The sequence below is a fragment of the Pseudoalteromonas sp. SR41-8 genome, assembly GCF_014163915.1.
Classification (GTDB): domain Bacteria; phylum Pseudomonadota; class Gammaproteobacteria; order Enterobacterales; family Alteromonadaceae; genus Pseudoalteromonas; species Pseudoalteromonas rhizosphaerae.
This window is the reverse complement of sequence record NZ_JACJEE010000005.1, coordinates 82,052-139,722: the sequence shown is the minus strand read 5'-3', so window position 1 is coordinate 139,722 and position 57,671 is coordinate 82,052. Positions and strand designations below refer to the sequence as shown.

Below are 57,671 nucleotides of genomic sequence, written 5' to 3'. Positions count from 1 at the left end.
AGTATATATTTAAAGGGAAGGCTTTAGGCTCTTCAAATACATTGATTATTATTCGCTGGGTTTTAATCTTATTTTAATGTTCCAGTTAAGTCTTTTTTAGATATTTTCAATAACATGGCCTTATTAACTTTATAAAGGGCATAAATAAAAGTGAAAATGATTAAAACAGCAGTTTTTGTAAAATGTGCATGTGTCATTGGTTTGTCTACATTGGCAGTTACTAGTGCGGTTGTGAGCGCAAAGAATGTTAGTGATAGTATTGTGGCCGAGCAACGTGAAGCACTTGATAAAAACACTCTGGGTAAAGGTTTTGGGCCACAATCACCTCGCGATATAGACCAAAATTATGGTACTAACTTACGTAGCTTTGGGATGGCGCCAAGCCGTAGTGAGCTTAATTTATGCAACATTCATTTTCATAAAAATGCGGAGCATAAAGGCGGGGAGTTTACCACTTATGCTGGCAATGGAGATGGCAAAGGTCATCATACAGGTTACCTTTCTGAGCGCAAATTATCAGCTGCTCAATTACAGCCTGTAAAAAGTAAAATTTGTGCGGCAAAAGGTGAGTCGTTAAAGGTGGGTGATACTCTAGAAGTACACTTTGTTTATTCATCAGCACAAGTTACACCTGGCCCGACATTGGGGGCTTGTTTAGCTCAAAGCACAATGAATCCAGCTCTTAGAGTTGAAGGACAAGTAATCGTGCTAGCCAATGACAAAGATGCTATTAATTTTGCACAGCTTGCAAATGTTGAGCAAGTTAATGGTTATTACCAAGCACCTAATATTCCTACTAATACCGGCATCCCTATTGAGTATTTAGGTTCAACAACGGGCCCTGCATATAATGAAAAAGCATCGCCATTACAAGTTAGTTGGAGTGTTAGACCACACGTTGCCGTAGTCGATATCAACAGTGTTGGTAAGTGGTGTGATGAGAATGTATTTAACGAAGATCATGCCCATGGGGTGCGTAATTTAGTGCAAAACCCTAAGTTGTTATCACCTATTTCTCAGTGATTTAATCCTGTATTTAAAGTGCGAGTAGTCAACTCGCACTATTTTAGATTCATCCTATAACCATTTCCGCGCAACGTTTGAATAGTTAAATTAGGCTCTGTTTCTATTTTTTTTCTTAATCGGCTGACATACACGTCAATAATATTAGTATTGGGTTCGCTGTAAGTTTGCCATACACGACTAAGTATCCGCTCACGAGACAGCACCTTGTCTTGATTTTCTACAAAGTACAGCAGTAACTCAAATTCAATTTTTGTCAGTGCTAATTCTTCACCATTTAGTAATGCAATACGTTGCTGAATGAGTAATGCTAATGAGCTAATATTAAGCGTTGTTTGGTCTTGCTGTTGCGGTGCCGTCATACGGCGTTTTAATGCTAATACACGGGCTAATAGTTCGTCAAAATCAAAAGGTTTGCATAGATAATCATCCGCTCCCATTTCCAATCCTTTGACGCGTTCAGGGACTTCGTCTAAGGCAGTTAGCATTAGCACCATAGGTGGGTTGGGAAGGGCTTTGACCGCTTCCAATATTGATAAACTATCTTGTGAACCAAATAATCTATCGAGTATCACTATTTGCGGTGAGTTTTTTTTAATAAACGGCAGGACTTCATGTAATTCATTGATGCTTGTACATTCATAGCCTTCACTGCGTAATCCCCGTGATAGAAAGTTTAACAGTGGTAGTTCGTCATCTGCGAGAAGAATATTCATCATTTGTGTCCTACCGGTAAAGAGATTGAAAATATAGATCCTTGCCCTTGGGTTGAGGTAACGCTAATACTGCCGTCATGAGCTTCGATAATGGCTTTTGCAATTGGCAACCCAAGCCCAAGCCCTTCACTGTGTTTACTAAAGCGCACAAAGCGCTCAAAAATATTATCGACTTCAGCTGCTGAGATCCCTTCGCCATAATCTTTTATAGCAATAGTGATCAATAAATCTGTTCTATGTAGGCTAATATCAATAGGTTGATTTGACTTTGAATATTTGATCGCGTTATCGCATAAAATAGCCAGTACTTGCTGGATCCGTCGTATATCTATGGTGACCAGTTGCTCATTTAGTTCTGTGCTGGCTTCGAAGGTTATAGCACGACTTGGATTGAGCTTTTGCCATTTAGCAACTTCTGATGCGATCAACGACATGATTTTGGTCGGTATAACTTCGAGATTTATTTGATTCATCTCTGCCCGTGTTAATAGTAATAAATCATCAACTAAGCGGCTTAGGCTTACAGCTTGCTCAAGTATTGATGTGAGGGTTTGGTTAAAGTCATCAACCGATACCGATTGCATTCTTAGTGTAACTTGCGCTTCACCTCTGATAATCGTCAGTGGTGTGCGCAGTTCATGTGATACATCAGCGATAAACTGGCGGCGCCGAGAGTCAGTTTTTGTGAGCAGCAGGTTGGCTTCAGTGAGCTCACTGGTGCGCTGTTTTACTTCAAGTTCTAATTGTTTTCTTGATTTTATTGCGTTTTTTTCGTGTTCTTGCAGGCGCAGTGCAAGCTGGTTTATCGATGTTGCAAGCTCTTCAAACTCATCATCTAGTTTTACTGAGATTGGCTTTTGATAGTGTCCTAACGCAATCGAGTTAGTTGCATTAGCGATTAATATCAGTGGTTGATAAAGTTGATTAAACAGCCAATAGCAGCCATATAATATTAGCGGAATTGAGAGGGCACCTAGGCCAATCGCAAACCATAAAATAGTGGTATTAAGCATCTCAATTTTTGCATTGATCGCCGCCACAACACGTGCCTGACGCGCTACTGCCGAGTTGATTGCCTCTCTAAATTGATCGTCTATGGTTACTTCAAGTAAGCGTTTTAGCTGTGCTTGCTGATTTAAAGGCGCTTTGTTATCACTGCTTACTACGGCTCTAAATTCAACAGTTATTTCATCAATGAGCCTTACAAGTTCATCGGTGTCTTCAACGCTGCCTTTAGTGAAGGATAGGCCTAATGCATTGCGTTGCTCAATCTCCAGTTTTTTGATTTGGTTAATTGATTGCTGGATCAGGTTTTGTTTTTTTCGTACATAGGCTTGGTTGGCATTTTGACCAAAAATGATTTCATCGGTTAGCTGTTTAAAAAGTCGGTAAGAAATACTCGATAGCTTTTCATGCTCAACTAATAATGACTGAGCAATATTACTTTGTAGCAGGTTTTCGCGAGTTAAATGAGCGGAAATTGCGGTGCTCAGTAGTGCCAAAAATAAAATAAAAGCAGTTGTCAGGCCAAAATAAAAAAGTTTGCGCTTATACATAGTGGTTTACTGATTTGGGACGTTTGATAAGGGTACATGGAAGGTTTTTGCTACGCAATAGACTCGTAACTAAGTACCGAGTCTAAAGCTTACGTAGATGACGATAGCTGCTCTATAAAGCTAAATAAAAGCAGCTAAATAGAGGCTGTTACCTGCTTTTATTATATCGAAAATGAATCGCTATTTTTTTAGTTCTGCGGTTTCGTCTTGCGTTTGAAAGTCTTTAAACAGGTCACCCTGCGGATCATCGGTATCAAAGACTGCATTGTTTTCTTCATATTCATCATCAATTTCATCGACCACCAACATTTGCTCGTGGGCAGTCGTTTCTTCTATTCGTGGATCCATGGTCGCAGCCAGAGGCGAGTTGGTAACGTCTGATGTGCCTACAACGTAATCACTCGACTCCGGTTGTTCTACTTTTTGTTTCGAATTAATGTAAGTGAGTAATAAGTACATTATCACCGTTAATAATGCGATGGAGGCATAAAGGGCTTGGTGACCAAAATAGGTCATAACTTGTGCATTGGCAGTTGAACCAAGTGCTGCACCGGCTCCAAAAACAACTAATAACGCAGATGACACGCCAACGCGCTCTTCATCTTCAACGCGTGAATTAGCTAAGGCTGAGGATAATGGATATAAAGTAAAGGCGAACAACCCAAACATAAAAGTGAGTGCAAAGGCGAGTGTTTGCGTAATAGGTAGCAAAAATAAAGCTAAGCTAACTACACCAATCGCAACCGCATTGGTGCGGATCAACACGCTACGACGTATTTTATCCGACAATATCCCCATTGGCCATTGCGCGATCAGACCTGCAAAAATAGTGGCAGACATAAAAATGGCAATTTCTGACGAATTAAACCCAGATGACTTGGCAAATGTTGGTGCAAGGCCGTAAAAGCTGCCATTTATAATACCCGCAAAGTGAACAGCTGTAAGTGATTGCGGTACTTTTTTAAAGTAGTCAAACAGACTGACTTGAATTGGTTTTAATGGCTTGGGGTGAATCCTACGAGTGATTGAAATAGGAATAATGCCAATTGCCAGCGCCATGCACACTAAAAATAGTGGTGCATAGCCAAGCTCTGGGAATTCGGCTAATGCAAATTGACCTAAAATCATACCCAGATAAGAGGTGATCATATAAAACGAAAACACTCGCCCGCGAGACTCTGGTGCAGCTTGTTCGTTGAGCCAGCTTTCGAGCACCATGTAATTACACATCATACCAAGGCCTACAAATAGCCGCAGGGCTAACCATAAATAAATATTATCGCTAACGCCATGTGCTGCAACGCACGCTAAAACAGCGGCGGTACTGGCTGCAAAGGTTCTAATATGGCCGACCGATTTAATAAGGTGATAACCAAGCTTTGAGCCAAGCAACAAACCCATGTAATAACACGAGGTCATTAACCCAATCCAAAAGGTCGAGATGCCATTTTTCCCTAAATAGAGGGCTAAATAGGTGGTGAGTAAACCGGTGCCAATAATTAAAAATAGATTAGCAAAATATAGTGACGGAAATGATTTCATTTAAATGCAAATAATAAGCTTTGACCAATAGATACTAGAATAACTAGGGATGTTTTCCAAGTAGTTTAAAGTCTTCATTGGTATGCTTTAGCAATGCATTTATTAACTTTATATCGTAATAACTCCACAAATAGACAAAATCATTATTAGCCATTACCATTGTTATAAATTTACTTACGCACGCTAATTTATGTCTTTACCTTCCTGTCCTAAATGCCAATCTGACTTTGTATACCAAGATCAAACCTTGTTGATCTGCCCTGAGTGCGCTTATGAGTGGGATCCAGATGCGATACTGTTAAATGATGTGATTAGCGTAAAAGATGCCAATGGCACGCTTTTGTGCGAAGGCGATAAAGTGACTGTAGTAAAAGATTTAAAAATCAAAGGTAGCTCACAAGTGATAAAAATTGGCAGTAAAGCGGTTATACGCTGGATAAAAGATGCTAAAGATCATCAGCTCGATTGTAAGGTCGATGGCGTAGGCGAAATGATAGTGACTGCTAAATTTGTTAAAAAAGCCTGAACAGGTTTTGCACTGAGTGATTTACGAAAAAACGTGGTTTGTATAAAGTCCTTACTAAATTAGGGGAAGCAAGGACTATCGCCTTAGTTGCTTGCAACAATCATAATTACATACGCATGTTTATAACTGTTCTGCAGTACCCTCATTTGGATGTGTTGTAAATAAATTCACTTGTGCACTTGGTTGGCTGACGCTGTTTTTTTGTAAGGCAATATAGAGATCTGAATGCACGTAGATGCCGTCTTTACCGGATGTCATACCAGCAATTTCAAACCATGATAGTAATTGCCGCTTTCTGCCAGCTAGTTCTAATCGAATACCACGTTTTTTAAATATCACGTCTAAATCTGCGAGCATGGCCATGACACTTAAATCTAAATGGGTGAAGCAGGGGACTGCGTCGATAATAACGCATTGCGTGTCGTCTTTTTGCCGCGCATATTGTTCTAGCAAACGCCGTTTAAAGTAACCGGCATTAAAGTAAGTTAAAGGAGAATTAAAACGATAAATAAAGACTCCTTGTACTGACTTTGCTTTATCTGTGGCATCAAGGCTCCTAACAACGCCCTTAATATCAACACCTAATATATTGTCGGTAGGGCGCATTACGGTGCGAATAAACTGGAATAACCCCAATAGTACAGCGAGAGTGATGCCTGGTATTACGCCAATAAATAACACTGCGAATAAGGTGGCTAGCGCAAGGTAAAATGCTTGTTTGTCTTTACGCTTTAATAGCCAAATGGCTTTTAAGTCTAATAAATGGATTGAAGCAATAATAAGCACAACACCTAATGCTGCACTGGGAATAAATTCTAGGGGAGCGGTTAAAAATAGGGCGATAACAGCAATAATTCCCGCTGAGATAATCGACACTAATTGCGTTTTACCACCGGAATCATCGTTAACAGCTGTACGAGAGTCTGCACCACTGACAGCAAAACCTTGTGATAAAGCAGATCCAATGTTCGCAATACCTAACGCTCTAAACTCTTTGTCAGCATCTATGTCGTAACCATTTTTAGCTGCAAAACTGCGAGCGGTTAGCATCATACTGACAAAGCTGACTATTGCTAAGTTAAGTGCAGGCACGACAAGTTCACGAATAATACCAATATCATAAATAGGGGTGTTAAACACTGGAAGGCCACCGGTTACAGTGCCAATTGTGTTGATATCAAACTGCTTTAAATTAAAAACCCACACTAATAGGGCACCAAATGCGATAGCAAACATAGATGCTGGCCAAGTTGGTTTTAGTCGCTTCATGGCAAAAAAAACACCGAGGGTAAACAGGGCCATTAATAGAGTAGGGATGTGGGTTTGTGATAAATAAGTAGGCACACCTCCTAATCGTTCAAGTAAATATCTGTCATCGAAGGTAAAACCGAATACTTTAGAAAATTGGCTGACAATAATCGTAATTGCAACACCGTTTAATAAGCCCATTAAAATAGGCTTAGATAAGAAGTCTGCTAATACCCCTAATTTAAATCGGCTAGCAATAAAGCACCAAAAGCCGGTCATCGCGGTCATAGTTACAACGAGTTGCCAGTGTTTAACACTGTCTCCAGCTGCAAGTGGTGTCACCACCGCAGCAATAACCGCACATGTTGCAGCATCGGGTCCGACAATCAATTGTTTGGAAGTACCAAACAAGGCATATAAAATCATGGGTAATATGCATGAATATAGCCCAACAGCGGCGTTAACCCCAGTAAGTTGTGCATACGCGATAGCAACAGGTAGAGCAACGGCGGCAACGGATAATGCAGCTCTCACATCATCAGCAAACCACTTTCGTTCATAATGAAGTAAAGTGTTTAAACCCGGCATAAAATCATACAAACGCGACAGCACTAAAGTTTCCTTATTTAATCGTAAGCACACTTGGATAGTAAATTTAATATATTAACAAGTATAGCTCAGGGGGGAGGATTTTTTTAATAAATAGCAGATACTTAGGCTTAGGACTGCTTTTGATTGAGTGTTAAGTCTGATGAAAAAGTTTAAGGTTGAGCGATATTAGCTGGTTGGTGTTATCACATTGCTAATATCATACTAGATGGTGAATAAGATAAAACCAGCGCAATGGCTTTATCTTAGAGTGTGTAAATGCCTATTGGAAACTTTTAACGTGCAGAGTATTGGTGAGCCTTTAATACTTCAAGAGAGACTACTTGTAACGATTTTTCATGGGTGGCCTCAAGTATAACCGGCGGAGCTACGTTTTCAGCAACCGCATGGTGCCAGCGCACGGCACATAAACACCATTTATCACCAGCCTTTAGGCCTGCAAAATCGTACATTGGATTAGGCGTTATCAAGTCATTGCCTTGTGCTTTTGAAAACTGTAAGAATTCTTCAGTCATGATGGCACATACACTGTGGTTACCAAAATCAGATGCAGGGACATAGCAAAACCCTTCTCGAGTGTAGCCTGTATTCCCGCAGCACAAATGCAAGCGCGTACCTAATACATTTAATTGATTGCTCATAAAACTACCTTGTTATAATTTGTATTGTTTTACATTGAGTCTGCTTTCAGACTATGTGAAAACGTGGTGGATGAAAAGCTTAATATTGATAGATAGCATGGAGATCACAAATAACATAGCCATTAAAAATATTAAACGTCAGTTCATCAAACTAATGGCGAGGCCAAAATCAGTTCAATATTCATTTATAGTTGCTTGTTGTGTAATTATTGTGCAATTGTGTTTTTGTTGGCTTGCAATTTTTACGTTTACTGTACTAGTAAAAATTTATTATGGTAACTTGCAGCTACTATACGTTTGTCTTATATCCAGAATCTATATATATGTGAATATGGTATTTTAATAGCTTCTGATTTCAAATAAACACTTAATTGTAATTGGCAGTATAATTACAGTTTTTATAAGCTCTCGATGTATCAATACCATGGAGCTTTACATTGTTACACGTGAGGAAAAATGAGTAATCTAAGTCTGAAAAACAAGCTGTTGCTATTAGCTATTTTGCCGCTCACGCTGCTTTTAATTAGTTTAATGGCCAGCTCATATTATTTAGAGTATCAAAATCAGCAGCAAAATTTTGTATCGTTTAAAACAAAATTAATTGCTGACAAAGAAAGTTTATTAGCAACTGAGGTTGAGATAGGCCGCCAAATAATTAATTACGAACTAGCCAAGGGGACTAAAGAAGATGCAAAAAATGCATTGCGAGATCTCACTTTTGGCAAAGATGGTTACTTTTTTATCTATGATACAAAAGGCGTTAGTATTTTCCATGCTCTATTGGGTGATGCAATTGAAGGGCAAAATAAAATAGCCATGACCGATCCCAATGGTAAAAAAATAATTGTTGGATTACTTGAGCAAGCAAGACAAGGTGGCGGTGCTTTTTATTATGATTTTCAAAAGCCTAATACAACGGGGTTAGTTGAAAAAATGGGTTATGCAGCGATGGTTCCTGGTACAGATTGGATGCTAGGAACGGGCGCTTATATGGATGATATCGAAGCTGAGCTAACAAAGTACCAAGCAACAATACAAGCTCATATGAATGAAAAAGTAACGACCCTGTTATTAATTGCATTATTTTGGGTGATGTTGACGGTGTTTTTTGCCTTAATTGCGGCAAACAATATGGTAAAGCCTATCCAAAATATGGTGCAAAACTTAGATGATATAGCAAAAGGCGAAGGTGATCTGACTAAGCGCTTAGAAGTGCATAGTAATGATGAAATTGGTCAATTGGGTAATTCATTTAATGTGTTTGTTAGTAAACTACATAGCATTATCACCAATGTGGCAGATGTAACTCGTGATGTAAAAGATTCATCAAATGATATCAATACACAAACACAGTTAATTGAAAATCAGTTAGTAAACCATAATCATGAAACTGAGCTGGTAGCAACGGCGATCACCGAAATGTCAGCAACATCTCAGGAAGTCGCGCAAAATACCACACAAGTGGCGGTATCAACCCAGTCAGCCACGCAAGATGTTGCCAATGCTCAAAAATGTGTAGATGTTTCTTTAGAAGAAGTTTCAAATTTAATGAGTGAGATTAATCAAGCTGCTGAACAGGTTAATTCATTAAGTGAACAATCTAAAAAAATTAACAGTGTATTAAGTGTTATCGGTGGCATTGCTGAGCAAACTAACTTATTGGCCCTTAATGCGGCTATTGAAGCTGCAAGGGCTGGCGAGCAAGGCCGTGGTTTTGCGGTTGTAGCTGATGAAGTGAGAAGTTTAGCCAGTCGTACACAAGAGAGCACGTTAGAGATTAATGAAATGCTTAATGAGTTACATACGCTAGTCACAGCAGCGGTAAAGGCAATGTTGGCAAGCCAGCAAAGCTGCAATCGCTCAGTTGAGTCATCTCGCGCAATTTCTGAAAGTTTAGGGGCGGTAACCAGCTCGGTTACCACAATTAACGATATGAGCACGCAAATAGCTACAGCTGCCACAGAGCAAAGTAGTGTAACTGAGGAAATTAACCGTAACGTTTTTGCGATTCAAGAAATCGTTAATGAGCTAACACGTTCAATTAAAACAACCTCATCAGTTAGTCATCACTTAGCTGGTCGAGGGGAGAGTTTAGGCAATTTAGTAGGTCAGTTTAAGATCTAATATAAACAAAAAGTGGCGATATTATTGTTGATCAGTAATAAATAAAGATCAGGCTTTAAATAGCCCGATCTTTGACTTTAAATATAAATTAGTCAGTTTAAACTGAACACAAAACCGCTAGATTAGCTGCTGAGTTTGCCCGTTGACGACTCTAAGTGTGCACGCACAAACCATTGAAACTGTTCTAAATCGGCAAGTTGGCTAATTAGCATATCCTCAGATACCGGATCGAGCTCTGATAGCTTGCCAATCGCACTTCGGTGATCGCCATTAATCCCATTATATACTTTATCAAGCGCAACTAAGTGATCTTTTACCAAGCCCTTACCAATTGAGTAATCTTGCCATGAACGACGATCAACTATCGATTTTGGAGTACCAACTGGAACTCCGCCCAACGTAGCGATTCGCTCGGCGATGGTGTCGGTCATTGCTCTGATCACTTCAACCTGAGGGTCGAGCATTTCATGCACGCCAATAAAATTTGGGCCAACTACATTCCAATGAATATGTTTTAGAGTCAATTGTAAATCGATCAGTGCGACCATGCGGTTATCAAGTGTAGCAATGGTATTTTTTGCAGATTCTTCATTCATACCTGGGGCAGTAAATTCAGCGATTTTGTTTGTTTCGTTATTGTTACTCATTATTCCTCCTGATTTATAAGGAATGTTCACAGCGTCTAATAAAGTCTATGAACATGCGTTAGTTTATATAAAGCAATGGTTGTGCCGATAAAAATTATTTTTTAAGTTGCTGATATTTAATGTTTTGTATTTTTTTCAAAGGAGGGGGATGAAAGCTTTCTTTGATATGCCATGAAAAATATGCACTTTTTTGTAAAATCTGCAAAACAAAAGGTGCTGTTACGTGTTAGCGAATTGCTTACTATTAATAATAACTGAGATGCAGGAGTGTATTGTCATTGTTGATTAATCATCACTTACATATACTCAACTCATCTTGTTATTAAAGGAGAAGTGCATGTTGAGATTTTTTTCTATCGAGCAGGGGGTGATCAAAGAGTTAGAGCCTTCATCCGATACCTCTCTTGAAGTATCAATCAGAAATGCACACTGGATTGACACAATCAACCCAACGGAAGATGAGCGAAATACGCTCGCAAAAACGCTCAATATAACTTTTCCTGAGTCAGGGGATGTGCAAGAGATTGAAGCTTCATCGCGATGTTTTATCGACAATGAAGGCTTGCATGTGCATGCATTGTTTATGTCGCCCAATGAAGGACGTTTTAATACGGTAACAGTTGCCTGTTTACTACAGGATAACTGTTTGCTGACCATTCGCGATGACGAGCTGGCTGACTTTCGATTGTTACGCTTAAGAGCACGTAAAGGTCAAGTAATGTGTGATACGCCAAAACAGTTATTGGTTACATTATTCGATCAAAAAGTCGAAAACCATGCTGATATGCTCGAGGATATGCATCATCAGTTAGAGAAGCTCAGTGCATATGTACTAGAAGAAGATGACTCTGATCTAGAAGAAGCGGTCAGTCGTATCGCGCGTTTAGAGGATGCGAATGGGAAAGTGCGTTTGTGTTTAATGGATACGCGGCGCAATATTTCGTTTTTAATACGTCGTTTAGGTGTACAAAATGAGGATCGCGAATCACTACGAGAAATTGTACTTGATATAGATACGCTAATGTCTCACTGTACCTTTTTGTTTGATAAGGTGAACTTTTTGATGGATTCAACACAAGGTTTTATTAACATTGAACAAAATCAAATTATCAAAACCTTCTCTATTGCTTCGGTGGTTTTTTTACCACCTACCGTAGTAGCCAGTGTATATGGGATGAACTTTAATATAATGCCTGAGCTGCAATGGGAATGGGGTTACCCATTTGCAATTGGCATTATGTTGCTATCGGGCTTTGCCCCTTATTTATTTTTTAAACACAAAGGCTGGCTGTAGTGTGTGCCAATGACTACTTGGCATACACTATTATACGAGTTTATATTCATTTTATACGGATAGCGGTCTTATTATCACCTTGCATTAAGATAATAAAGCAGCCGCTAGGCGCACAAAGTCGGACGAGGTAAGTATACCCACGAGTTTATTTTTTTCAGTGATCACAGGCATGCAACCATGGCGGTTATCAACAAAAAACCGAGCAACATCTTGCAGTGGTTGGGTTGCTAGTACAGTGGCAAAATCGGTTGCCATAATAGTGTGTATTTTCGTTTGTTTTTCCTTTCGTTCAAGTGCGCTAGGACTGTAATTAGCCATAATATTCATCACTTGGGCAATCATGATTTTTTGTGTCAACATACCCACTAGTTCGCCATTGTTATCAATTACCGGAATATGGCGGATATTTTTTTCCTTCATTAGATTATGTGCGTCGTGTAGGGTGTTTTCTGCACTTACGGCAAATGGATCTGATGTCATTAAATCTGCAACTGTTTGGCTCATTTTGGCTCCCGTGAAATCACTAACTAGAACTTTGGTTAAAAGGTTTACTAAAATAGCTACTGGAGATAGATGGATTATCCAGAGCTCATATTATTAATCATTCTAGCCTTATTTTTTCTTATTGCACTTTATCAAGATCAAGGCTTTGGTTTTTTGTATAGGAATAGTTTTTAGCTTGGTCATCAGCTGGTTTAGATTAATAGCCAATGGAGATATATTTACTCTCCGAAGCTCAGATTATTTATCTTTATGCGAAAAATTATCCCTTAGTGTACCAACCCAGTTTGAAAATTTATGTATCGCCGAGTTGCCTTTGCCCAGTAGCTCATGCATTTCTGCTTCAAAATGGGTTTGTTCTTTACTACTTGGCTCTGGTAATGGCGGTAAAATATGAGCAAAGTAGGTTTTATCAAGCAGGCGGTGTAATAACCGCTCGCCAATAAAGGGCTTGCCGCTGTTGAGCGCTCTAGCTCCTTTAATTAGGTTACGAATATCATATTGGGTTGGGCTAATGTCGGGCACTTGTTTAGGGATATTAAGTAACTTATATACCCCAATACGTGCTGTACGAATAGAGGCTTCCATCGTGAATATAATATCGTTGTGGGTTTCAACAAATTGACCAATCAAACCTAAGTTTGTACAACCTTCAGGAACTGAGGTGGGTCTGTCACCAGCTGCACGAGTCATAAATTGAGCTGTGATATAAGGCATTAGCGCTGTACGTATCTTGGTATTGGCAATGATTTCATCAAGCTGCTGTTCAATGCCCAAATGGTAGCAAAGCTCCGTAATTATTTCTTCACCGCTACATTGTGGCATTGTTTTAACGATACGATTACCTTGTTTGTCCATTAATAAACCATAGACCCAAAGTACTAACGTATCATCGGGTTGATCTGGAAAATGAGGTTGGCGGTTACACGTTACACTCAATAGCCAGTTAGAGTCTGTAAAAGTAATAATGCCGCCAGTTACCGTGCGACCAGAGTAAGGATCGTTTACTGATAATGTTTTTAGCTTATCTATAAGTGGGGATGGCTTGCAAGTCAGTGTGGCTGACTCCCACATAGACTTATCAATATCGCCATAAAATTTTTCGGGTTTACCAAAAACAGCTGATTTCTTCGCGAGGTTTTTCCATAAATTCCACCCGCTATTTTCGCCGGGATCATGTTTTTCACAGTTCAGTTCGGGCACATTTTGCATGTCGCCATAAGCTGTATGCTCTGTCATTGAACCCGTTAGTGCATAAACTAAATCGTCTGAAGCAACGTTAATATGCTGTGCTTCACCTTTTACAGTGGCATGGATCCCCGTTACGGTTTTTTTATTACCAGTAAATGTTATATCCAGATCGTTTACACGGCTTGCAAATTGAAAATTTACGCCTTTGTCTCGTAATAAATTAGCAAGCGGTTTAATAAAGGTATCGTATTGATTATATTTCGGAAAAAGTAAAACAGACATGTCGGCAAAGCCATCAATAGAATCAAGAAAGCGATGCAAATACAGTTTAGTTTCTAACAAGCTATGACAATTTTTAAAGGCAAACATAGTACGAAATAAAAACCAAAAATTGCTTTGTAAAAAACCTTTGCTGAAATAGTCTTCAATGCTGAGATCGTCAAGCTCTTCTTTGCGCTTGAGCATTAAACGGATCAGCTCCCATTGCTGGGCTTTATTCAGGCCAAAGTCACTTGCATCGAGTATCTCACCGCATTTATTTATTAAACGGGCTTGTGAGTAATTAGCGTCGTTATCATTAATTAAACGGTACTCATCAAGCACAGAATAGCCTTCGGGCAGTTCAACAGCGGGAACGTCTTGAAACAGATCCCACAAGGTGTCGTAATTCCAGTTCATTTCACGGCCACCACGAATAATATAGCCGTCTTCAGGGTTACCCGCGCCATCCATTGAACCGCCTTCAATATCCATTTCTTCCAAAATGGTAATATTTTCAGCGCTCATATGGCCATCACGAATAAGATAAAATGCCGCTGCTAGGCCACCAATACCTCCACCAATGATCCAAGCATTACGTTTTTCTATACCGGGTGTAGGCAGCGTTTTATGACGTGCATAAGGAGCAATAAAATCATGAGGGGGCAAGGTATTAAGTGGTTTATTGCTCCAAAAATCAGCCGTTGCGTCAGCTTCATGTTGGAAATTACTTGCTGCGGTTGCAGAAATATTAAACTTCGCTATTGCTTTATTCGTCATTAGCCATCCCTTTTCATGAATATAGATAAGTGTCAGTACTGTTTGCAAGTCTCTCCATAATTGCACGAGGCAAGCATAGTCATGTTGTAGTAGATCAAAGTTTTAGTTCGCGAGGGGTTTATAAGTTAGCTGCTGGAAATTGATTTGTTATCCGAAATTGAGGTTAACAATGGCAACTTAACCAAGTTGCCATTGTTAAGGCGTTTATTTGTTTTATTACTCACAGCATACTAAAAAGTACCGAGGCGACTAACAATACAGCCATAAAAATATTGAATGCTCGTAGGCGCTTGCGATCTTTTAGCCATACTTGTAGCCTTTGTCCGACTAACGTCCATGAGCAGACACAGGGTAAATTAACTATACCGAAAATAAGGCCTACAAGTACCACTGCGCCAATTCCTTTGGATGGGGCATAAACACTTACTGCACTTAATGCCATAGTCCAGGCTTTCGGGTTAACCCATTGAAATAAAGATGCTTGTATAAAAGAAAAAGGTCTAGTATCGCTATTTTTAGCACCGATAGGAGTTTTATTACTGGCAATTTTATAAGCAAGATAAAGCAAATAAGCCATGCAAAGCACTTTTAATAGCTGGTAACTCCATGGAAAAAAGTCAAACAATTGCATGACACCTAAACCAACCAATACGAGCATGATCACAAAGCCAATTGTTACGCCGAGTAAATGTGGCAATGAACGTTTAAAACCAAAGTTAGCGCCTGAGTTCATTAACATCAGGTTGTTAGGACCTGGGGTGATGGAAGATACAAGTGCAAATAATGCTAATGCTGATACCAATTCAATATTCATTTATAGTTGCTCAGTTGATAATGATTGTGCAATTATATTTTGTATGGCTCGCAATTTTTGCGCTTATTAATCTATTATAAATTTACTTTAGCAACTTAATATGAAAAAAGATCGAATTAACGACAGGATATTGCAAGAATTAAAGCGCAGTGGTCGAATTGCCAACGCTGAACTTGCTGATTTGGTTGGTTTATCCCCATCAGCATGCTTGCGCCGTGTACAAGAGTTAGAAAAAGCAGGTGTGATCAAAGGCTACCGAGCAGTTATTAATAATCAAGCGTTTGGACTTGGTTTTGTCGCGTATGTGGGGGTGGGTTTAAATGAGCACTCTACGAAATCACAACGAGCTTTTGAACAAGCACTTGAGTTTATTGATGAAGTTAAAGAGTGCCATAATGTCACAGGAGCATTTGAATATTTACTTAGAGTAGAAACCGCTGATATTAAGTCTTATAAAGCATTCCATGCTGATGTTTTAGGATCAATCCCACAGGTACGAACGATCACTTCGCATGTAGTGATGGACTCACCAAAAGATGAGCGGGCGTAAATGCTAGCGCTAACGGTGCGATGCCACTTTTAATTTTATGCTGAGTCCTTGCTTGGTGGTTTATGTCACTTTATTTACCCAACAAGTAGCAGTAAACAGGCTACTTGTTGGGTTTGATATGCGCTCAAAATTGAGGTTAAAGCACGTTTAATTAAAAGTAACTATCATCGCTGATACGCAGTGCCATACAATCGCTGTGGCCGTTTATAATCATGCTTTTATCAACGCGTACGCCAGCACCAGCGTATTTACCTGCTGCGGTAAAACTACATATTTGCACAAAGTAATCAGCTACTTTAGGAAGGGCAAATAACTGCTGGTATATTTGCTCTTGAGAGGCAAAATGACCCGTTGTTTTTTCTATTACGTGTTGTTGTTCATCAACGAGTTGAATATTTGCACCGCATCGACCAACAATCGGTTTAACGACATAGCCTGTTTGCAATAGTTCATCATTTAAATCAAATGCAGTATTGAGTAAAAACGGATGATTTGGAAATAAACTCCACAGTACTGGCAAAATTGCTTTATTACTGGGTATTAATGTCCACAGCGGCTCAAAAACCATCACATTTTTACGAAGTAATACATCGACCAAACGTGGGGTTTTACCAGATTGCCAGTGCGGCTCAAAATCATCGCTTTGGGATTGATCAGCCTCACACTCTAGTCTTATTTGATCAAGAGCGGTTTCCCATGACCATGTTTTCCAAACGTAACTGAGTTTTTCGCCATCAGCGTCAACAATATTACCCGCTGCGTCCCAGTGTAAATCAGTCAAACCAATGATTACTTTGCACTCAAAACCAGCGGCTTCAATAGCTTCTTTCATAAACAATGCATGGTAATGTTCTTCTGGCTCATCATCTTGCAATATATGGACAAGGCCGTTTACTTCACTTTTTCGCCATGCCCTTACTAAATCTTTAAATAAATCATGGCCGGCATCAATACCCGTTTTAACACCAAAGTGTTTGGCCCATTTACCTTGTACTTTGCCACTTTCCATATAGCACGATGCTGAATCGCAGTTGTATTCATAGACTTTCAAGCCTGCGGGAGTTAATGCAAAATCAAATCGACTGGTGATCAGTTGATTTAAGCGATTATCCCATGATTGGCGAATCTTATTGAGCACCGCATCGGGTAAATTAAACTTTTTTAATAGCTCAGGATGCTGCAGTACATAGTCTGTTGCATGCATAAACAAGCCATGTAATTCATTGGTAGCATGTTCAATAGTTTGTTGAGCGGTTTTTGAAATTGTAAAATAATGATGTTGATCAGCATTAACTGAAGTCAATTTATGCCCTTGCATCATTTCTACGTAGGCTGCTTCATCGTCATTGGCAATGTTAAGCCATGACTTAGTGGCTTGCCCATAATCAGTTGCATATTGGGCTTTTATGGCAAACAGATCAGTGTTTATTTCAGGCGTAGGTTCACTAAATTCGCTGTACTCAGTTTGTGTCATCCAGCCTAAAATAGTGGCGTCACTGTAAGAGCACTCAATCCAGTAGTCACCTTCTTTTGTGACTTTCGCTTTGAGTTCGCGACACCACTGTTGATCTTGCGGCCATAGCTGATGGGCCACGTTTTGTTCAGCAAGACGAATTTTATCCTGATGTACTTCAACCACCACCGCAACATGGCCAGTTTCTTCAAATTCACCGCCTTCTTCCCAAATGAGTAAACTTCCTACCACTGGGTAGTGTTTTGCACCATTACGAAATGCTTGTAAAGGCAACCTGGTTTGATTGTTTATGTCACGCACTGAGCGTAGCTCAAAAATATCGTAAGCCATTGCAACATCATCAAAAATATAGCCATGATTGAGATACATCCAGCGTCGCGCAAATTCAACACATTGCCATTTATAGCCCATGTAAATACCATCGAGGTAACTACGATAGGCGCTACGGTTAGGATAAATTGTTTCGTCAGCTGTATCGTAATCAGACGAATAAACAGCAACATTACCAGGCGCATAACCTAATAATTCACCAAACTGACTGACAGGAACGCGGGATTTAATAGACAAAGTAATTCAAAATTAAGGAGTGATAATTTGCAGACTATAGGAGTGAATAAGGCCGATAGCAAGATAATAAATATAATCTTTCAGGCATTTTATATGTTGCTGCTAGATGCATAGACCAACCGTTATTGCGTATTACAAAGAGCTCATTAATCACTTAATTATCATTTAGTTGATTTACGTCTTTATTGTCCCCATATTAACTAAAAACAGTCATTAAAGGGAAGTTATGCGTCATTATCCATTATATAAAATTGATGAAAAATGTTTACGTCGCTTAGGTCAGGGAGTTTTAAAAACTTATAATTTAAATAAAATTATAGGTTTAGATACTGAAAAAGCAATCGCTAAAGAGTGTGAAGACTTACTTGCGCTGAATGAAGATTGTAATGCAGAGCATTTTGCCGAGCTTCGTCAAAGGCGGGCAATTAGTGACAGCGTGCCAGATGATGATCTATACGCGCAAGTTGTAGAAGCTGATGATGGTAGCTTATTTATAGTCAGTGTTTGTCGTAATGATGATGACGAGACTATGTTTGAAGTGTTTAGTGAGCATCCGTTATCAGAACCATTACTTGCACAGCTGGTCCGCTATATTAGTAAGGTATTATGCTGGTGTACGCCTAGATATATTTGTGTATGGCCAGCATCAGGATCAATACCAGCCAAACAACTGCTAAGTTTGGCCGGTAGCCGCGCTGTTGATTCATTGTTAGCAGCACAAGATCCTAAACTGACTGTTGATGAATTACTCTGTGCAGATATTGCATTGCAGCCGTTTGAACTTGATAAAGATTGGCCTTGGTATGAGCGTGACTATACTCAGTTTTTAATGCAGCATCCTGAAATGGCAACAATAGTACCAATTAGCGAAAAAGACGATATCAGCGAAGCTATTGCAGCCGGATTGTGCAGCGCGGCGTTTTATAGAGGCAAGCCACTGGGTATGATAATGGCTGAGTCGAGCGATGAGCTAGGGTTTAACGGTTTACTAATCAGTGATATTTTTATTACTGGGCAATTTAGAGGACAGGGCTTTGCATCCCCAATGCAGCGTTTATATTATCAACAGCATATGCAAGGTTTTGAATTTTTCTTTGGTTACATTCATGCTGATAATAAACCTTCGTATAACAATGCACTTAAACAAGGACGAGAGTTGCTGCGCCAAGAAGTGTACCTTCCTGCGCATTTATTTTTATAGTTGTTTTGCTATTAATTTCAAAAAAATTAATCAGCTAGAGTAAAAACTTGGTGTTGTCTTGTGGCAATATAGTGGTAATTAAGCTAGCCTTTTTATGGTTATTAGTTTTATTAAGTATGATATGAAGCCTAAACGTTTGACTCGTTATTTGCCGCTGAATTCATTAGTTATGTGCTTGGCAGCTTTGCCAAGTTTTTCATATAGTAATGAGCAAGATACTAACCTATTTGAGATCCCGCTTGAGAGCTTACTTAACATTGAAGTTGTGAGCCCTTCACAAACCGTAAAAAAGATAAGCCAAGCGCCGAATATTATTAGCTCAGTTAACGCCACTCAAATTGCAAGTATGGGCGCGCGAACGCTATCAGATATATTGAAAATGTTGCCTGGCGTACAAATACTATCGCGGCGAAATGGCCGAGACATGGTGTGGATCCGAGGCATTCCATCAGGTCGAAACAGCAAAGTAATGTTAACTATTGATGGCGTACCTCAGCGGGAAGGTTTAATTGGAGGCTGGTCTCCTGATGAACAGATACAAATAAATAATATTGAGCGAATAGAAGTTATCCGCGGACCTGGATCTGCGTTATATGGTGGTGATGCATATTCAGGTTTGATTTCTATTTTTACGAAAGCAAAAGCGCCTGAACGAACTCTCATCTCAGCAGGGGTTGCCAGTTACGATCGTAAATCAGCTACTATCAATACGGGGAAAGAGTTTGCGGGCGGAACATTTGTTTTGTCAGGGCGACTCTTAGATAGCAAAGGCTATCCTCAACAATATGACCGCAACGGTTTTGCATCAACGCATGATAATAATGTTGATGCTAAAAGTCTGGGAGTGTCTTTACGCAATGAGCAGTGGCAATTTGGTATAAATTATGATGATTACACGACAGAGTATCCTCATTATTCGTCAAATCAATATAAATCTCAACGCTATCAAACACTCAGTGCGCACATCCAAAATAAACTTAGCTTTGATAAATTATCGATAGAAAATCAATTGTATACCTACAAGGTGAAGCGCTACTTTGAACGTACGATTACCGATCTGCAGGGCAATATTGATTTTTATTCTGACTCAGACTTGGATTCCACATCAAATGGTGTGCGCAGTCAGTGGAGTTACGCGTTTAATCCAAATCACCATGCTATTGTGGGGCTGACCTTTCAACAACGTCAAGTCGGTGAATATCATGAGACGATAAAAAAACAAAACGCGGTAGAAGTTAATGAGTATGAATCAAGGGTGATTCGAGATGGTGACTTAACACCATCAAGCCATAATCGGGCTATTTACTTTCAACAAGAATCACTATTTTTTGAGCAACGCTTAGGATTGACGGTTGGTGTGCGGGTTGATGACTACCCTGAGTTCAGCTCAGAAACTTCTCCGCGGATTGCTGTGACTTATCAAGGTAATGAACAGTGGTCTGGTAAATTGATATGGGGAACGGCTTTTCGAGCGCCTACTTTTTTACAGCAATATGAAGTGCGCAGTGACAATAATATATCAGGAAATCCAAATCTAAATCCTGAACAAATAGAGACATTTGAAGGTGAGTGGGTTTATCATTTTTCAGCTAATAATAATATTACTCTGCGCGGGTTTAGCAGTTATTTGAGTGAGTTTATTCAGTCTGTAAATGGTAAGCCTTACGAAAATAGCAGTGAGCAATTACACGTTCCTGGATATGAAGTTGAGTGGAATAATCAATATTATGCAGATTGGTCTCACTTTAACCGCATTAGTACTTCATTTAATTATACCCGAGTTAATTCAGAGCAAGCGTCATTGGCAAAAGATACATTAAATTGGCTGCTGTTTATGGAGGATGAGCAATTTTCATTTTATGCGGGAATTAATTACCTTAGTCGGCGTAACCAAAGCCTAAGCTATCATACCAGTGTAAAAGTGCCAGAAATTGCACAACGAGATAATAAAGGTAGCTACTGGACTTTGGATGCTCACTTGAGTTATCGCCCTAGTAAGCAAAGTGCGTGGCAATGGACTATTGGTGTAAAAAATATGTTTGATAAACAGCATTATAACCCTACCTATGCGCCAGATAGCTACTATGACGTAAGGAAAGAGCCACAAAGTTATGAAATGAGTGTGGCATTGTCATTTTAATAGGATGACCTGCTAGGTTATTTAAAACAGTTAATGCAAAGCGGGTTATCAAGGTGCTTTTTAAATTCAATGTTTGCTGATAGCCATGTTGAAGGCTAACTTGCTTGTATGGTCCTGGGCAACACTTGTCCTGCGCATAGATATAAATATTGACTTCATCCAATATAGAATATTGCAATATCTCTCCTAAATATGCACAACTTTAAGTCTAAAAATAAATCCTAACAGAGGTAATAGTTAACTTTAGAGCGAAGTTTTTTAATTTGTTGAAATAGTTTTCCTCTTTCGTCGGTCTTTGCATGTGGGCACTAATAATCAATAATCATTTCAAGAGGTCGTGAGTAGGATGACTAAAGTTAAACGCAGTAGGTTGGGTATGCCAGCGATACTTTATCGAGGTAGCTTATTACTAGGGTCGATGGCTGTTTTTGCAACGGCGACACTTTATTTTGCAGGCGCATTTAATCGTGATGCAGTAACAGCACAAAAATTTGTTGATTTGCAGCAAGGTGACACACCACATGCCGGTTTTCGTCGTGCGCATGCTAAGGGTATATGTATAACGGGTAATTTTGAATCAACAGGGGCACTATCTTCTTACTCGGTCGCAGAGGTGTTTAAAAAGGGCAGTACGCCATTTTATGGGCGTTTCTCAATTGCAGGTAATAATCCAACCGCGCCAGATTTAAAAGCACCGGTGCGCAGTCTAGCATTTGCAGTAAACAGTGGCACAGTCGATGAATGGCGTGTTGCTATGAATACGCCTCCTGTAATGGCAGTTGCTACACCTGAGGCATTTTTTCAGCAATTGCAGGCATTATCACCGGATCCTATAACAAAACAACGAGACCCAGAAAAAATAACAGCGTTCTTTAAAGCACATCCAGAAAGTAAAGCATTTAATGATTGGAAAGCTGACTATGTGCCTGCCAATAGTTTTGCCGCAGAACGTTATCACAGTATCAATGCGTTTTATTTACATAATGAGCTAGGTGATAAACAAGCTGTGCGTTGGGTTGCGCGTCCGCACAAAGCGACAAATAATGCTGCGATGCTCGATACGTCATCGGCCAACGCACTTCAACAAGAGTTGGCATCACGTTTAGATCAAAACGCTGTTAAATTTGATTTAATTTTTACCTTAGCGGCGTCTAATGATGATGAGAATAATCCAACCATACCGTGGCCCTCAGATAGACAGACGATAAATGCTGGCACATTATCAATCGTTTCTTGGCACAACCAAGAAAACGCAGCCTGTGGCGACGCAAACTTTGATCCGTTGGTGTTACCGCAGGGTATGAGTGCGACAGCCGATCCGATTTTACGTGCGCGTGGTGCCGCGTATGCGCAGTCCTATCGTCGTCGTGCAAAAGAAACATTGTTAGGTGCTAAAGTTAGCGCAACAAATGGAGGTGAATAATGTCAGCAAATAAGGGCTACTCAGCAGGCAGTCGGTTATTACATTGGGTGATGGCGCTGATGTTAATATCGATGCTATTTTTAGGGTTATCAATGGTACAAAGCTTGGCCGTTTGGCAGGTTGAGGCTGTCACCTTACATAAATCTACCGGTATTTTAGCGCTCATTTTAGTTGTGCTGAGATTAATAAATAAAGTGTACAGCTGCACGCCTACTTTACCCACTGAGTTACCTAGGTTGCAGCGGTTTGCAGCTCATATCACTCACTTTGGGCTTTATTGCGCGATGATACTGATGCCGCTATCTGGCTGGTTAATGCAAAATGCGGACGGGCGCGTAGTGCAGTTTTTTGGGTTATTTCAGTTACCTAATTTGCTTGACGCTGATATTAAATACTTTGCATTTTTCCGAGAAATGCATGGCATTGTAGCTTGGTTGTTTTTAGCAATGATTTTTATGCACATCAGTGCCGCGCTTTATCATGGTTTAATCAAACGTGATGGCGTTATGAGCGCAATGCTGACAGGCAAAAAGTAGCTGTAATAAAGCTCACTTAGGTATTCATTCCAAGAAAAAGGCCAGTTTTACTGGCCTTTATGCATTTTAGTTTATTCATAGCTGCGGGCTTTTTTGGTTTTAATTACGGCAATATAGCCGTGCCAGCTGGCATAGCTAAGTAGTGGCATAATAACTATAAAACCAGTAGCACCAGTGACAAAACCAAGGGCTACGAGTATAAAAATACATGCAGACCAAACAATCATCGCTGAAAAGTTGGTTTTAACGGCATTCATTGATGACATAACCGCGGTCATTATATCGACCCGTCTTTCCATCATAATTTGTGGAGTAAATGCTGAAATAGCAAATACAGTAACAAGCAAAATTCCGCCGATAATGGTACCTAAAGTTAAAAAAGCGGAGAGTTCTTCAAATGTAGGATTAGCATGACTGGGGTAAAGTGCATGAACTATCGCTGCCAGACGCATCCATATAATCATTATTACCATCAGTAAAATTGCAAATCCCCATTCACCGACCGGATTTCTGAACATTGATTTTAGAGAATGGCTAAGTGTTGGTGTGTGGCCTTTTTCTAGCTCCCAAGCAACATCATAGAGACCTACCGCAAATACCGGGCCGATCAGAGCAAATGCGACACTGGCTGGTAAAACAACTAAGTAGCTGTCAGTGAACACCGCGAAATAGACAATTGCCAGCGGGATCAGAGTGAAAACAATCCCATAAATCAAGCTTAAAATAGGGGCTCTGGCCATATCTTTAAAGGCCAGTGCCAGCCAATGAAATGCTGCAAAAGTGCTGACCTTATTGCACTCTAAACAGCGCGCAAATTCGGAGTGTTTATCTATTGTGTTTGTTGACGGCATAAGGAGCTTCCTCTAAAGGCTACTCTTAAGGTTTAGAACATGTAGCCATTATTTACAAATTTTAAAGAACTTTTTAGCCTGGATTACGAGTACTAATTACTAAATTATTAAAAACTAATTAATTAGTTGATAGATTGAGTTGGGCACGCTATAGTATTTAAAACTAATTAATTAGTAGAACTTTAAAAAGGTTAAATACGATGGCTAGAAATAAATCAAATCAGCTTACCGATGGTGAGCAAAGTATTATGGAAGTGCTTTGGGAAAGTGGTGAGGCGTCTGTGCGCGATATAACAGATGAACTATCAAAGGAAAAAAAAACCGCTTATACCACAGTACAAACGTTATGTAAGATCCTTGCTGAAAAAGGCTACGCCGACTTTAGAAAAGAAGGAAAAGCGTTTATTTACACACCAAAGATTACTCAAAAAGAAGCGCGGCAAAGTGCATTAACTTCGATGCTGAATAAGTTTTTTGGTGGCTCACCTAAGGTATTGGCACAGCATTTAATGCAAGAGACTGACATTGATCTTGATGATTTAGAAGCATTACAGCGTAAAGTTGACCAAAGTAAAGATTAACAAACCTAGAAAAGGACGTCAGGACAATGATGATTGAATATACCTTATTAACAACGTTAGCATTTCATCACCTTGTTATTGGTTTTATACTTTTATTGGGACTTACGTTGATTAATAAATGTGTTCCATCGGGGGCTGAGTTGAAAAGCTGGTTGTGGATGACGACGTTAATTACCGCAACAGTCATCCCTTTTACCTTGATCACAACCGGGAATAAAAACGAAAATACAGAGATCAATACAACAGCGCAAACCATTGCTTCTCAACAAGATCCTAATGTGTTGAACACAGCTAGTACGGGTATTATTAATGAGCCGAATAACAGCTGGCACTTGCCTAGTGAAATCGTATTTAATTTTTCATTTTTGCTAAGTATAGCCGTATTAATCTGGCTTGCAGGCAGCGTTTGGCGAGTATTTACAGTATTGTCATCATATATTCAAACACGCTATTTGATAAGCTCAACAATTGAAAAAGCGCCACATTTATCTGCCCATATTGATACACAGGTTTATACTTCAACTAAAGTATCCTCTCCTTTAGTTGTAGGGTTTAAACAACCTAAAATTATTCTTCCAAAAAGCCTTACCGAGCAACTCAAGCATGAGCAATTACTGGCGATAGTGCTTCATGAAAACGCGCATATTAAACGCAAAGATAACTGGTTTGGTTTATTTCAAGAAGTCATCGCGATTCTATTTTGGTGGAGCCCGGTGATACGCATGCTTAACAAGCAAATTCATGTAGAACGCGAAATAGCCTGTGACTTACGTGCAGTAAATGAAATTAAAAATACTCAACAATATGCGCAATCACTGATTGATTGTGCAAAATTAATGGTAATGCAGCAAAGGAGTGTGCTGGCAATGGGGCTTTTTAGTAAGAAAAAAGAGCTAAATTATCGCATTGGTGCAGTGTTAGAAAATAAGCAATTTAAAAAGCCAAGTATCGCTGTAATTGCTTTGGTGTGTGCAGTGCTCGCTGCTACAACGATTCAAGCAACGCAGGCATTTTCACCCAAAATTAGTATTAAACATACCGTAGCAGATGCCCGACATTATTCACTGTTACCACAATTCGAGAGCACTTTATTAATTAATGCGGTCACGCGTAATGATATTGATGCGATACGTGTGCTGCGAAATGATGGGGTTGATATTAATGTACCAGTGATTGGTGATGGCACTGCGTTAATGATTGCCGTGAAAAAAAATAACAAAATAATGACTCAGGCATTAATTGACTTAGGCGCGGATGTAAATCAGTCATCAAGTGGTGATGGTAACCCGCTGATAGTTGCTGCGATGAATAATAACATTGAATTGGCTACGCTTTTACTTGATAACGGCGCTGATATAAATGCAATTGTACCGCGTGATGAAACGGCCCTTATAAATGCTGCATATTTTGGTTTTTACGATATGAGCCAATTATTAATATCACGGGGCGCTGATGTAAACTTAGCGGTTACTACAGGAGCATCTGATGGTTACCAGCGACGTACCCCCCTTAATCGTGCTCGCACAGAGTCAATTAAAGCGTTACTAATAGCTAATGGAGCACGCCAATGAATCACATATTACTTCACTCGCCCCCCTGAATGCGTTGATCTAACTTGGCTGATGAGCGAATGCAAGTCAGCCTGCGTCAAATTTATTTAAATTACTTCAATTAATTATTGATTGGTTTTCCCCCTACTTTTAGTGGGTCAACCAAACTCGCTCTGAATAAAGGAAAACAGTATGTTTACTCGTTACCAAAGAACAATTATTGAACAAAATGTAAGGGGGCAACATGATATTTAATACCCCCATATTCTTTTGGTTTTTTGCCATTTTTATTTTGTTTTACGGTTTTGTTTTTTTAAAACAAAAACCCAAAGTGTATTTGATTTTAGTCGGCAGCTTAGTTTTTTATGGCGCGTGGAATTATAGTTTTATTCCCTTGCTGGTGGGCAGTGGGGTAGCCGATTACTTTATTGCTCAAGCTATATATAAAGCATCAACGCAGCAACGTAAAAAGCAATGGGTTACGTTATCTGTGGTGCTTAATTTAGGGTTATTAGCGGTGTTTAAATATGCTGACTTTGTACTCAATTCTGTGTCTGAGCTGTTATCTACGCTTGGTTACAATGCCTCCATTGAGACATTAGGGTGGGTACTGCCTGTTGGTATTTCTTTTTATACTTTTCAAAGTTTAAGTTACACCATTGATGTTTACCGTGGCGATATGAAACCACGTAAAGGCTTAGTTGAATTTGTTGCTGCTTTATCGTTTTTCCCACAACTGGTTGCAGGCCCAATTCTTCGTGCAAGTCATATTTTGCCACAAATGCACGCCATCGCCTTGCCTAAGTACACTGCTGTAAAACATGGTTTTTTGCTGATCACTGTGGGGCTGATTAAAAAAACTGGTGCAGATATATTGGCTATCCCTGCACAACATGCTTTTGAGGCAAAAGGCCCCATAAGCACACTGGAGCTTTGGACTGGCGTATTGGCATTTGCAGGGCAGATATACGGTGACTTTTCGGGTTATACCGATATGGCAATTGGTATTGCGCTGATACTCGGTTTTAGTATTCCACTTAATTTTAGAGTGCCTTACTTCGCACTTTCTCCGGTTGATTTTTGGCGTCGTTGGCATATTTCACTCTCGACTTGGTTACGAGATTATTTATATATTTCATTAGGCGGGAACAGAAATAATAACCGCACCCGTAATGTGTTTTTAACTATGTTACTGGGTGGTTTATGGCATGGCGCAGCGTGGACTTTTGTTGCTTGGGGCGCATTTCATGGCGCTATTATCACTGCTACGCACTATTTAGCAGGGCTGAAAATATTTGCACGTTTTAATCAATCCAATGCACTGTTTGTAACTTTTATTAAGTGGGCCATCACGTTTTATTTAGTCCTTATAGGTTGGGTGTTTTTTGCAGCCAACGACTTAACTTCTGCCATAGATATTATTACTAATTTACATGTATTTAATTCAACAATAGCAGCTGGAAGCAACGCAATGACTATTTTTGTAATGACCAGTGTGTGGGTATTACTTGTACATATTATGGATTTTTACGTAATAAAGGGCGCTGACAAGCTGGAAAATAAACCCTGGTTATTTTGGCTGTTAATGATGTTAGGGCAAGGGGTATGTTTATTTATCGGGGAGCCAAGCAATGAGTTTATCTATTTCCAATTCTAATCATCAAGGTAGAGTAGCAATGACATCACAAAAATTATATGGAAAGTCGATTCTTGTTATTGGCTTATGCATGGCTTTCGCACTTGTCGGTATTCATCTTATTTTGCATGGGATGGGAGCAAATACTCAAGGCGCAATAGCAAGGGTTACTGAGTCACGTGCAGCTTTGCCACAAATAGTGAAAGAACCAAACGATGTTGTGATGTTTTTTGGCTCATCAATGACGCGTGCCGGATTTTCGCCACGAAAATTTGATGCTGATTTAGCGCAGCGGGGTAAGCAAGTTAAATCATTTAACTTTGGCTTTGGTGGGCTAAACCCGTACTTTCAAGATTTTTTATCACGACGTATTGCGGATGAATTTGTCAAAGAAGATCGCAAAATAAAGCTAACCATGATTGAGTTTAATCCTTTTCAAACCACGCAAACGCGCTGGAGCAGAGCGACCCCAGTTTTAGACTCATTTTTAACTTTACTCGCTAATGATCAGGAGTTAATGGTAATTGCAAAAAATGATCTTACTCGTGGCGTACGATTATTCAATATAAAATATTTGCGCGGCAATATTTCAGCTGAAATGATCACCAGTTTTTTGGGTCGAGAGATGTTTCCACCTAAATCGCATCAAACGTTTAAAGATGATGATGAAACTATTGCGCAGCGTCGCCGCTTAGGACGTTTACTCGGTGAAAAATTTGTAGAAGAATATCCTAATTATAAGGGCGCAGAATGGAGCTATGAATGGCAAGGGGGCGGTACAATCCCACAAGAGCGAACAGCAGAAACGTTAGCTATATTTAACGACTATTACCACGTTACGCAAACTGATAACGAAATGAAAAACGATCGCCTTAGTCGTATTCGCAGTGCAGATATAGAGCAGCTTCATTTTCAACCATTATTGGTTACGCATTTTATTAATATTGTAAAAAACTTTCAACGTGTATCTGAGAACGTTGAAGTGATCATGCTGCCAAAAAACAGTAAGTGGATAAAAACAACACCAGAGGCTGAAAAACGTTTAGCAGAAGTAATAGCGCAAATAGAGCAAGCCACTGGTATTAAAATGAAAAACCATCAAAATATACCGCAAATAACCCCGCAAATGTACCGTGATACCACGCATTTATCGCGTTATCGTGGCGATATTGCTTACACAGATTATCTAATAGAGCAGTATCAAAGTTTGTTTTAGTTTTTACTGCGGTTAGACTGAATAAGTTAAATGCATCAGCGGGTGAGAAAAATGACTACACGTTAACTTATCACGTTGATGTTTTTCGCCATTATTTGGTAAGAGTTGTTATTCAATATTGTTTATTTAAAAAGTTTAAAACTTAAGTTGTTGATTATTAATTGTTATTTACATGGCTTAATATTTGCTGAATGAGTGTAACTTAATTAGGAATAGACACTCATGCTATTAGATATTCAATCATTACGTCATCAATATAATAAAAGCAAAGATGCAAAATGCGCAATTAATACATTATCTTTGCAAGTTGAACCTGGGATTTTAGCCTTGTTAGGCCCTAATGGAGCTGGAAAATCTAGTTTGATGAGAATTCTGGCTACCATTACTAAGCCAACACAAGGTGTTATTTTATGGCAAGGCCAAGATATTGTTAAATCACCACAATTGTTACGCAAAGAGCTGGGCTATTTACCTCAATATTTTGGCGTGTATGAACAACTGTCGGGGTTTGAATTTTTGCAATATATGGCAGGGCTTAAAGGGCTTGAAAATGCACATGCCAATAGTGTTATTGATGATTTGCTGAATAAGCTTAATTTAACCCACGCCGCACATCAGCCGCTAAAAGGTTACTCTGGAGGCATGAAACAACGCATTGGAATTGCGCAGGCGTTATTAAATGATCCTAAATTATTGATCATTGACGAGCCGACGGTTGGTCTTGATCCGCATGAACGAGCCAACTTTAGGCAGTTATTGACTGAGCTTGCGGCGGATCGTTGCATTATATTCTCCACGCATATTGTGTCAGATGTTGAATCGATTGCGGACCGCATTGCCATTATGCGCGGTGGCACACTTATTCAATCAGTAACAGCGAATGTATTACAGCAAAAAGTGGCTGAAAAATGTTGGACATTAACGATTGAACCATCGGATCTGAAACAGATCCAGCATGAGTATATTGTTAGCCACAGCATTCGAAAAGAAGGAAAGCTTGAATTAAACCTTGTTGCGGATCATTGCCCTGATTCTAAAGCCACGGTACGGGCGGCATCACTCGAAGATGCTTACTTGTATTTTACTAGCGAGCAACCAGCACCTCGCAGCGCAGCGAGGATCGGTTAATGAAACAGATTTGGCAATGTATGGTCGCTGACTTTAAACAACGTACACGACAACAAAGTTATATGGTGACCTTGTTGGCTATGTCTGTATTAACGTTATTGTATTTTCCGTCCCCTGATGCGCAGTACCAAACACTAGTGATTAATGGCTACCGCGGCATTTATAACAGCGCGTGGATTGGTGTATGTTTAGCTATGCTAAATGTTATGTTCTTACCAATTATTTGCTTTTACTTGGTTAAAAATGCACTTGAGTTAGACAGGCAATCAAAAACGTGTGAGCTTATTGCAGTAACGTCGATTAGCAAACAGGCTTTTCTATTCGCTAAGTGGGGGGTAAATGTACTGATTTTACTTTCAATTGTATTGGCGATGTTGCTCAGTAGTGTATTGATACAGCTTTATTATGGCGAAAGCTATCAGGTTGATGTGTGGGCACTCGTTTGGCCGCAATTAGTGTTTGTTTTACCTTTGTTATTAGCAATTGCATCAATCGCTATTTTATTTGAGTCGATAACGTGGCTCAAAGGGGGGTTAGGTAATGTGGTATATTTTTTCTTGTGGGTTGGCTCGATAACGCAAAGTATTGAAGGAGTATCAGGCATTGGTGCAGTGCTTGAAAGTTTAGATATAGAGGTTGCTGCGCGTTTTCCAACAGAGCAGGGTGGTACCAATGTTGGCATAACAGCTAGTGAATCTGTAAAAACATTTGTTTGGCATGGGTTTGAGCCAAGTGCTGTGCACTTCCAAGGAATGTTGCCTTTATTGATAGTCAGCTCAATAGCTCTAAGCTTAGCATTTTTATTTTTTGATCGTTTTAGTAATGGCTCAATGAACGAGATTAAAAAGCAATGGCGAATAGTTAGCGTAATTGAAAAAGTCACAGGAATACTCGATAGAATATTTGTTGGCGCAACTAAGTCATTCGCTGTTACACGCTTATTACGATTAGAGTTTAAGTTAATGCTTAAAGGGCAAACAAATCTGTGGCTCATCGGATTGGTCATTTTGAATGTGTGCCAAGTTTTTGTTGATCAGAACCTGTTGCTGAGTCTTTTTTTACCTATGTCATTGTTGTGGTGTGTATTGGTTATATCGCCGTTAGGGCAGCTAGAGAGGCAAACAAATACTATTGAAATTATGGCTTATAGCAAGCAATCACCGCTATTACAAAGTATGGCTAGTTTCAGTGCTGGTTGGGGATTGTTAGCCTTTGCCTGTATAGGCAGTATTGCGCGGTTTGTAGTCATAGCTGAGTGGTTGTTGCTGGTGCAATTGTTTGTGGCTATTTCGTTTATGGTTTCGTTGGCCTATTTTTGCGGTACATTTACGCAGTCAAAACGAATGTTTGAAGTTGTGTTTCTAGTCATTTGGTACATAGGGCCTCTGCAAGGTGGACTATATTTAGACTTTTTAGGGGTGAACAGTCAAGCGAGTTGGGATGCAGGAATGCCTTATTACTTTTTGGGTATTGCAGTTGGGTTATTAATGCTAACGGTAAGTATTAGACAGACGCGTTGACTTCTATAGCGAGGTACTGGGAGGGTTGCAATCAATACCTTGCTTTTATTTAGCAAAAGCTGGCTTTGGGTTATTTGCGCTAAAAGCTTAAGTTGTTAATTTAGTTAAATTTTTTTATAAGCAAAAGTAACTCAGCGGTTGCGCTGGCATCAGCGAGTGCTCGGTGATGGCTTGTCAGGTTTAAGTCAAAATGCGCACTGAGATTACCTAAAGAGTATGATTTTAAACCAGGAAACGCTTTGCGAGATTCAACCACAGTACATAATTTGGGCATTTTAAAGTGGATACCTGCCATTTCACATTCTTTACGAATAAAGCCGTAATCAAAGTTTACATTGTGAGCCACAAAAATAGTGCCTTTTAGTTTATTAAGTAAAGTCTCAGCTATTTCAGTAAAGCGTGGTGCAGTTGCTACCATTGCGTCATTAATACCGGTTAAAGACACTATAAACTTAGGAATGCGCATTTGCGGGTTGATAAGTGTTGACCAAGTATCAATTACTTTGCCGTGTTGCATTTTAACTATGCCAATTTCGGTGATCCGATTGCCGCCTTTTAAACTACCAGTGGTTTCAATGTCGACCACGCTGTAAATACGATTGGGATCATTAACCCATTTTACGGCCGCAATGTGTACATTGAATCCATTACTTTTGAGGCAATCAATCGTTGTTAGCTGATTACGTCTTAATTTATCACCTGGGGCTTTTACTTCTTCAAAATGGAGTTTATTACCATTTAGCACCATCAAATCAGGGTAACCATCTTTAAGCTGCATAAAGCGCATGGTCATATTCTTTAAGTGACTTTTTAGCGCTGCTAATGAGCTATTTAAAATCAGCACTTCTAATGGTCGTAATAGCTCGTTATGCCAGCGAAACAGCCCATTAGCTTGCTCAAAATAACGGGCGGCACTTTTACAAACGTGTTTTAGTAAATCATCCGGTGTTTGCCAGTTTGCTAGTAGTGCTTCAATTTGTTGGTGTTGGGTATGATAAAAGCAGTCGGTTCTCAATGATTGTGGAAACATATCAAACTCATTGCAAGGTGGGGTGGGAGTATCTATATAAAGCTCGCGCCAAAAAACTAAACCAAAAAGGCTCTGCCAAAGCGTATTTTCGGTATAAAAAACAGTTAACCCTTGTTGAGTGTAGTGTTCTGTAACACCTTGCTCTACATCGTTTCGATAAACTTCGTCAATTTCAATAACACATTGCGTATCGGCGAGCATTGCACTTAAGCGAGAGCGAGTTTGCTTGTTAAATTTACGCATTAAAAAGTCATCAGCAAAATACAGTAAATCATCAGTGAGCGGATCTTCGATGATGGTTTCAAGCTGGATTTTTACCCACTCTTTATTACCTTGGCGGTATTGCTCGCGTATTTGTAATTCAGTTGCTTCAGCGCTATTTTCACAGGCATTTAAAAGTGTAAAACACAGCTCAATATTATATTTTTTTAGTTGTTGGTGAAGTCGTAAAAGGAGCTTGTTTTTAAGGTTGACTGCTAATGTACCTTCGGCCGGTTGATTAATAAGCTCAATAGCTAAAGCTTGATATTCGTCATCACTTTGCGCGCTTTTAAATGCCATGCGATAACGATTTAGCGCGTAGTTAGATTGCGCCTCTTCAAGTGTATCAAAGCGAGCTAAACTTACTGTATGGTTTTCTCGTGTGGTTCTTAGGCCCAAATCACGCAGTACAAAGCTATTTTGATGGTTAATATCACCTGTGCTTAAGCGGCCTATGTATAGAAATTCAAAGTATTCATACACAGCAAAGCGGTTATTAATAACAAACTGGTTATAAAGGCAGGTTAAATGTTCCGGCTTAGTAGCAAAAAAATCGCAAGTCTGTGCTACCAGTTGTGCTTTAGTGACGCTTTTTTTAATACTAGGTTGGATATCGAAAGGCGCGAGTAGTGCTAGCAATGCGGGTTTAGTTAGATGTGCGAGTACGTGTTGATAGTCGGTGTAATTTGGATGACTAATGAGCTGTGCTGTTTTTAGCTCTTCGAGTGCCAGTGCAGGGCTGTCTATTTCATTATAATTAAGTGTGGTGATTGCTACGAGTAAAGGTTTACGAGAATAAATGCGTGCCAGCATGCACTGGCCTTGCTCAGTAAGTCGGTTTGCTTTATTAATGAAATCGACGTGTTTTTGCTCTAATAAGTGTCTGCATTGAGTGTCGATAAATGTTATTAGCTCTTTAAAGTGGGCTAAATAATATTTTTCGGGTAATTCTTTTTTCATAACACACACCGTAACTGTATAAAAAAACAGTATCTAGCATTTGCTTTAAGTAATCAAGAGTCGGTTAGTTGTTTTAGAATATCAGCCATAACTTGATTGTTATATTGATGGACGATGCGTTGACTCTTAAAAAGCTGTGGTAATTCAATTAACAAAACGACGATGATTAAAAATACGCCAAAGCTATAAATAGTGAGTATGCCAATTAGCATCAGCGTTAAATTCACCGCACCACGTTGAAATCTACCTAAGTAAAAGTGGTGTAAACCTGCGGCAAAAAACCAATTCAGTACCGCATAAGTATCAGGGTCTTTAACGAGACGCTTTTCTTGCTGGTAAAATAGTTTACGCTGTTCAGGGGACAATGCATTTACTTCTGAACGAAGCTGCTCTTCTTGATCATTTAGTTGTTCTGATGTCATGGCATTAATAAGCCTCAAGGAAGTGGATCGGATTTTACGGTTACACAGTCGGGGTTATTGCAACGCCGTATTCTTTTTACGCCAATAAACAGACCTTTCACTAGCCCATATTTAGTAATTGCTTGATGAGTAAACTCTGAGCAGGAAGGACTGAAATTACAACTAATATTAAAATGTGTCTTAGCGCCGCCATTTTTTTGATAGCGGCGAATTGCACTAAGCGTCATTGCTTTAAGCACGGTTTCTGCCTAACGTTAAGATCACAGCTTCGCGTGACCAAAATAGCAAAAAACGTTTGCTTTCGATAACCTGAAATACCAGTTGCCAGCCATTTTGTGCTTCATCATTAAGTGTTGCTTCTAGCCTTTTAAGTGGTAACCCGCTCGAACCTAGCAGCAATGTGCCACAGCCACCCTCAACAACATGCAATACTTTATATTCATTAAAATTAGACATCGAGTTTCCTGTAGTTTGTTTTTTTGATAGATAATTCTGTGATTTTAAAAGTGATACCTGAGACTAAACAGATATGATTTTCAACCTAATATAGCTGATTTTTTTCGCATTTACTTAAAAAGCAGCTGTTTTTCGATTTTTTTCGCAACTTTTTTCTAAGCCGATTTATCAACGCTAGGACAGTTACTTAGGGTCACTTAGCTCTCTTCATTTTAGCCTATTCACAGTTTGTCAACCTTGAATTATCAGTTCCATTACTTTAACCTTTATTTTTATTGAACGTTCAATTAATAAAAATATGCCTAAAGTTGGAATGGAACCTGTCCGTCGTCAGCAGCTAATTGACGCTACTATTAGTTCGGTTGCTGAATTTGGCTTACAAGCAACAACCATTAATAGTATCAGTAAAAAAGCAGGATTATCGTCGGGCATTATTAGTCATTATTTTGGTGGTAAGCAGGGCTTGATAGAGGCCACTGTGCGTTATTTATTAACCAATCTAAAACACGAGCTGATCAAACAAGTAACGCCAACAACGACCCCTGAGCAAAGGTTAATGCTGATAATAGAAGCTAACTTTGCCAGATTACAACAGCGCAGCGATACCACTAAAACTTGGTTAAGCTTTTGGGCGCAATCGATGCACGATGTTCAGTTGCATCGCTTACAGAACGTAAATAGCCGACGACTTCTTAGTAATTTAGTCAGCTCATTTAAACAATTGATGGGTGATGATGAAGCCAAACTTGCAGCGCAATTATGTGCGGCAATGATCGATGGCTTATGGTTAAGAGCGGTACTAAGTAAGTCTGATCAAGATCAATTTGCACATTGTGAACAGCTAGCAAAAAACTTTGTATGTTCACTTATCAAACAGTATGGAGCTTAATGTGACAACACCTGTTTATCAAAACTTTATCAATGGTCACTTTTTAAAAAATCAAAGTGGCGAAACATTTGCAGTTAAAAACCCAGCAACAGATGACGTAATTTATTATGTAGAAGTGGCAGATGCGTTTATTCAAAATGCGGCTATTCAAAGTGCTAAACAAGGATTTGCTGCATGGTCAACTATGAGTCCGATTGAACGTAGTCGTATCTTACTAAAAGCGGTTGCATTATTGCGCGAGCGTAATGATTTACTTGCAAAAATAGAAGTGCTAGATACCGGTAAACCATGGCAAGAAGCCGAGTGTGTTGATGTGCAAACTGGCGCTGATGTAATCGAGTATTTTGCAGGGCTAGCACCTGCCCAAGTTGGCCAGCAGCAAATGGTTGGCGAAGATTTTTATTATACCCGTAAAGAGCCATTAGGGATTTGTGCCGGAATCGGTGCGTGGAACTACCCGCTGCAAATCGCTTGTTGGAAATCCGGCCCAGCTTTGGCTGCCGGAAATGCATTTATTTTTAAACCTTCTGAAGAAACGCCACTTGGCGCAATTAAGCTTGCCGAAATATTCATCGAAGCGGGTGTACCAGCGGGTGTGTTTAACGTGGTGCAAGGTGCAGCAGAAGTCGGCCAGTGGTTAACACAATCAGCTGATATTGAGAAAGTATCGTTTACCGGCGAAGTAGGCACAGGTAAAAAAGTAGTTGCTAGTGCTGCGGGTTCATTAAAAGATGTCACCATGGAACTTGGTGGTAAATCACCACTGCTAGTATTTGATGATGCCGATATTTCACAGGCAGTAAGTGCTGCAATGTTAGGTAATTTTTATACGCAAGGTGAAATTTGCACTAACTGCACCCGTATTTATGTACACAAAAATGTTTATCAGCAATTTATTGATGAGCTTAAAACACGCACTGAAGAAAATATTATAGCGGGCGATCCACTCGATCCTAACGTTAACTTTGGCGCATTAATTTCCAAAAAGCATCAACAATTAGTGATGAGCTATATCGATAAAGGCATCAGCGAAGGTGCAACGTTATTAACGGGTGGTAAAACGCTTAGCCCAGCCTCTGCACCAAACGGTTACTTTGTTGCACCAACGGTATTTATTGATTGCACTGATGATATGACGATCGTCAAAGAAGAAATCTTTGGTCCCGTAATGAGCGTATTAACGTTTGATGACGAAGATGATGTAATTCACCGTGCTAACGATACTCACTTAGGCCTTGCTGCAGGCGTGTTTACCAAAGATATTAAGCGCGCACACCGTGTTATTCATCAGCTGCAAGCAGGTATTTGTTGGATCAACAGCTACGGCAATTCGCCAGCAGAAATGCCTGTGGGCGGTTATAAGCAGTCAGGTATCGGTCGTGAAAATGGCATTGAAACACTTGATCATTACACCCAAACTAAATCGATTTATGTCGGTATGACTAATATAGAGAGCCCATTTTAATGACTGCACTAACGTATGATTACATCATAGTGGGTGCAGGGTCGGCGGGCTGTGTACTGGCTAATCGTTTATCCGAAGATAGCCGCAACCGCGTTTTATTATTAGAGACTGGCGGCAGCGATAAAAGCATTTTCATTAAAATGCCTACCGCGCTATCAATTCCGATGAATTCAGATAAATACGCGTGGCAGTTTCATAGTGAAGCTGAACCGCATCTAGATGATCGTCAAATGCACTGCCCGCGTGGCAAAGTGTTAGGTGGCTCATCATCTATCAATGGCATGGTGTATGTACGTGGCCATGCTAAAGACTTTGATGAATGGCAACAACATGGTGCACAAGGGTGGGATTATCAATCCTGTTTACCGTATTTTCAAAAAGCAGAATCATTCTATTTAGGTAAAAACGACTATCGTGGTGATAGCGGCCCTTTGGGTGTGAACAACGGTAACGAAATGGCGAACCCGCTTTATAAAGCCTTTATCAAAGCGGGCCAGCAAGCCGGATATGCAGCCACTGACGATTATAACGCAGCGCAGCAAGAGGGTTTTGGTCCAATGCACATGACCGTTAAAGACGGTGTGCGCAGCTCTGCAAGTCGTGAATATTTAGACCCAGTGAAGTCACGTAAAAACTTAGTTATTGTTACTGGTGCGTTGGCTGAAAAGGTGTTGCTTGAAGGCAAAAAAGCCGTTGGTGTGCAGTACAAAGTTAATGGCGATATTGTTAAAGCAAAGGCCAGTAAAGACGTTATTTTAAGTGCCGGTCCGATTGGTTCACCGCATTTATTGCAACTTTCTGGTATTGGCGACAGCGAAATACTTAAAGCAGCGGGTATCGAGGTTAAGCACCATTTACCTGGGGTTGGGCAAAATCTGCAAGATCACTTGGAGTTTTATTTCCAGTATAAGTGTAAGCAGCCAATTACCTTAAACGGCAAGCTTGGCCTTATTTCAAAGGGCCTTATTGGCGCGCGTTGGTTATTAAACCGCAGCGGTCTTGGGGCGACTAATCATTTTGAATCTTGTGCATTTATTCGCTCAAAACCGGGGGTTGAGTGGCCTGATATTCAATATCACTTTTTACCTGCGGCAATTCGTTATGACGGTAAAAGTGCTTTTGATGGCCATGGTTTTCAGGTCCATGTAGGGCATAACAAGCCTAAAAGCCGCGGTGCAGTAACAATTAAATCGGCTGATCCAACGGTTGCACCTAAGATCCAATTTAACTATTTACAGCATCAAGATGATATTGAAGGGTTTAGAGCCTGTGTGCGTTTAACGCGTGAAATCATTGAGCAAAGTGCGTTTGATGATTACCGCGATGGCGAAATCCAACCAGGTAAAGAGATTCAAACCGATGAACAAATAGATGCTTTTGTACGTCAGGCAGTTGAGAGTGCTTACCATCCTTCATGTTCATGCAAAATGGGTGAAGATGAACTGGCAGTAGTAAACTCAAACACTCAAGTACATGGCATTGAGGGACTGCATGTGGTGGATTCATCAATCTTCCCAACAGTTCCTAACGGAAATTTAAATGCGCCAACCATTATGGTGGCAGAAAAAGCGGCTGATCTAATTTTAGGTAAGCCACCACTTAGTAAATCGCAAGCAAAGGTTGCTGTTGAATCTCAATGGCAAACTGTGCAGCGTAGTTCGGAGATCTAACCAGGCCACCTGGGGTACATTTTGTACCTTGGGGCTTGCAGTGGCGCGCATCATAAGTTGTTTGTGGTGCGTTAATGCGAGACTAAAAACACGGAGACGTAATGATGTATTTTCATTTATTTTGGGGAGGGAATTATGACCTTATGGCTTAGCGCAGGCATTATTTTCACCCTACTAGCAATTGTTGCAATTTTAGTAAAATGGGGCAATGTAAAGTGTGTTGGCGTCACACCGGTAAGAACATTTACCTTTATCGCCATCTTATTTACATCAGGCTTAGATGTTGGCTTGATCATGTTTCCACTCACTGAGTTTGCAGGTTATGCAGACATAAAAGCAAGCCCAGAGTACGCGTTTGCCAATCCACTAGCTATCGAGTTTGGTTATTGGGGCTTTCTGATCTGGGGATTCTATTTCCTTACGTGCTTTTATTTCTGTGTAATAGAACCTAAAGTGAAATTTTTCGAAATTCCTTGGGTTAAATTAATCAATAATGTAGTTATTATTGGTACTTGTGCCTTCACCGCTTTCTTATTGCTCTCTAACCTACCTTGGTATTTACCTAGTCTTGGTGATGGTGAGTCGATTATTCCGTCATTTTATTTAATTGTATTCGCAGCTATTTGCTTTGCGGTGTATTCAAGCACCGATATTAAATATGTACGTTTTCTAAGTATTTCAACTACCTGGTTATTTATAGCACTAATTGGTTTTATGTGGTTTGGCGCATTTATGGGCGAAAATGGCCAAGTGTCAGATTTTACAAATAATTTAACGTTAATTGGTAGTTACTTTGGCAATATTAATCAGTTTGTACTGCCACTCAATGATTACCATGAGTTTTATTTATTTTGGTGGTTTGCGTGGAGTATTATGATTGGTCAATTCACTTCACGTTTTGTCGGTGGATTAAAAACCTATCAAGTATTGGGGGCAATGTTAATTTTCCCTTCAATCCCAATCGCAATTTGGTTTGGCGTGCTTTATCAGTATCACGAAGCAGGCATTGATACACAAGGGATCAAAAATATAGCAATGGTATTTGTTGGCGTAGTGTTTGTGATCAACTCGCTTGATTCACTGATCCGTTTATACACCGACAATATGGGTATGACGGTTAAACGTTTAGGTAAATTTAAATATATTGCGCTAAATGTTGTCGCTCTTTCATTATTAACCCTATTATTTAAGCAGAACTTTCTACAAATCCAGTGGGTCGGAGTGTTAGTGATTGGTTTGTTCTTTGCGTGTGCAGCCTATATTGCCTATAGCAAAGTTAAAACTGTGAGTAACATTGATAGTTCGCCGAAAGACAACAAAATTGACTACACAAAAATTGAATCAGCTAGCTAGATATTAGCTTATACAGTAGCGAAGGAATTAACATGACAACACAAAAAACATTATTAGCAGTCGCATTACCGTTTGCACTTTTTTCAACCTCAGTATTGGCTGATTGGTCAGCAACCGTAACCGGCGCATCAGATTATACCTTTAATGGTGTGAGCCAAACGCAAAACGACCCAGCGTTACAAGGTAGCCTTGATTATTCATTTGGCGAATCAGGCATGTATGCTGGCACGTGGGCGTCAAACGTTGACTTTGGTGACGACACAAATATTGAATGGGATGCTTACTTCGGTCGCTATGCGCAGTTAAATGAAGCGCTCAGTATTGATTACGGCCTTGCGTATTACAGTTACCATGGGCAAAGCAACTCAAGCGATGGTAACTACTTTGAAGCTTACACTAAATTTGGTTTCGCAAGTGAGTTAGGGCAAACAGAGCTTAACTTCTGGTATAGCTGGGATTATTTTGGTACCGGCGCAGGTCATGTGATTTCTATGGTTGCACACACCATTGAACTTGCACCTAATCACGCACTGCGTGCCAGCTTTGATATTTCAAATTCACTCGATGGCGATAAGTTCGCATGGGATACCGATGGTAAATCGTATAACCACTATCGTCTTGCTTATCAAACAAGTTTAGCGGGTTTTGATATTGAGGTAGCGGGCGAGAACACCAGCCTAGATATTGATACTGCAGATGAGCGTATTGTATTGTCGATAGGCCGTACATTCTCACTATAAGTGTTTTAAATTATTTTATTTAAACAGCAAAACGGCCATTAAAAAAATGGCCGTTTTTTATTTGTTATCCTCTTCAATATACCTAAGTATATCGCCTGGTTGACACTCTAGATGCTCACATATGGCATCAAGGGTACTAAAGCGCACAGCCTTCGCTCTGCCAGCTTTTAATACTGATAAATTCTGTGGTGTAATACCAATGGCTTCAGCCAGCTCGCTTGATTTCATTTTACGTGTTGCTAGCATGACATCTAAATCTATTATTATCGGCATCAAATCACAAGCTCTTGTTCTTGTTGTAATTGGTGTGCTTGTTTCATTACCCAAGCTATTACGTAAATTATAAGCCCAGCGAGTAACCCTATAATGTCGGTATCGCTGATGAATATAATACGGGTAAGCTCGTCGCTCGTTATAGTATTGATTAAGGTCACAAGCAAAGCAGGATAAATGGCAGTAATCACAAATTGTAGAAGTAACACACCACCGAGCCATGTGAAGCAACTAATATTTTTAGCGCTAAAAAACAGTCCCTTGCGATAAAGCGAAAACAAACGAAGTAAAATAATATTTATTATGATAAATGGCAGGACTTGGATTAAACCGAGCCAAACTAAAGCATTATAGTGATTTTCTGTTAATTGTTTAGCTGCGTTGCTCCATGAGCCATTGACTTCAAGACCTATCCACATATGAGCGCTACCTTCGACGCCTAAATTTAGCTCTGAGCTAGTGAATAACACCATACTTAGGGTGATCAATATAGTGAATAAGCTGAGTAATAGTAAGGTTAAAATGATATTGCTCATCCAAATTATTTTCTTCATTGTTATAAGCTGCTTGACGTTAATTGAGTTAATAATACCTCATAATGAGGCTTTAATTCAGTTCCATTTAGCGTATCGCCATGGTGTTTTCCAGATGCGATATATAATTGCTTTTGACTGGATGCAGCATGTTTGAATAAAGACTTTGCCAATGAGATTGGTGTTTGTGTATCATTTTCACCCGTTATAATTAGCAGCGGTGATTTATATTGTTTTACAATTTTAAGGTTATCAAACTCAAGTAAGCCATCAGAGTAGTTAATAGTGATAAAAGGTTTTGCGTACCAAGGAACTCTAGTGTCGGTCATTTCTTGAACATTAGTAATACTGCCTTCGAGTACTAAGCCATCAATGTTTCTTTTCGTTGTGACATAGCCTGCTATTACGCTTCCTAAAGAGTGTCCATGCAAAATAATTGGTTTGTTGTTAATGCGAGGATTCTGTTTTACGTAATCAAATATACTAAGTGCATCTTGCTTTAGGTTACTAACGGTAGGTGAGCCATCACTTTTTCCATAGCCACGATGATCAAACATCACTATATTTGTTTGTAGTGGCAATAGTGCCTCTAAGGGCTGTTTTGCAGCAATATCAACTCTGAACTGATTTCCCCCAAAGTAGACTATAGTGGCTTTAGCGTTTGCGACGGTTATAAGAGTTCCGCGAAGTTTAATGCCATCAAACGCTGTAATCTCAATAGGGTTTAAATTTGCTGTATTATTAATATTCTGGAGTGTGGTTAGATCAATCCCCTGATCTGGTTTAATAAAGTGTGACTCCTTAACTTCTATTGTTGTACATGCCGTTAGGATCAACAGGGTCATCGATAGCAAGAGGTTTAAACAGAGAGCTTTCATTTTAGTTCCTTTAAGTTAAAAAACTAAGATGCCATTAAAATGAACTTTAAACAATAAAAAATTATTGTTTTTCGATAATTTAAAATGCTGTTTATGAGTTTATTCTTCAGCAGCTAGAACTACCATGGGCAAATACTTTTAAATGGGCTGGGCGCCAATCACATGCCCTAAACTTTATTAACGACGAAGTTCAATTCAATGATTGGCCTTAATTACTATAAGTACCTAGCGGTTAAGTGATTTGCTCCCGCCATAGCTGTCGCATAGAGACTCATTAATACAAGCAGAGTTAAGCTGTCACCGTGGTCAAACATATAGTTTGCTAGGCCCATATTTAATCCAAACGTTAAGCATAAAATTACACTTAGTAAGTTTATGTTTTTGCAAATATTACCGATCGCAAAGCTAAGTAGTAAACCAGCAGCACAGGCTAACGAGTAACTTAAAGCATTAACTAGTAACAACTCTTGGTTAGCAAGAGTAAGCGCAGCTGCTGTGCTAAAACACAGTAAAGCTACGAGTGCTGCTAATTTTAAAACACTGTAACTAAGTGCGACTTTTGCGCTGTAGCTAGTGTTGTAAATTGGTAGGGTAAATAACAGCTCCCATGAGTTTTGCTTTTGTACTTTGCTCCATAAACTTAATGTAACAATCGCGAATAAATTCAGCGTTAAAACAAAAATGGCCTGCTCAGTGATATTATAAAATAGATTCGCCACTACACCGAAAAAACATAAAAGTGTAATTAAAATAAGGTATTGAGAGAGTCCAGAGCCAACAAAGTAGCTAAGAGGGAATAACCCTTTATTAATTGAGCTGCCGTAATTTGATAAAAAACCACTGGGAACTGGCGACCAACCAGATTGCAGACCATTACGATAATTTAGTAATGAATCGGGGTGCCATTTGTACGCAGATGTAAAGCTTTTATGAAATAACACGATAGCAATAAAAGCAACGACGTTAACGGGTATTAGCCAAACTGGCAGTTGCTCAATAAGCACACACACTAAGGTAGCTATAAAGAAGCTGAAATAGCAAACAGAGGTAAATAAATGGCTGAATGAGCGATTTAAAAACCAGATAATAATGCCAACAAAATTGGCCATCGTGAGCGTTGCTAATAGATTGATATTGCCCGCAATTATGATACTCAAGATAGAAATTAAGTTACTCAATATAATGAATACTTTACCTTGAAACATCACATGTTTACGGTAACCAACAACTAAACTCTGCCATTCAGTGGCTTGCAAGCGAATACTTTGCCAAGCTATCGCGCTGTACATACAAATAATTGAAAACATGATCATTAGTCCGATCAGATCTTCAATACCTGTAGCTATAAGGCATAGTAATGTCGTTATAATTGCAGCGATGAAATAACTGGCACAGCCGACGTCTTTTAACCAAAAACTGACAGCACCTTGATACCATGGACATTTACTGGCTTGCATCATCCATGTAACTCCACAAACAGCTGTTCAAGAGACAGTGTATTGATTGCTAGAGCACCAACAACAGTTTCACCTGTATAGCCATAAATAATGGCACAATTTTGCTGCCTGTTAAGTACCTTGTATGCACTGAGATCAATCGTCGACTCTTTAAAGCTGACTTTTCTAACGGTGTCGCGAATGACATCTAATTCGTCGAGTAACAGTAACTCGCCTTGTTTTATAAGTGCAATGTGGCTGGCGACGCGCTCTATGTCAGAGGTGATATGTGATGAAAATAAAATTCCGGAGCCCGAATCTATTGCTAAATCGAAAAGATCACTCATAAATTCGCGTCTAGCAATTGGGTCTAAGCTCGCCACCGGCTCGTCTAAAATAAGTAGCTGGGGTCTGTAGGCCATGGCCATAATAAGGGCCAAAGTTTGACGCTGGCCGATTGAGAGATCATTAATCGCATCCTTGCTATTCAATTCAAAGCGCGCGAGCCATTTTGCTTCTAATTGCATATCCCAATTTGGGTAAAAACTGCGATGTAATGCCAAAGCGTCAGCAATTTTAAAACCTTCATAACCAAACGTTTGCTGGGCGACATAACCAATTTTTTGTTTACTGCTGGTACTTAATTGATGACTTAATTCACCTAATGCTTGTACTTCACCCTCATCAGGCTTTACTAAACCCAGCGCGCTACGTAATAAGGTTGTTTTACCTGCACCATTTTTACCTAATAAACCAATCACCATGCCAGGCTCAACATTAAGGTTGATGTTGTTTAATATCAGACGTTGTTTGTAATGTTTAGAGACATTTTTATAGCTAAGAAGTGGTTGTGTCATTGTTATAATTCCCACCGTTTTTTTATTAGTTCGGTTAAAGTCGGTTGTGGCACATCGAGTTGTTTGGCTTGCTGAATAAGTTGATCGATAGCTTTAAAAAGTAAGCTCTCTTGTTGATCGGTTTGTTGTGCTGTTTTTTGTGCGACACGGGTTGCTTGGCCACGGCGTCGTTCTAACCAACCTTGATCCACTAATTGACCAATCGCTCTGGAAACTGTCATAGGATTAACAGCAAAGTGATCCGCTATTTTTCTCACGGACGGAAGCTCTTCACCTGCAGCTATTTGCTCACCTACAATTAAACGCACAATTTGTTCATGTAATTGCTTATAAATGGGATCGCCACTATTGGGGTTGACATTAATAAATTCTAGCATTACTCTTTCTCTACTGTATTAATACATTAATACACCGATACACTAAGTAATAAGTTATCACATTAAGTGTAAAATGCAAACAAGGGAAAAGTGATGAAAAGCATATCAAATTGTTTTAATAGACTGATAATTAAAGTGATGATGCCAACTTTAATGGTTGCATCAACTGCGTCATACGCAGAAAATAATCAAAATAACCAACCAAAACTGACGCCATGCTATATGGAAGGGCTGTCTGATCGATTGATGTGTGGCAGTATTGCTCAACCATTGTCAGATGATCCAAGCGAAGGGGAGATTGATATCCACTTTGCAGTTATACCTGCAATCAAGCCCAGTCATCCTGATGAAGCGGTACTTGGTTTTGCCGGTGGCCCGGGACAAGGGGCTATAGATTTAGCGAGAATATTTAATCATAACTTACGTTTTGCTCGCGAAACTCGTGACATAGTCTTGGTTGACCAGCGTGGCACGGGTTATTCACATCAATTGCAATGTGAAAGTGATGACCTAAAAACCCAGTTTGCTTTTAATGATGTGATTGCCGATCTTCAAGCCATGGGAGCAGAAGATACGCAAAAATGTAAAGCAAAGCTCAATATTGATTTGAGCAATTTTACTACGCCTGTTGCGGCAAAGGATTTTGAAGCTGTGCGTGTTGCTCTTGGTTATAAAGGCTTTCATTTATATGGGGTGTCATACGGCACACGTATAGCGCAAGAATACATGCGCCAATTTCCTAATGCTGTTTTAACGAGTACCTTAGATGGCGTTGTGCCAATGCAGCAAAGTCTGGCTGCCATAGGCGGAGCGGTTGATGGTTCACTGGCTGCATTATTCAAGCGCTGCGAAACTGATGCTTTATGCGCAGCCCAATACCCTAACTTAGCAAATAACTTTAATTCATTGCTTACGAGGCTTGAACAACAGCCTGTACAAACACAGGTTAGACACCCACGCACCAATGACCTTATTGATTTTACAATCACTAAAATGAAGCTTTACAGTGCGATACGATTTGCGCTTTACGGCCATGCACAACGTGCGATTGTACCAATGGTTATTGAAAAAGCACTAAGGGGTGACTATTCACCATTGGCTGGCATGATGGCGAATGTTGATTTAACACAATCTTTAGCAATGGGTATGCATAACGCCATCGTTTGTGGTGAAGATTGGCCACGCTTAACAACGCAAACCCGCGCTCAGTACAGTAAAACTTATATGGGCAAAGCAATGATTGCGGGGTTGGATATAGCGTGCCCAATTCTGAATGTAAAAGCCGTTGACGAAACATTTTATCAGCCGCTAAAAACCAGTACGCCAACGTTACTTCTTTCTGGTGGACGCGATCCTGCTACACCTGCAAGTTGGGCCGAGCTTGCGATGGTTGAGATGACAAATGCCACCCACTTAGTTGCACCGACTGCCACCCATGGCATTGGCTCACAAACCTGTGCGCCGAAAATCATTGCCAAGTTTATCGACCAGCAAAGTATGCAAGACATTGACAAAACCTGTATTAATGATGCAAATGACAAACCGTTTTTTATGAATATTAACGGCGTAGCCGTTGCCAATAGCCACCCAGCTGATGCAGCTAACAAGGAGTAAGTGATGATTAAAGTAACCAACCTAAATAAGAAGATTGGCGATGTTAATGCGCTAAATGGTTTAAGTTTTACTGCACAGGACGGCAAGATAACTGGCCTCCTAGGGCCAAATGGCGCAGGTAAAACCACTTGTTTACGCACCGTATTTGGATTGTTAAAGGCTGATAGCGGAAATGCTGAAATTGACGGCATTGATGTTGCCAAAGAGCCGATGGTAGCAAAGCAAAAACTAGGATTGTTTCCTGATCCGTGTGGCTTGTATGAGCGATTAACACCAAGGGAATACATTACTTTTTTTGCCCAGCTCAGTGGTCTCAATGCCAGTGATGCAAAACAAGCGACAATAGATGTGATAAATAAATTAGCTATGAATGATATTGCCGATCGCCGTTGCCAAGGCTTTTCGCAAGGCCAACGGATGAAAACCGCCTTAGCACAAGCCGTGGTTCATAACCCATCAAACATTATTTTAGATGAACCAACCCGTGGGCTTGATGTAATGAGTACCCGCATATTAAGAGAGCTGTTGCTGTTATTAAAGGCGCAAGGGCACTGCGTGTTATTTTCATCGCATGTTATGCAAGAAGTTGCAGCGTTATGTGATCACGTGGTGATCATGGCCAATGGTCAAGTGATTGCACAAGGTTCAGTGGCTGAGCTGTGTGAACATGCAGGTAAAGAGACATTAGAAGAAGCATTTGTCGCCTTAATTGGTAGTGATGAGGGGATTGCAGCATGATTAATTTATTAACAGTGTTATTTAAAAAAGAAGTGATGGATGCCAGCCGTGATAAACGCTCGATAATGGCGGGGCTGTATTATGCGATAGGTGCACCAATTGGTGTGTGCTTATTAATGAGTGTTTTGCTACAGCAATTAGCATCGCCTGAAGCACTAAAAATTAATATTGAAAATAGCGATAGTGCACCAGGACTTATTGCTCACCTTAATAGTCGTGATATTTTTGCCAGTACCGATGCTAATGAGCGTAAAGATATTACTTTATCAATCAGTGATGACTATCAACAAAAAATGAGCGAAGGGCGCCCAGCTACGGTAACGCTAATTGCAGATAAATCTGATGATAAGTTGCGTAAACATATCAACCAAGTTGAAAAAGCAATAGCATTGTACAGCTCTGAAATAGCGAGCCTGAGATTAGTCTCTCGTGGTGTGGATCCGAGTTTGATGCGTGCAATCGTGATTGAAGTACATGATCAAGCTACACCTGATTCAAAAGGTGGCATGATTTTGGGTATTGTCGTATTAACACTTATTTTAGCTTTATTTTACGCGGCGATGAATTTGGCAATTGATACCAGTGCGGGTGAGCGAGAGCGTAATTCTTTATCGTTATTGTTGAGTCATCCATTACATAGTTTACATATTGTGCTTGCTAAAATAGGCGCTATCACCACGTTTTCGATGTTAGGTTTAGTGGTTATTTTAGTTGTCTCTAAGTTTTCGTATGCAATGGTGCCGTGGCAGCAAATGGGCTTTAGCATCACTATTACCCCTGCGTTTATGTTATTTAGTATCGCGATATGCCTACCAATTGCGTTGATGTCGGCAAGCTTACAAGTGTTTGTGTCTTTTATGGCTAAGTCATTTAAAGAAGCGCAATCTTACGTCACTATGGTGTTATTTATCCCAATGGCGTTAAGCATGATAACTACTTATGATATTGCGACAGATAAGGTGCAGTGGTTGCCGATAGCAGCACAGCAGTTTGCATTAATGGAATTTATTAAAGGTAATCCCATTCCTATCCCGCAGTTACTGCTATCAACAGTGATCACACTGGTATTATGTGCAGCCTTTAGTTTTTTAAGCGCGCGTATGCTGAAAAGTGAAAAAGTGGTATTTGGCTTGTAAGCTATTGAGTTGGAAATGAATCAGCGACCTAAAAGGCCGCTGATTTATTTTTGAGGGATAACTGAGCTGTTTAGAAGCAGAGTAAGTTATTAATAGCAGTTTAAACAAGCAGCTTGGATAAAGTTTATAGCGTACCGTTGGATATAAACTTAGTAATTAGTTGTTGTTTCTTAAATGGGATTGCCACTGTTGCAAAGCAACACCTTGATATTAAGCCCTTATGAAACCGTAAGCTCTGCATTTTGAGGCGGTTTGGGTATCAGTGTTACGCAGCGAGATTTATAATGTCTCGCTGTACTCAGTCATGATCTGTTCAACCCAGTTAGCGATACGCTCATCACTGTGTTCGTATTGGCTGTCTTCATCAAGGGCTAAACCAACGAAGTGTTTGCCATCTTCGGTGAGTGCTTTAGAGGCTTCAAACTCATACGTGCTGTCGTTCGGCCACAATCCTAATAAAGTATATTGTTGGCTACTTATTTCATCATGTAACATACCAAGTGCATCTTGAAACCATTGACCATAACCTTGTTGATCGCCCATACCAAATAAAGCGATGGTTTTGCCATTGAGATCAACATCTTTAATGTCGTCCCAAATCGACTCCCAATCTTCTTGTAACTCGCCAAAATCCCATGTGGAGATACCAAAGATGATAAAGTCGTAATTTTCTGCATTTTTTAATGGTTCATCTTTGATGTTATGCAGGCTGACAATGTCTTGACCGATAATATCGCGAATTTTTTCTGCTGCTATTTCTGTATAGCATGTGGTAGAACCATAAAATAAACCAATTTGCATCGTATTTATCACTGTGTATTTGCCTGATATGATAGGCTGAAGTTTACCGTAAGGTATTATTAATTGATACCTTGATAACTATGAGAATAACTGTGACCACGTTACCTGATCATGAGTCATTAGACTCAGCCATTACAGATCACGACGAACTACTCGGTAATAGTGATTATCTTGAATCTTTTTTAGATAACCTCTATTTAGAACAACACGTAAGCGATAACACTTTATCTGCGTATCGCAGCGACTTGGATAAATTTTGCCACTTTTTAAAAGGTCAAGATTTGCTCACCGTGAGTGGCCAAGATATTGAAAGCTATTTAGCGCATCGTGTTGATTTAGGTTTAAAGCCTCGCAGTACGGCGCGCAGTATTAGCGCGTTAAAGCGCTTTTACCAATACTTTGTGCGTGAAAAACACATTACTGATTCGCCAATGGTAAATATTGCTCAGCCTAAAGCGGGCCTATCATTGCCGAAAACATTGTCAGAAAATGAAGTTGAAGCACTTTTGGCGGCGCCTAATGTTGAAGAGCCGATGGGATTGCGTGATAAAGCTATGTTAGAGCTATTATATGCAACGGGTTTACGGGTTAGCGAGTTAGTTGGGTTGCGTATTGAACAAATTAATTTGCGCCAAGCGGTGGTGTTTGTTAAAGGTAAAGGTAATAAAGAGCGTTTGGTGCCGCTTGGCGAAGAGGCTATGTATTGGCTGGAGCAATTTTTAAAAGTGGGGCGCGCGCAAATGATCAAACATGCCACCGATTTTGTGTTTCCGTCAAAGCGTGGAGTCGGTATGACTCGACAAACTTTTTGGCATCGTATTAAACACTATGCTATTTTGGCAGCAGTTGAATCGCCTTTATCGCCCCATACGTTGCGCCATGCGTTCGCAACACACTTACTAAATCATGGTGCTGACCTAAGGGTTGTACAGATGATGTTAGGGCATAGTGATTTATCAACCACACAAATTTATACCCATGTAGCTAATGAACGGTTAAAATTGGTACATCAGCAACATCATCCGCGCGCTTAGTGAGAATTTTTTCGTACTTCGGCGGTCTGAGTAGTTAAGAATTATCAGGATATAAGAGAACATTATGAAAAAGTTAGTATTAGCCGGTGCGATATTAGGCACCAGTATAAGTGCGTTTGCCAATGGCGTTGCAGCCATTCCTGATGCCAACGATCCAATCGTGACTAAGTTTGCAGAGCTAGGTGTTACTGTTAAGCAAATTAGCCCAAGCCCAGTGGCCGGTTTAAAAGAGTTGATCACTGATAAAGGCGTGCTGTATGCAAGCGCAGATGGTCAATACTTAATGCAAGGCACCTTGATTGATTTAAATAACCGTAACAATCTAACCGAGCAAGCGCTTAATGGCGTTCGTAAAGAAGGCCTAGCGCAATACGAAGACTCAATGATTGTTTACAAAGCTAAAAATGAGAAACATAGCATAACTGTGTTTACTGATATTAGCTGTGGTTATTGCCGTAAGTTACACCGCGAGCTTGATGATTTACTTGAAGCGGGTATTACCGTTAAGTATTTAGCGTTTCCACGTGGTGGTTTACAAGGCTCAGGCTATGCAGATCTAATGAATGTTTGGTGTGCTAAAGATCAACAAGAAGCAATGACAGCAGCAAAATCGGGCGCTGATACAAAAGTAATGGCCGGTTGTCATGCCCCAGTTGCAGAACATTATCAGCTTGGCCAAAGTTTTGGCATTAGCGGTACACCAGCAATTATTTTAGAAGATGGTACGATGATCCCAGGTTATCAGCCTGCGGCCGCATTAGCTGCTGCGTTAGACGCTAATAAATCGTCATAGTATTATGCTTTTTATAAAAAGGCCGTTAAGGCCTTTTTTTGTCTTTATTCCTTAATCTAAAAGTACCGCGCCTGCATGAAAAAATTAATTGTTGCTCGTGATCATCATGATGATTCACACCTGCCAAGCCATTTGCACCCTGTTATTAAACAAATTTATGCCAGCCGCCAAGTTAATCATGCCGATGAGCTAAATAATAGCGCAGCCACTTTACATGACTTCAAATTATTTAAAGACATAGATAAAGCCACCGCTTTACTTCAACATGCTCTGCGAGCGCAAAGTAAAGTGCTGATCGTGGGTGATTTTGATGCCGATGGCGCAACCAGCACCGCTACCTTAATGCAAGGCTTAGCGATGTTTGGTTTTGCTCATTTAGACTATTTAGTGCCAGACAGATTCAGCTTAGGCTATGGTTTAAGTCCCGCGTTGGCCGAGCAAATAGTCACTATGGCACCAGATCTAGTGATCACTGTTGATAATGGTATTTCCTGTATTGCTGGCATCGCAATTGTAAAAACCGCGGGCATTAAAGTGCTGGTTACCGATCATCACTTGCAAGGCGAACAACTACCCAATGCTGACGCTATCGTTAACCCTAATCGCCATGATTGTGAGTTTCCATCAAAATCAATCGCAGGAGTCGGGGTTGCATTTTATTTATTGATTGCGCTTAGAAGTGCATTGCGTGATGTTGGTCATTTTGCGCAGCAACCACCGCCTAACTTAGCCGATCTGCTTGATATTGTAGCGCTAGGTACGGTTGCTGATGTGGTGGCACTGGATGCCAATAATCGCACCTTAGTTCACCAAGGTCTAGCGCGAATTCGTAGCGGCAAAACACGCCCAGGTATTACAGCGCTGATTGAGGTCGCTAATCGTAACGCAGCGCGTTTAAGCGCCAGTGATTTTGGTTTTTCGCTTGCACCACGCTTAAATGCCGCTGGGCGTTTAGATGATATGAGTTTAGGCATAGCTTGCTTACTTGCTACTGATATCAATCAAGCGCGACGCATAGCCGCTGAGCTGGATAGTTTAAACCATGAGCGTCGAGAGATAGAGCAGGGCATGCAACTTGAAGCACAAGCCGTGCTAGATAAGCTTGCTTTTAGCGATGAACAAACACCTGATGCTATCTGTTTATATCAAGAAGACTGGCATCAAGGTGTGATCGGTATTTTAGCGGGACGTTTAAAAGAGAAATACCACCGCCCAACAGTAATTTTTGCTGGTGGCGACAACGGTGAAATAAAGGGCTCTTGCCGCTCGATTGAAGGCTTGCACATGCGTGACTTGCTTGAGCGCTTAAATACCTTGCATCCACATTTGATCAGTAAATTTGGTGGTCATGCTATGGCGGCCGGTCTGAGCATTAATGAGCAGCACTTTAGTGAGTTTAAACGTGAGTTTGAGCAGGCGGTAAGTGGGCAGTTAAGTGAAGAGCATAAACGCTGTATTATCTTAACCGATGGCGAGCTTGCTGATGACTGCTTTAGCATGGAGTTTGCAAATGTACTCAAACAAGCAGGGCCATGGGGGCAGCAATTTCCAGAACCCGTGTTTGAACACACTTTTGAACTCGTACAGCAGCGCATTGTTGGTGAAAAGCACTTAAAGCTGGTATTAAAACACCGTTCAGGGCGTTTGGTTGATGCTATTGCCTTCGGTATTGATGTGCGCGAGTGGCCTGATACTGAAGCGCGCTTGGTGAAATTGGCCTATCAGCTCGATATCAATGAGTTTAGAGGTAAATTTTCATTACAGTTAATTGTCCGTGAGCTGCAAAAAGTAGCTTAAAAAATATCTATTATCGATGCATAAAGTACTAATAAAACGCACGGTTTTTTGTTAAAATCGGGCGTTTTATTATTTAAAGCGAAATTTAAATAATTATTAGCATAATTTTACCTGGCGATTAGCCGCGTAAACCAGCCATTTTGGAGTAATGTACATGTTTGAAGTGAATCCTGTGATTAATCAAATCAAGGAAATTCGCGAACGTACTGAACTGCTTCGGGGGTACCTTTGACTACGCTCTTAAACAAGAACGTTTAGAAGAAGTTAACGCCGAACTTGAAGATTCAGCCGTATGGAATGAGCCCGAGCGAGCACAAGCACTAGGTCGTGAAAAGTCAGCATTAGAAGCGGTTGTTGAAACTATCGATAATCTAGTAACTGGTACTGACGATGTTGAAGGGTTGCTTGAACTTGCAGTTGAAGCAGAAGATGAAGAGACCTTCAATGAAGCACAAAGCGAACTGACAGACCTAAACGAACAGCTTGAAGGTTTAGAATTTCGTCGCATGTTCTCTGGCGCACATGACGCAAATGATGCTTACCTTGATTTACAATCAGGCTCAGGCGGTACAGAAGCTCAAGACTGGTGTAACATGTTATTACGCATGTATTTACGCTGGGGTGAAGCCAAAGGCTTTAAAGTTGAACTGGTAGAGGCCACTGACGGTGATGTTGCCGGTATTAAAGGCGCAACCGTGCGCTTTGTTGGTGAATACGCGTATGGCTGGTTACGTACAGAAACTGGGGTTCATCGTTTAGTACGTAAAAGCCCATTTGATTCAAGTGGCCGTCGTCATACCTCGTTTGCTTCTGCATTTGTTTATCCAGAAGTTGACGATAATATTGAGATTGATATTAATCCGGCTGATTTACGTATCGACGTATACCGTGCATCAGGCGCGGGTGGTCAGCACGTAAATACCACAGAATCTGCGGTACGTATTACCCACGTACCGACAAATACGGTAGTGCAGTGTCAGAACGAACGCTCTCAACATAAAAATAAAGCACAAGCGATGAAGCAGTTAAAAGCGAAGTTATTTGAGCTTGAGCTACAGCAGCAAAATGCTGAAAAGCAAACCCAAGAAGATGCCAAATCTGACATCGGCTGGGGCAGTCAAATACGTTCATACGTACTTGATGATGCGCGCATTAAAGATTTACGTACCGGCGTTGAAAACCGTAATACCCAATCGGTACTTGACGGCAATTTAGATAAATTTATTGAAGCCAGCTTAAAATCTGGCCTATAACCACCAAGCTAAAAAAGAGCTAAAAAATGACTGATCAAATCCAAGACGAAAATAAGTTAATCGCTGAGCGTCGTGGCAAATTAGACGCTATTCGCGCCAATTGCCCTGCTAACGGTCATCCAAATCAATTCCGTCGTGAGCATTACACGGCAGACTTACAGGCCGAGTTTGGTGATAAGAGTAAAGAAGAATTAGTAGAGCTTAACCATGTTGTGTCTATCGCGGGTCGTATCCTAGCTAAACGCGGACCATTCTTTGTAATTCAAGACATGAAAGGTCGTGTGCAAGCGTATGCATCAAAAGATGTCCAAAAAGATCTGAAAGAAAAATACGGTCAATTAGACACTGGCGATATCATTGGTGTTAAAGGCGCGCTTAATAAATCAGGTAAAGGCGATTTATACGTAGAAATGACAGAGTATCAATTACTGACTAAGTCACTACGTCCACTTCCTGAAAAATTCCATGGCTTATCTGATCAAGAAACTAAATATCGCCAACGTTATGTTGATTTGATCACTAATGAAGCAACCCGTGAAACGTTCCGTATTCGTTCACAAGTAGTTGAAGGTATTCGTCGCTTCTTAGCAGATCGTGACTTTATGGAAGTTGAAACGCCAATGCTACAGGTTATCCCTGGTGGTGCATCTGCGCGTCCATTCGTGACTCATCACAATGCCCTTGATATCGATATGTACTTACGTATTGCACCAGAGCTTTACTTAAAACGTTTAGTGGTAGGTGGTTTTGACCGCGTATTTGAAATTAACCGTAACTTCCGTAACGAAGGGTTATCAACGCGTCACAACCCAGAATTCACTATGATCGAATTCTACCAAGCCTACGCTGATTACATCGACCTGATGAACATCACCGAAGACATGTTGCGTACTGTTGCAACTAACGTATTGGGCAGCCCAATCGTTGTTAATACGACTAAAAACGAGAACGGCGAAGTGGTTGACTCAGTAGAGTATGACTTTGGCCAACCGTTTACCCGTTTAAGTATGGCGGATGCGATTTTAAAATATAATCCTGAGTTTGATGCTGCAGTATTCAATGATCCAGAAAATCACTTTGACGAATTAAAAGCGTACGCAAAGCAAGTGCACGTTAAAATTCCTGAAAATTGTGTTTGGGGCCCAGGTAAGTTCTTATGTGAAATCTTTGAAGAAACAGCAGAGCACATGCTTATTCAACCGACTTTCATCACCGGTTACCCGTGGGAAGTATCACCACTTGCTCGTCGTAACGATGAAAACCCATTTGTTACTGACCGTTTTGAATTCTTTGTTGGTGGCCGTGAGCTTGCAAATGGTTTCTCTGAGCTTAATGATGCACAAGATCAAGCTGAGCGCTTTACTCGCCAAGTGGAAGAAAAAGACGCCGGCGATGATGAAGCAATGCACTACGACGAAGATTACATTCGCGCGCTAGAGTATGGCCTTCCGCCTACGGCAGGTGAGGGGATTGGTATCGACCGTTTAGTGATGCTATTTACTGACTCATCAACAATTAAAGATGTTATCTTGTTCCCGCATATGCGCCCACAAGCTGACTAATGCTATGTTAGATTAAGTTGATATTATAAACGCCGCTTTAATAGCGGCGTTTTTGTGTCTGTAGCGGGTCCCGCCAATGGAAATTATACTGGCAATAATAAAATTTTAATTTTAACGTATTGAATTATGTGAAAATAAAAATTAATTATATAAAATCATCAAAATGAACGAGCATTATTTCTAAGTTTAGCTAAACTATTGACTGAAAAAACAGCATAAAGCATGGTTTTTTAAACTCACGTCAATCTAAAGGACTTATATAAACGGATTTTATATGAAAGATAATAAACCTGATTCACCCTCTGAAGTACTCAGTATTGAATTACAAAGAGAAACCTATTATCGAGCATGTATTGCTGAATTTCAGCAATTAGGCTACCAAGATCAATATCTCGAACAATTAACTGACGAATTAGTGCCTGTTCTCGGTGTATCCGCTGATATTAAAACCTCTTAATTTGATTAACGATTAAACAAAGTTGACTCTTTTTTGGCTGTTATGGGTGTTCTCTAACCATACAGTTACTTTAAACAAGAAAAGTGTTTGACATATTTTCTGAAATCTTTATTATACGCCCCACAAGACGGAGAGGTGGCCGAGTGGCCGAAGGCGCTCCCCTGCTAAGGGAGTATAGGGTTTGTAGCTCTATCGAGGGTTCGAATCCCTCCTTCTCCGCCATTTATTTTATAAATGGTTATCTTGTAAAGTAAAGAATGGGCGCATAGCTCAGCTGGATAGAGTACTCGGCTACGAACCGAGCGGTCGGAGGTTCGAATCCTCCTGCGCCCACCATACTTTACTTATTAGTAAGAAACTCGAATTAGAGTATAAAAAAGTGGGCGCATAGCTCAGCTGGATAGAGTACTCGGCTACGAACCGAGCGGTCGGAGGTTCGAATCCTCCTGCGCCCACCACTTTTTATTTACTACTGAGAGTTATATTAGTTATTGCATACTAATATGTCAGAGAAGACATTAAAATCAAAATAGAATGTGGGCGCATAGCTCAGCTGGATAGAGTACTCGGCTACGAACCGAGCGGTCGGAGGTTCGAATCCTCCTGCGCCCACCACTTTCTATTAGTGTTAATTTATAAAGAGCCCGACACATGGTCGGTTTTTTTATTTTTAAAATTCGTAATAAGCTTTGTTATTAATTAGCTTAATGCGTCAGTCAAAGTAAGACTTTAAAATCAAAATAGAATGTGGGCGCATAGCTCAGCTGGATAGAGTACTCGGCTACGAACCGAGCGGTCGGAGGTTCGAATCCTCCTGCGCCCACCACTTTCTATTTAAAGGTAACCGACGAGAGTCGGTTTTTTTATGCCTGAAATTTGCCTCATACTTAAAAGTATAAAACCACTAACCGAGTGGTCGAAGGTTCACTCTTTGAAGATACGTCCTGCGCTCACCACTTTCTATTACTATTAAAGTTAATAGAAGATAACCGACGAGAGTCGGTTTTTTTATGCCTGAAATTTGCCTCATACTTAAAAGTATA

The 57,671-nt window shown here is 40.1% G+C and carries 51 protein-coding genes and 5 tRNA genes; 34 read left to right on the top strand and 22 right to left on the bottom strand.

What is annotated here, in order from left to right; translation table 11 throughout:
* Nucleotides 1-156 precede the first annotated feature (156 nt).
* On the top strand, nucleotides 157-1,023 hold the full coding sequence (locus H5162_RS05520; protein ID WP_145241812.1) for a delta-class carbonic anhydrase: 867 nt from the start codon (nucleotides 157-159) through the stop codon (nucleotides 1,021-1,023).
* Between the two features lie 38 nt (nucleotides 1,024-1,061).
* Here the strand turns inward: H5162_RS05520 and H5162_RS05515 are convergent, their stop codons facing one another.
* From H5162_RS05515 to H5162_RS05505, 3 genes are all read right to left on the bottom strand, one after another.
* Nucleotides 1,062-1,739, bottom strand: coding sequence for a response regulator transcription factor (locus H5162_RS05515; protein WP_182777937.1), 678 nt, complete (start codon nucleotides 1,737-1,739; stop codon nucleotides 1,062-1,064).
* On the bottom strand, nucleotides 1,739-3,295 hold the full coding sequence (locus tag H5162_RS05510) for a sensor histidine kinase (RefSeq protein WP_182757958.1): 1,557 nt from the start codon (nucleotides 3,293-3,295) through the stop codon (nucleotides 1,739-1,741). Before H5162_RS05510 ends, H5162_RS05515 begins: the two co-directional genes overlap by 1 nt.
* Before the next feature lie 180 nt (nucleotides 3,296-3,475).
* Entirely contained in the window at nucleotides 3,476-4,837 is a 1,362-nt protein-coding gene (locus H5162_RS05505; protein ID WP_145241808.1) for an MFS transporter, read from the bottom strand.
* A 190-nt stretch (nucleotides 4,838-5,027) separates the two neighbouring features.
* On the opposite strand from H5162_RS05505, the gene H5162_RS05500 reads away from it, so the two are divergent.
* On the top strand, nucleotides 5,028-5,363 hold the full coding sequence (locus H5162_RS05500; protein ID WP_145241806.1) for a zinc ribbon domain-containing protein YjdM: 336 nt from the start codon (nucleotides 5,028-5,030) through the stop codon (nucleotides 5,361-5,363).
* Nucleotides 5,364-5,483: 120 nt separating this feature from the next.
* Here H5162_RS05500 and H5162_RS05495 read toward each other — a convergent pair whose 3' ends face one another.
* Together H5162_RS05495 and H5162_RS05490 are read right to left on the bottom strand one after the other, a co-directional pair.
* Nucleotides 5,484-7,223, bottom strand: coding sequence for a SulP family inorganic anion transporter (locus H5162_RS05495; RefSeq protein WP_145241804.1), 1,740 nt, complete (start codon nucleotides 7,221-7,223; stop codon nucleotides 5,484-5,486).
* Between the two features lie 272 nt (nucleotides 7,224-7,495).
* The gene (locus H5162_RS05490) at nucleotides 7,496-7,861 is read right to left on the bottom strand and encodes a DUF2237 family protein (protein WP_145241802.1); all 366 of its coding nucleotides are present in this window, start codon (nucleotides 7,859-7,861) and stop codon (nucleotides 7,496-7,498) included.
* Nucleotides 7,862-8,317: 456 nt separating this feature from the next.
* Between H5162_RS05490 and H5162_RS05485 the strand changes: the two genes are divergently transcribed.
* Complete coding sequence (locus H5162_RS05485; protein WP_182731128.1) at nucleotides 8,318-9,985, top strand: methyl-accepting chemotaxis protein; 1,668 nt, start codon at nucleotides 8,318-8,320, stop codon at nucleotides 9,983-9,985.
* 122 nt (nucleotides 9,986-10,107) lie between these two features.
* Here the strand turns inward: H5162_RS05485 and dps are convergent, their stop codons facing one another.
* Nucleotides 10,108-10,632, bottom strand: a complete 525-nt coding sequence (gene dps, locus H5162_RS05480; RefSeq protein WP_145241798.1) for a DNA starvation/stationary phase protection protein Dps — start codon at nucleotides 10,630-10,632, stop codon at nucleotides 10,108-10,110.
* A gap of 337 nt (nucleotides 10,633-10,969) precedes the next feature.
* Here dps and corA point away from each other — a divergent pair, with 337 nt between their 5' ends.
* Nucleotides 10,970-11,926: a magnesium/cobalt transporter CorA gene (gene corA, locus H5162_RS05475; RefSeq protein ID WP_145241796.1), complete on the top strand. Its 957-nt coding sequence runs from the start codon at nucleotides 10,970-10,972 to the stop codon at nucleotides 11,924-11,926.
* A gap of 84 nt (nucleotides 11,927-12,010) precedes the next feature.
* Here the strand turns inward: corA and H5162_RS05470 are convergent, their stop codons facing one another.
* From H5162_RS05470 to H5162_RS05460, 3 genes are all read right to left on the bottom strand, one after another.
* On the bottom strand, nucleotides 12,011-12,430 hold the full coding sequence (locus tag H5162_RS05470; RefSeq protein WP_145240773.1) for an HPP family protein: 420 nt from the start codon (nucleotides 12,428-12,430) through the stop codon (nucleotides 12,011-12,013).
* A 237-nt stretch (nucleotides 12,431-12,667) separates the two neighbouring features.
* Entirely contained in the window at nucleotides 12,668-14,656 is a 1,989-nt protein-coding gene (locus H5162_RS05465; RefSeq protein WP_182735719.1) for an oleate hydratase, read from the bottom strand.
* Between the two features lie 220 nt (nucleotides 14,657-14,876).
* Entirely contained in the window at nucleotides 14,877-15,470 is a 594-nt protein-coding gene (locus H5162_RS05460) for a LysE family translocator (protein ID WP_182777913.1), read from the bottom strand.
* Between the two features lie 100 nt (nucleotides 15,471-15,570).
* Between H5162_RS05460 and H5162_RS05455 the strand changes: the two genes are divergently transcribed.
* The gene (locus tag H5162_RS05455) at nucleotides 15,571-16,020 is read left to right on the top strand and encodes an Lrp/AsnC family transcriptional regulator (protein ID WP_149981764.1); all 450 of its coding nucleotides are present in this window, start codon (nucleotides 15,571-15,573) and stop codon (nucleotides 16,018-16,020) included.
* Between the two features lie 151 nt (nucleotides 16,021-16,171).
* Here the strand turns inward: H5162_RS05455 and gss are convergent, their stop codons facing one another.
* Nucleotides 16,172-18,055 carry a bifunctional glutathionylspermidine amidase/synthase gene (gene gss / locus H5162_RS05450; RefSeq protein ID WP_182777935.1) on the bottom strand — a complete coding sequence of 628 codons (1,884 nt, stop codon included), beginning with the start codon at nucleotides 18,053-18,055 and terminating at the stop codon, nucleotides 16,172-16,174.
* Between the two features lie 232 nt (nucleotides 18,056-18,287).
* On the opposite strand from gss, the gene H5162_RS05445 reads away from it, so the two are divergent.
* The 4 genes from H5162_RS05445 to H5162_RS05430 all read left to right on the top strand — a co-directional run bounded on the left by H5162_RS05445 (nucleotide 18,288) and on the right by H5162_RS05430 (nucleotide 23,361).
* The gene (locus H5162_RS05445) at nucleotides 18,288-19,262 is read left to right on the top strand and encodes a hypothetical protein (RefSeq protein ID WP_182777911.1); all 975 of its coding nucleotides are present in this window, start codon (nucleotides 18,288-18,290) and stop codon (nucleotides 19,260-19,262) included.
* A 121-nt stretch (nucleotides 19,263-19,383) separates the two neighbouring features.
* A complete protein-coding gene (locus tag H5162_RS05440; RefSeq protein ID WP_182757962.1) occupies nucleotides 19,384-21,402 on the top strand; it encodes a TonB-dependent siderophore receptor in 2,019 nt (672 codons plus the stop codon).
* Between the two features lie 376 nt (nucleotides 21,403-21,778).
* Entirely contained in the window at nucleotides 21,779-22,825 is a 1,047-nt protein-coding gene (locus H5162_RS05435; protein ID WP_182759584.1) for a catalase family peroxidase, read from the top strand.
* On the top strand, nucleotides 22,825-23,361 hold the full coding sequence (locus tag H5162_RS05430) for a cytochrome b (RefSeq protein ID WP_145240782.1): 537 nt from the start codon (nucleotides 22,825-22,827) through the stop codon (nucleotides 23,359-23,361). Before H5162_RS05435 ends, H5162_RS05430 begins: the two co-directional genes overlap by 1 nt.
* A 71-nt stretch (nucleotides 23,362-23,432) precedes the next feature.
* Here the strand turns inward: H5162_RS05430 and H5162_RS05425 are convergent, their stop codons facing one another.
* The gene (locus H5162_RS05425) at nucleotides 23,433-24,212 is read right to left on the bottom strand and encodes a DUF2189 domain-containing protein (protein WP_145240784.1); all 780 of its coding nucleotides are present in this window, start codon (nucleotides 24,210-24,212) and stop codon (nucleotides 23,433-23,435) included.
* Nucleotides 24,213-24,412: 200 nt separating this feature from the next.
* On the opposite strand from H5162_RS05425, the gene H5162_RS05420 reads away from it, so the two are divergent.
* The 6 genes from H5162_RS05420 (at nucleotide 24,413) to H5162_RS05395 (ending at nucleotide 31,843) form a co-directional block, all read left to right on the top strand.
* On the top strand, nucleotides 24,413-24,793 hold the full coding sequence (locus H5162_RS05420; protein WP_145240786.1) for a BlaI/MecI/CopY family transcriptional regulator: 381 nt from the start codon (nucleotides 24,413-24,415) through the stop codon (nucleotides 24,791-24,793).
* Between the two features lie 26 nt (nucleotides 24,794-24,819).
* Nucleotides 24,820-26,364, top strand: coding sequence for a M56 family metallopeptidase (locus H5162_RS05415; RefSeq protein WP_182777909.1), 1,545 nt, complete (start codon nucleotides 24,820-24,822; stop codon nucleotides 26,362-26,364).
* 223 nt (nucleotides 26,365-26,587) lie between these two features.
* Nucleotides 26,588-28,000 carry an MBOAT family protein gene (locus H5162_RS05410; RefSeq protein ID WP_145240790.1) on the top strand — a complete coding sequence of 471 codons (1,413 nt, stop codon included), beginning with the start codon at nucleotides 26,588-26,590 and terminating at the stop codon, nucleotides 27,998-28,000.
* 19 nt (nucleotides 28,001-28,019) lie between these two features.
* On the top strand, nucleotides 28,020-29,195 hold the full coding sequence (locus H5162_RS05405; RefSeq protein ID WP_259398177.1) for a hypothetical protein: 1,176 nt from the start codon (nucleotides 28,020-28,022) through the stop codon (nucleotides 29,193-29,195).
* A gap of 222 nt (nucleotides 29,196-29,417) precedes the next feature.
* Nucleotides 29,418-30,323, top strand: a complete 906-nt coding sequence (locus H5162_RS05400) for an ABC transporter ATP-binding protein (protein ID WP_149981756.1) — start codon at nucleotides 29,418-29,420, stop codon at nucleotides 30,321-30,323.
* A complete protein-coding gene (locus H5162_RS05395) occupies nucleotides 30,323-31,843 on the top strand; it encodes a hypothetical protein (protein ID WP_182777907.1) in 1,521 nt (506 codons plus the stop codon). Before H5162_RS05400 ends, H5162_RS05395 begins: the two co-directional genes overlap by 1 nt.
* A 100-nt stretch (nucleotides 31,844-31,943) precedes the next feature.
* Here H5162_RS05395 and H5162_RS05390 read toward each other — a convergent pair whose 3' ends face one another.
* From H5162_RS05390 to H5162_RS05375, 4 genes are read right to left on the bottom strand one after another with little or no spacing between them, the layout of a single operon-like run.
* Nucleotides 31,944-34,094 carry an exonuclease domain-containing protein gene (locus tag H5162_RS05390; protein ID WP_182777905.1) on the bottom strand — a complete coding sequence of 717 codons (2,151 nt, stop codon included), beginning with the start codon at nucleotides 34,092-34,094 and terminating at the stop codon, nucleotides 31,944-31,946.
* 53 nt (nucleotides 34,095-34,147) lie between these two features.
* Entirely contained in the window at nucleotides 34,148-34,516 is a 369-nt protein-coding gene (locus H5162_RS05385) for a TM2 domain-containing protein (protein ID WP_182777903.1), read from the bottom strand.
* Between the two features lie 14 nt (nucleotides 34,517-34,530).
* Complete coding sequence (yidD, locus tag H5162_RS05380; protein ID WP_220493523.1) at nucleotides 34,531-34,743, bottom strand: membrane protein insertion efficiency factor YidD; 213 nt, start codon at nucleotides 34,741-34,743, stop codon at nucleotides 34,531-34,533.
* 4 nt (nucleotides 34,744-34,747) lie between these two features.
* Nucleotides 34,748-34,972: a DUF4177 domain-containing protein gene (locus H5162_RS05375; RefSeq protein WP_145240804.1), complete on the bottom strand. Its 225-nt coding sequence runs from the start codon at nucleotides 34,970-34,972 to the stop codon at nucleotides 34,748-34,750.
* Between the two features lie 298 nt (nucleotides 34,973-35,270).
* On the opposite strand from H5162_RS05375, the gene betI reads away from it, so the two are divergent.
* From betI to H5162_RS05350, 5 genes are all read left to right on the top strand, one after another.
* The gene (betI, locus tag H5162_RS05370) at nucleotides 35,271-35,861 is read left to right on the top strand and encodes a transcriptional regulator BetI (RefSeq protein WP_145240806.1); all 591 of its coding nucleotides are present in this window, start codon (nucleotides 35,271-35,273) and stop codon (nucleotides 35,859-35,861) included.
* A 1-nt stretch (nucleotide 35,862) separates the two neighbouring features.
* Nucleotides 35,863-37,326 (top strand): betaine-aldehyde dehydrogenase, encoded by a 1,464-nt coding sequence (betB, locus tag H5162_RS05365; protein ID WP_145240808.1) that lies wholly within the window; start codon nucleotides 35,863-35,865, stop codon nucleotides 37,324-37,326.
* Nucleotides 37,326-38,996 (top strand): choline dehydrogenase, encoded by a 1,671-nt coding sequence (gene betA / locus H5162_RS05360; RefSeq protein ID WP_182731142.1) that lies wholly within the window; start codon nucleotides 37,326-37,328, stop codon nucleotides 38,994-38,996. The genes betB and betA overlap by 1 nt, the downstream gene beginning before the upstream one ends.
* A gap of 135 nt (nucleotides 38,997-39,131) precedes the next feature.
* Nucleotides 39,132-40,349: a BCCT family transporter gene (locus H5162_RS05355; RefSeq protein ID WP_145240812.1), complete on the top strand. Its 1,218-nt coding sequence runs from the start codon at nucleotides 39,132-39,134 to the stop codon at nucleotides 40,347-40,349.
* 32 nt (nucleotides 40,350-40,381) lie between these two features.
* A complete protein-coding gene (locus H5162_RS05350) occupies nucleotides 40,382-41,089 on the top strand; it encodes a TorF family putative porin (RefSeq protein WP_182777899.1) in 708 nt (235 codons plus the stop codon).
* 57 nt (nucleotides 41,090-41,146) lie between these two features.
* On the opposite strand, the gene H5162_RS05345 is transcribed toward H5162_RS05350, so the two are convergent.
* The 6 genes from H5162_RS05345 to H5162_RS05320 form a co-directional block, all read right to left on the bottom strand.
* Nucleotides 41,147-41,362 carry a helix-turn-helix transcriptional regulator gene (locus tag H5162_RS05345; protein WP_182731144.1) on the bottom strand — a complete coding sequence of 72 codons (216 nt, stop codon included), beginning with the start codon at nucleotides 41,360-41,362 and terminating at the stop codon, nucleotides 41,147-41,149.
* On the bottom strand, nucleotides 41,362-41,916 hold the full coding sequence (locus tag H5162_RS05340; RefSeq protein ID WP_182731145.1) for a DUF2975 domain-containing protein: 555 nt from the start codon (nucleotides 41,914-41,916) through the stop codon (nucleotides 41,362-41,364). Before H5162_RS05340 ends, H5162_RS05345 begins: the two co-directional genes overlap by 1 nt.
* Before the next feature lie 2 nt (nucleotides 41,917-41,918).
* Nucleotides 41,919-42,773: an alpha/beta hydrolase gene (locus tag H5162_RS05335; protein ID WP_182777897.1), complete on the bottom strand. Its 855-nt coding sequence runs from the start codon at nucleotides 42,771-42,773 to the stop codon at nucleotides 41,919-41,921.
* Nucleotides 42,774-42,988: 215 nt separating this feature from the next.
* Nucleotides 42,989-44,233 carry a hypothetical protein gene (locus H5162_RS05330; protein WP_182777895.1) on the bottom strand — a complete coding sequence of 415 codons (1,245 nt, stop codon included), beginning with the start codon at nucleotides 44,231-44,233 and terminating at the stop codon, nucleotides 42,989-42,991.
* Nucleotides 44,230-45,066 (bottom strand): ABC transporter ATP-binding protein, encoded by an 837-nt coding sequence (locus H5162_RS05325; protein ID WP_182777893.1) that lies wholly within the window; start codon nucleotides 45,064-45,066, stop codon nucleotides 44,230-44,232. Before H5162_RS05325 ends, H5162_RS05330 begins: the two co-directional genes overlap by 4 nt.
* A gap of 2 nt (nucleotides 45,067-45,068) precedes the next feature.
* Nucleotides 45,069-45,443 carry a GntR family transcriptional regulator gene (locus H5162_RS05320; RefSeq protein ID WP_145240826.1) on the bottom strand — a complete coding sequence of 125 codons (375 nt, stop codon included), beginning with the start codon at nucleotides 45,441-45,443 and terminating at the stop codon, nucleotides 45,069-45,071.
* 93 nt (nucleotides 45,444-45,536) lie between these two features.
* Between H5162_RS05320 and H5162_RS05315 the strand changes: the two genes are divergently transcribed.
* The 3 genes from H5162_RS05315 to H5162_RS05305 are packed head-to-tail and all read left to right on the top strand — an operon-like array spanning nucleotide 45,537 to nucleotide 48,931.
* Entirely contained in the window at nucleotides 45,537-47,057 is a 1,521-nt protein-coding gene (locus H5162_RS05315) for an alpha/beta fold hydrolase (RefSeq protein ID WP_182777891.1), read from the top strand.
* A 3-nt stretch (nucleotides 47,058-47,060) separates the two neighbouring features.
* Complete coding sequence (locus H5162_RS05310; protein WP_145240830.1) at nucleotides 47,061-47,795, top strand: ATP-binding cassette domain-containing protein; 735 nt, start codon at nucleotides 47,061-47,063, stop codon at nucleotides 47,793-47,795.
* On the top strand, nucleotides 47,792-48,931 hold the full coding sequence (locus H5162_RS05305) for an ABC transporter permease (RefSeq protein ID WP_182759516.1): 1,140 nt from the start codon (nucleotides 47,792-47,794) through the stop codon (nucleotides 48,929-48,931). Before H5162_RS05310 ends, H5162_RS05305 begins: the two co-directional genes overlap by 4 nt.
* Before the next feature lie 279 nt (nucleotides 48,932-49,210).
* Here the strand turns inward: H5162_RS05305 and fldB are convergent, their stop codons facing one another.
* Nucleotides 49,211-49,732 carry a flavodoxin FldB gene (gene fldB, locus H5162_RS05300; protein ID WP_149981789.1) on the bottom strand — a complete coding sequence of 174 codons (522 nt, stop codon included), beginning with the start codon at nucleotides 49,730-49,732 and terminating at the stop codon, nucleotides 49,211-49,213.
* Nucleotides 49,733-49,812: 80 nt separating this feature from the next.
* Here fldB and xerD point away from each other — a divergent pair, with 80 nt between their 5' ends.
* From xerD to H5162_RS05245, 11 genes are all read left to right on the top strand, one after another.
* A complete protein-coding gene (xerD, locus tag H5162_RS05295) occupies nucleotides 49,813-50,766 on the top strand; it encodes a site-specific tyrosine recombinase XerD (protein ID WP_220491296.1) in 954 nt (317 codons plus the stop codon).
* Nucleotides 50,767-50,830: 64 nt separating this feature from the next.
* On the top strand, nucleotides 50,831-51,559 hold the full coding sequence (dsbC, locus tag H5162_RS05290) for a bifunctional protein-disulfide isomerase/oxidoreductase DsbC (protein WP_145240834.1): 729 nt from the start codon (nucleotides 50,831-50,833) through the stop codon (nucleotides 51,557-51,559).
* Nucleotides 51,560-51,634: 75 nt separating this feature from the next.
* Nucleotides 51,635-53,356 carry a single-stranded-DNA-specific exonuclease RecJ gene (gene recJ, locus H5162_RS05285; protein WP_182777889.1) on the top strand — a complete coding sequence of 574 codons (1,722 nt, stop codon included), beginning with the start codon at nucleotides 51,635-51,637 and terminating at the stop codon, nucleotides 53,354-53,356.
* 154 nt (nucleotides 53,357-53,510) lie between these two features.
* Nucleotides 53,511-54,609, top strand: a protein-coding gene (gene prfB / locus H5162_RS05280) for a peptide chain release factor 2 (RefSeq protein ID WP_145240838.1) whose coding sequence is annotated in 2 segments (ribosomal slippage) — nucleotides 53,511-53,585 and nucleotides 53,587-54,609 — 1,098 coding nt in all. Because the reading frame shifts where the segments join, the coding sequence is not laid out codon by codon here.
* A gap of 26 nt (nucleotides 54,610-54,635) precedes the next feature.
* Nucleotides 54,636-56,171, top strand: coding sequence for a lysine--tRNA ligase (gene lysS / locus H5162_RS05275; RefSeq protein ID WP_182718004.1), 1,536 nt, complete (start codon nucleotides 54,636-54,638; stop codon nucleotides 56,169-56,171).
* A 274-nt stretch (nucleotides 56,172-56,445) separates the two neighbouring features.
* A complete protein-coding gene (locus H5162_RS05270) occupies nucleotides 56,446-56,628 on the top strand; it encodes a hypothetical protein (protein WP_145240843.1) in 183 nt (60 codons plus the stop codon).
* A 129-nt stretch (nucleotides 56,629-56,757) separates the two neighbouring features.
* Nucleotides 56,758-56,850 (top strand) — tRNA-Ser (locus tag H5162_RS05265).
* 37 nt (nucleotides 56,851-56,887) lie between these two features.
* A tRNA-Arg gene (locus H5162_RS05260) sits at nucleotides 56,888-56,964 on the top strand.
* 45 nt (nucleotides 56,965-57,009) lie between these two features.
* Nucleotides 57,010-57,086 (top strand) — tRNA-Arg (locus H5162_RS05255).
* An 80-nt stretch (nucleotides 57,087-57,166) separates the two neighbouring features.
* A tRNA-Arg gene (locus H5162_RS05250) sits at nucleotides 57,167-57,243 on the top strand.
* Between the two features lie 134 nt (nucleotides 57,244-57,377).
* Nucleotides 57,378-57,454 (top strand) — tRNA-Arg (locus tag H5162_RS05245).
* The last annotated feature ends 217 nt before the right edge of the window (nucleotides 57,455-57,671 follow it).

Bases quoted from the DNA above. Each gene is read 5' to 3' on its own strand.
- H5162_RS05520 (WP_145241812.1), top strand. From the start codon at position 157: ATGATTAAAACAGCAGTTTTTGTAAAATGTGCATGTGTCATTGGTTTG.
- H5162_RS05515 (WP_182777937.1), bottom strand. From the start codon at position 1,739: ATGAATATTCTTCTCGCAGATGACGAACTACCACTGTTAAACTTTCTA.
- H5162_RS05510 (WP_182757958.1), bottom strand. From the start codon at position 3,295: ATGTATAAGCGCAAACTTTTTTATTTTGGCCTGACAACTGCTTTTATT.
- H5162_RS05505 (WP_145241808.1), bottom strand. From the start codon at position 4,837: ATGAAATCATTTCCGTCACTATATTTTGCTAATCTATTTTTAATTATT.
- H5162_RS05500 (WP_145241806.1), top strand. From the start codon at position 5,028: ATGTCTTTACCTTCCTGTCCTAAATGCCAATCTGACTTTGTATACCAA.
- H5162_RS05490 (WP_145241802.1), bottom strand. From the start codon at position 7,861: ATGAGCAATCAATTAAATGTATTAGGTACGCGCTTGCATTTGTGCTGC.
- H5162_RS05485 (WP_182731128.1), top strand. From the start codon at position 8,318: ATGAGTAATCTAAGTCTGAAAAACAAGCTGTTGCTATTAGCTATTTTG.
- dps (WP_145241798.1), bottom strand. From the start codon at position 10,632: ATGAGTAACAATAACGAAACAAACAAAATCGCTGAATTTACTGCCCCA.
- corA (WP_145241796.1), top strand. From the start codon at position 10,970: ATGTTGAGATTTTTTTCTATCGAGCAGGGGGTGATCAAAGAGTTAGAG.
- H5162_RS05470 (WP_145240773.1), bottom strand. From the start codon at position 12,430: ATGAGCCAAACAGTTGCAGATTTAATGACATCAGATCCATTTGCCGTA.
- H5162_RS05465 (WP_182735719.1), bottom strand. From the start codon at position 14,656: ATGACGAATAAAGCAATAGCGAAGTTTAATATTTCTGCAACCGCAGCA.
- H5162_RS05460 (WP_182777913.1), bottom strand. From the start codon at position 15,470: ATGAATATTGAATTGGTATCAGCATTAGCATTATTTGCACTTGTATCT.
- H5162_RS05455 (WP_149981764.1), top strand. From the start codon at position 15,571: ATGAAAAAAGATCGAATTAACGACAGGATATTGCAAGAATTAAAGCGC.
- H5162_RS05445 (WP_182777911.1), top strand. From the start codon at position 18,288: ATGCGTCATTATCCATTATATAAAATTGATGAAAAATGTTTACGTCGC.
- H5162_RS05440 (WP_182757962.1), top strand. From the start codon at position 19,384: ATGAAGCCTAAACGTTTGACTCGTTATTTGCCGCTGAATTCATTAGTT.
- H5162_RS05435 (WP_182759584.1), top strand. From the start codon at position 21,779: ATGCCAGCGATACTTTATCGAGGTAGCTTATTACTAGGGTCGATGGCT.
- H5162_RS05430 (WP_145240782.1), top strand. From the start codon at position 22,825: ATGTCAGCAAATAAGGGCTACTCAGCAGGCAGTCGGTTATTACATTGG.
- H5162_RS05425 (WP_145240784.1), bottom strand. From the start codon at position 24,212: ATGCCGTCAACAAACACAATAGATAAACACTCCGAATTTGCGCGCTGT.
- H5162_RS05420 (WP_145240786.1), top strand. From the start codon at position 24,413: ATGGCTAGAAATAAATCAAATCAGCTTACCGATGGTGAGCAAAGTATT.
- H5162_RS05415 (WP_182777909.1), top strand. From the start codon at position 24,820: ATGATGATTGAATATACCTTATTAACAACGTTAGCATTTCATCACCTT.
- H5162_RS05410 (WP_145240790.1), top strand. From the start codon at position 26,588: ATGATATTTAATACCCCCATATTCTTTTGGTTTTTTGCCATTTTTATT.
- H5162_RS05405 (WP_259398177.1), top strand. From the start codon at position 28,020: ATGACATCACAAAAATTATATGGAAAGTCGATTCTTGTTATTGGCTTA.
- H5162_RS05400 (WP_149981756.1), top strand. From the start codon at position 29,418: ATGCTATTAGATATTCAATCATTACGTCATCAATATAATAAAAGCAAA.
- H5162_RS05395 (WP_182777907.1), top strand. From the start codon at position 30,323: ATGAAACAGATTTGGCAATGTATGGTCGCTGACTTTAAACAACGTACA.
- H5162_RS05390 (WP_182777905.1), bottom strand. From the start codon at position 34,094: ATGAAAAAAGAATTACCCGAAAAATATTATTTAGCCCACTTTAAAGAG.
- H5162_RS05385 (WP_182777903.1), bottom strand. From the start codon at position 34,516: ATGACATCAGAACAACTAAATGATCAAGAAGAGCAGCTTCGTTCAGAA.
- yidD (WP_220493523.1), bottom strand. From the start codon at position 34,743: ATGACGCTTAGTGCAATTCGCCGCTATCAAAAAAATGGCGGCGCTAAG.
- H5162_RS05375 (WP_145240804.1), bottom strand. From the start codon at position 34,972: ATGTCTAATTTTAATGAATATAAAGTATTGCATGTTGTTGAGGGTGGC.
- betI (WP_145240806.1), top strand. From the start codon at position 35,271: ATGCCTAAAGTTGGAATGGAACCTGTCCGTCGTCAGCAGCTAATTGAC.
- betA (WP_182731142.1), top strand. From the start codon at position 37,326: ATGACTGCACTAACGTATGATTACATCATAGTGGGTGCAGGGTCGGCG.
- H5162_RS05355 (WP_145240812.1), top strand. From the start codon at position 39,132: ATGACCTTATGGCTTAGCGCAGGCATTATTTTCACCCTACTAGCAATT.
- H5162_RS05350 (WP_182777899.1), top strand. From the start codon at position 40,382: ATGACAACACAAAAAACATTATTAGCAGTCGCATTACCGTTTGCACTT.
- H5162_RS05345 (WP_182731144.1), bottom strand. From the start codon at position 41,362: ATGCCGATAATAATAGATTTAGATGTCATGCTAGCAACACGTAAAATG.
- H5162_RS05340 (WP_182731145.1), bottom strand. From the start codon at position 41,916: ATGAAGAAAATAATTTGGATGAGCAATATCATTTTAACCTTACTATTA.
- H5162_RS05335 (WP_182777897.1), bottom strand. From the start codon at position 42,773: ATGAAAGCTCTCTGTTTAAACCTCTTGCTATCGATGACCCTGTTGATC.
- H5162_RS05330 (WP_182777895.1), bottom strand. From the start codon at position 44,233: ATGATGCAAGCCAGTAAATGTCCATGGTATCAAGGTGCTGTCAGTTTT.
- H5162_RS05325 (WP_182777893.1), bottom strand. From the start codon at position 45,066: ATGACACAACCACTTCTTAGCTATAAAAATGTCTCTAAACATTACAAA.
- H5162_RS05320 (WP_145240826.1), bottom strand. From the start codon at position 45,443: ATGCTAGAATTTATTAATGTCAACCCCAATAGTGGCGATCCCATTTAT.
- H5162_RS05315 (WP_182777891.1), top strand. From the start codon at position 45,537: ATGAAAAGCATATCAAATTGTTTTAATAGACTGATAATTAAAGTGATG.
- H5162_RS05310 (WP_145240830.1), top strand. From the start codon at position 47,061: ATGATTAAAGTAACCAACCTAAATAAGAAGATTGGCGATGTTAATGCG.
- H5162_RS05305 (WP_182759516.1), top strand. From the start codon at position 47,792: ATGATTAATTTATTAACAGTGTTATTTAAAAAAGAAGTGATGGATGCC.
- fldB (WP_149981789.1), bottom strand. From the start codon at position 49,732: ATGCAAATTGGTTTATTTTATGGTTCTACCACATGCTATACAGAAATA.
- xerD (WP_220491296.1), top strand. From the start codon at position 49,813: ATGAGAATAACTGTGACCACGTTACCTGATCATGAGTCATTAGACTCA.
- dsbC (WP_145240834.1), top strand. From the start codon at position 50,831: ATGAAAAAGTTAGTATTAGCCGGTGCGATATTAGGCACCAGTATAAGT.
- recJ (WP_182777889.1), top strand. From the start codon at position 51,635: ATGAAAAAATTAATTGTTGCTCGTGATCATCATGATGATTCACACCTG.
- lysS (WP_182718004.1), top strand. From the start codon at position 54,636: ATGACTGATCAAATCCAAGACGAAAATAAGTTAATCGCTGAGCGTCGT.
- H5162_RS05270 (WP_145240843.1), top strand. From the start codon at position 56,446: ATGAAAGATAATAAACCTGATTCACCCTCTGAAGTACTCAGTATTGAA.